Origin of the sequence: Bacillus bingmayongensis, assembly GCF_000299035.1 — a bacterium.
GTDB lineage: Bacteria > Bacillota > Bacilli > Bacillales > Bacillaceae_G > Bacillus_A > Bacillus_A bingmayongensis.
In genome coordinates this window covers 1032519-1090189 of sequence record NZ_JH921518.1, presented here as the reverse complement: position 1 = coordinate 1090189, position 57671 = coordinate 1032519, and the positions used below count along the sequence as shown (strand labels likewise).

The window sequence follows — 57671 nt, the reverse complement described above, 5'->3', positions numbered from 1 at the left end:
AGGAATCACAGCTTATAAGGAAGTATCGTATGATACATTGGAAAATCGGTTTGTTAAGTGGATGGTTCAGAGAGTGGTACATAAAACGGATGATTTACTTAAAGCTTTGGAGAAAGATTCTGGATTTAAGGGCTTGTCAATTGATGACGATCTTATTCAAAACGTAAGAAAAATGAAATCCCGAATGAAAAATGAGTTGAATGATCCATTTTGGAATAGGATCGGAAAATTGGATCGTTCTGTCTTTTCTCTTGTCATTCAAATGGCGTCCGGTTATAGAGATGCGTATCAAATCTTTCTTATGTTATCGAGAGGCTTAACACTAAGAGGACAAATCTTTAAAATGTCTGTTAAAGATGTTGCGAGGTTATATGAGTATTGGACGTATTTAAAGCTTGGACAAATTCTATCTAAAAAATATGAAACAGTGGATCAAGATATTATTAAAGTTCGGCAAGATGGACTTTATGTGACGCTCGATGAAAGTAAAACTGCAAAAAGAACATTTAGGCATCCTGAAACAGATGAAGTGATTGAGCTGTATTTTCAAAAGAGAAATAAAGCATTACCAACGGTTACGCAAAAGCCAGATACAATGCTTGCGATTGAGAAGAAAGGAAAGGACTATCAATATCAATACATTTTTGACGCCAAATATCGAATCGATTTTGCTAAAAATGGTTCCCATTATGAAAGACAGTATGGAACACCAGGTCCAATGGAAGAAGACATTAACACGATGCACAGGTATCGAGATGCGTTAGTAGTAGACCAAGGTGGGCCGTTTGAGCGAACAGCCTACGGAGCTTATGTATTATTCCCATGGAATCAAGAGGAAGAATATGAGCACCATCCTTTTTATAAAAGCATTGAAAAAGTAAACATTGGTGGATTCCCATTCTTACCAAACGCAACAACACTAGTAGAACAATTTCTTGATCATCTCATCGAAAAAAGCCCAGAAGAGATTATAAGAGAAGGAATCCTTCCAAGAGGAATAAAAGAAGAATGGAAATCCTCTTTAGATGAAAAGGTACTAGTCGGTAGCGTGAAAACTGAAAAAGATTATGAAGTATATATGAAAGAAGGTTTCTATCAAATTCCTGTTTCACAATTAAAGCCAGGCTGGCAAGAAGTGAAATACATAGCTTTATATGCACCGAAAAAGTGGCATGGAGAAAACGGTGGGATTCAACATGTTGCGAGGATTAAAGATATTCACATAAACAGAAAGAATCCATTATCTAGTGACGAAATAAATGATTGTGTTTATTTCGAACTAGAGCCATGGAAAAAGCTCGATCATCTTATTCGTCCAGTGGGATATGGGATTCAAACATATATGCTAACAAATATGTCACTATTAAAAGAAGTGCAAGAGCTTCCGGAATTATTTATGAAATCAAAAGAAGAACGTGCCCTTTGGAAAACGCTGCGCCGATTTACGAAACAGGTGAAAGTTGAGTTGGATCATTCTTATTTGGACGAGGCGTCTTTTATTAAAAGTTATTCTGTTCAGGATGTTCAAATTAGGATTGATTACGGGCAGGGGAATGTGATAGTTGGAAAAGAGGCTGTGTTTAAAGAGTTGCCGTTGGATTTTGTTGTGAGGAATTCTTCGGTGTTGTTTAAGGTAGTTTTGGAACAATTAAAATAGATATATATGTGTTGAAAGTAATCAATATAGCAGGGGTAACATTACAGATTTTTTGGAGAGAGTTGTGTGGTGGATAAGAGATCTAATCTATTTTCATATGCGACTAGTGAGTTGTCTCAAGATGTTTTAATTTGATCCGATTCCTGTAAGTGTGTTTCTACTGGCCGGAAATATGTGACCTCCACCCTGTCAAGGTGGGAGGTATTATTTATATTCTCTTTCCCCACACCAAGCTCTTCAAAACATGCTCTCAATTACTCTTCAACTTCTGGCTTGTATAATAACAAACCCAAAATTTTTTAAGCTCCACTACATATCATCTCTTTGTTCCAGAATACATGGAGATCACTTCCTTTTTTGCTTTTAAACGGTATATATGTTCCAAAACCCACACCTTCTATTTATCCAAAAAGAAATTTAATAATCCCCCTTGAACCTCCCCCAACGTCACCCCCTAAGATAAAAATGAAGAAAAAATGAAAGGGGGATTCCATGAAAAGCACCACAAAAGAAAAAAGAAATATCGTCATCATGTTACTATTCTCAGCTGCTGTAGGCATTTTTTTACCACTTTTTATGTATATCACACTAGCTCGCAAAAACGAAGCATACAAATACCACTGCCGAAAAGCATTTAATTTTCATTTATTGATATTTCTTTTATTTAATGTTAGTTCACGCATCAGTGAAGTTTTATTCTGGATTGTGTTTGCTTTTGAAGTAATCCAAGTAGTAATCATCGCATGGAAAGTAATTCGTAATGAGCCATACCGTTATCTCATTCGAATTCCATTATTCAAAGAAGACAAATACGTTATGGAAGGAGAATAAATGATGAATACAGAATTGGAAACAAAGAAAAAGAAAGTTGTTATTGCGATATTCGCTTTTCTTGCTGCTGTCTATTTAACGATGCAAAAAAGAAAACAAAATGATTTGTATTATGGCGATGAGGAATATGATAGCTACAGAAATCCCACTCGGAAAAATGTAGTATGTTTGTTTCAGCTAGGGATGCAAATGAAAAATGATAAAGGTGTATTAGCAAATGTTTCCGACATGATTCAACATGCAATTAAGAAACGGAATATTGAATTATAAATATAAATTGAAAAGTAGGTGAAAACATGTCCTGGACAATTAGCGAATTCGCCAGTATAGGTGATGTAACGGTACGAACGCTTCGTTATTATGACAAAATCAATCTATTAAAACCAAGCGATTATACAGAAGGTGGGCACCGTTTATATGTGAAAGATGATTTATATGTTTTGCAACAAATCCAAGTATTGAAGCATTTTGGTTTTTCACTGGGGGAGATTCAAAATATCATTTTACAGAATGATATCCCTAAGGAAAATTTTATGGAGCGGATTCATTTTCAAAGAGAGTTACTTTTGGCAGAACAAGAACGAATTGCGAAGGTGCTCAAACATATGGATGAAATGGTGGAGATAGTGCAGAGAGAAGAAAGAATTGATGTACCTTTATTTTATTCTTTCTTACAAACATTCATAATGGAAAAGGAAAATAGAGAGTGGCTAGAAGAACGAGGGATACAAGATATTGATGATAAAGAATTAAAATTGAAATTCAATCAGCAGTTTATGACTTTAATCAAACCGGTAAAGAGATATAAGGAAGAGAAGAAAGATCCATTGCATGCTGATGTTCAAGCGGTTGTGAAAGAGCTTTATCATTTAATAGAAGAAATCATTCAGAGCATTGGTATACCACAAGGTGACTTTGCAAATATTGCAAAGCAGGGTGATATTCCGTTAGCTGAATTTCCCGCTCTTTTGACGTGGGAAGAAGAGCAGTATTTAAAGGAAGCGTTGAAGAATAGGTAGTGATGAAAAGGTACTTTAGCAAGCCGTATGGAATTTTAAAATAGAGTCAAGATGTTTATAAAAAGATGAACCGAAAACTAGTGGTGATTTTCGGTTTTTTCTATAGGTGAGTTAGGATATAATATTGAAAAATCAAAAGGGAGGGGAATACAATCGAACACACTAAATGTATTCTATCAAACGAAAGACTGCTATTAAGGGAATTCACAAATAATGATTGGATTGATGTTCATAAATATGCTTCGCAAGATAAAGTTTGTGAATATCAACCTTGGGGACCTAATACAGTAGAAGATTCAAAGGGCTTTGTTAAGCAAGTGATTAAAGATGCTTCTCAAGAACCAAGAACAAGGTATGTATTTGCAATTGTTAAGAAGGATATTGAGAGAGTGGTTGGAGCTGGGGAGTTAAATATTAGAGATTTTACAAATAAAAATGGAGAAATTGGCTATATTGTTAATCCGGATTATTGGGAAAAGGGATTAGCTACAGATGTTGCTAATCTATTGATTGATTTTGGCTTCTCCGAACTCAAGCTTCATAGAATATATGCTACTTGTGATCCTAGGAATATAGGTTCATCAAAAGTATTAGAAAAGGTCGGAATGATTAAGGAAGAATGCGTGAGAACTTGTTAATAAAAGGTGGTTGGAGAGATTCCTTACTATACAGCGTTTTGGAAAACGAATGGAAAGAATAAATTTACAAATCTTATTCAACTAAATGGTGCTTGAATAAGTAATTACAAAACCATCAAGTTTTTATTAATGAGTCATTCAATTAAAAACAAGAAGAGCATGTTTTGATCAATCTTTTTCGAAACACGCTTTTTTCTTTTGTTTTCATTTATCATTGAAGGAAACCAAAATACTGGAGGAATCACAATGCCAACCCACAACAAACTAATACGTGACCGCATCCCAGAAATAATCGAACATAACGGAAAAACACCAATAACAAGAATACTAGATGGAAAAGAATACATAGAAGAAATAGGAAAGAAAATAGGAGAAGAGCTAACCGAGTATTTAGAAGCACAAAGTAAAGACCATAAGGTAGAAGAATTAGCAGATTTATTAGAACTCATAAACGCGCTAGCACGGTATGAAGGTATAACGCTTGAAGATGTGGAAAAAATACGAAAACAAAAAGCGGAAAAACGTGGTGGTTTTCAGAAGCGAATCTTTTTAGTTATGACAATGCAATCATAAAAATAAGACTGCCTCTTAACAGTCTTGTTCCTAAACAGTCGAGTTTCATTCTTTATTTTTGTTGCTTATTATTTTGATACTTAATGCAACAAAGACAATTCCTATTATTTTCATTAGGGTGTTACCTATGTTTCCAAAACTATTAACTGTTAAACCAATTAAAAAAGCTCCCAATAGACAGAGAAATATACCAAATAACGTTTTCAATATATGCAGCACCTAAATTCTTTATAATATTTTTGTGGATTTTATCGATCACTTTATTAATTGGATATTTTTACCTATAACCCTTCTTGTATTTTAGTTGAGGTAAATGAGGACTAATGTTCAGCTTAACTTCGAAATCATATATTGACTGTTTAGTATGAACTGTTTTAGAAGTTTCAAGTATTTCACAAGGTGTTATAAAATGGATATATATGACATGCGGAGAAAGAGTACGATTTGATAGGGGGACTTCGAAATGTATGTGGATGAAGTGGGAAATTTACAGTTAAAGAGTCAAGCTCTTCAGGTAATGAATAACGGAATCGCTGTTACAAGCCACGATGGAACAATCACGTTCAGCAATCCAGCATTTTGCAGCATGCTAAACAAAACAGAAAACGAAATAACGGGTAAGCACATATCGATGATTCTTCCTACTCGTAAACAGCTAGTAGCAAATCAAAATGATAGTTTGCATCAGTATGAGTGCAAAATTGGCAACCAAGTGTTCATCGTGAATGAATCCTATGTGTACCAGGATGGGAAAGAAGACGGAACGATTGTCATTTTGGAAAACAAGGAGAAAAGCATACAGTCTTTAGAAAGCACCATTAGCCGATATGAAAATGCTTTGAATTTACTGTCGGAGTGTATTATAGGGGTGAATGAGCAAGGAATTATCAATTTTTTTAGTGGTGCCTATGCACAATTTTTAGGGATTGATGATCCGAAGGAAGCGATTGGGAAGCATTGTACGGAGGTTGTTGAGAATACGAGGATGCATATTATTGTGAAGACGGGGCAGATGGAAATTGGGCATATTCAGTGTATAAATAGTCAGAATGTTATTGCAAATCGTATTCCTATTATGAAGGAAGGGAAGGTTATTGGTGCGATTGGTAAAATCATGTTTCATGATATACAGCAGTTTAAAGCTTTGGCGGATCAGATTAGCGCAATGGAATCGAAGTTATCATACTATCAAACTGAGTTAAAGCGACTGCAAGCAGGGAGATTTTCGTTTCAAAGTATTGTAGGAGAGAGTGCGAAAATGGAAGAAGTGAAAATGATGGCTTTGAAGGTTTCGAAAAGCCGTTCTACGGTTTTGATAAGAGGAGAAAGTGGAACGGGGAAGGAGCTTTTTGCTAATGCGGTTCACCATGCGAGTCCGCGTGCTGATGGTGCGTTTATTCGGTTGAATTGTGCTGCGATTCCGAGGGATCTTTTAGAAGCTGAATTGTTTGGGTATGAAGAGGGTGCTTTTACCGGAGCGAAGAAGGGTGGCAAGCCTGGAAAGATTGAGCTGGCTCATAAGGGAACGTTGTTTTTAGATGAGATCGGTGATATGTCTTTGGACATGCAGGTGAAGTTGCTTCGGGTGCTGCAAGAGAAAGAGATTGAAAGAATCGGTGGCACAAAAACGCATAAGATTGATGTCCGTTTTATTGCGGCAACGCATCGAAACCTTCGTGAAATGGTGCAAAGAGGAGAATTTAGAGAGGATTTATATTATAGGCTACATGTGTTTGGAATTGATATTCCTCCGCTAAGAGAACGAAAGGAAGATATCGTACATTTAACGGAATTTTTAATTCGGAAGTTGAATGAGGAGCTTGGTAGTAGTGTTCTTTCACTGGACGACAGGGTAAGGGGCATTTTTATGGCACACGATTGGCCAGGGAATATTCGGGAGCTGGAGAATGTGCTAGAGAGAGCGATGAATGTTGTGGAAGGAACGGTTGTTCAAGTGCAACACCTTCCTGTTTATTTACGGCAAAAAAATTTGGAAGAGGCGCTAAGTTGTGAGGGATATCAAGAGGAGAACGAGATAAGTTATTCACTGCAGACGGAAGTGGAATCTGCTGAAAAAAGGGTGATTGCGAGGGCTCTGGAAAAGACAGCTGGAAATAGAAAAGAGGCAGCTGAGCTTTTGGGGATTCATCGGGCCAGCTTATATAGAAAAATAGAAAGGTACGGAATAGGGTAAAGGGCGAATCGGCCCTTTTTTTGTTTGTCGCGTTTTTGCGACGTTTTCTTATATATGCGACATGGTCGCTGTAATTTGTAGCATAAATGCGACATGTGTGCGACATGTGAAGGTGGATATGTAAGGGGAATTGGAGGCGTGTCCTTGAAGGAATATGGAAATGGGGAATGAGTCGATTTTTGGCATACTTCTTGCTATATAAATAAAAAGGGTTTTAGCAGGAAGGGGATGGAAGCTAGTGTTGGAGAGTCATAGTTTGCCACATTTTCTTATGCAAAGTATCGAAAAGTCGCCTGATAAGGTGTATTTACAATTTGAAGAACAAAGGGTTACATATGAGGAGCTTTATCACCGGATTACAAGAGCTGCAGCGGGATTGTATGAACTCGGTATTCAAAAAGGTGACAAGGTTTGTATTATGCTTCATAACAACCCTGAATATCTGGATGTATGGTTTGCTTTATCTTTTATGGGAGCAATTGCGGTGCCTCTTAATGTGCATTTAAAGGGAGAGGGTCTGCAGTATATTTTATCCCACTCTGATTGTAAATTAATAATCGTTGATAAGGACTTTGTTCCTCAAATCGCTTCTTGTTTACCGCTTATAAAAAGGGAAATCCAGGTTGTTGTTTACGGTAATAATGAAAGCGCAATCACTATGGGTGATGGTAAAGAACGACCGGTAATCGGATTGAAAGATGTATTGCATACGAATCATCACTATCTTCCAAATGAATCTGTTTCCTCCTCTTCTATCAACAGTATCCTTTACACCTCTGGAACGACTGGATTACCGAAAGGGGTCATGTTAAGTCATTCTGCTTATGTCAATTCTGCAAAGTCATTCGCTACCTATATGGTCGGCGCGAATTCGCAAGATATTTTATTTACAGCGCTGCCGCTATTTCATATTAATGCCCAAGCCCATACAGTAATCGGTGCTATTTCTTCCAATGCGACGATTGCTCTTGGAAAGAGGTTTAGTGCTTCACGTTTTTGGGATGAAATTCGGGGTCATGGCGCAACCATTTTCAATTCCTTAGGATCTATGATTCCGATTCTCTGTAAGCAGCCGGAAAAGGAAACAGATTATGAAAATTCTGCAAGGGTGACGGCATGTGCTGCTACACCTAAGGAATTTTGGAAGCCGTTTGAGGAGAGGTTTGGTGTTCGGATTGTAGAAGGCTACGGATTAACGGAAACGACAGGGTTTTGCGTAACGAATCCATTGAACGCTAATAAGCCGCCTTCTATCGGAAAACCGTATTCCTACGTAGAGACGAAGATCGTGAATGGGGAAGGAAACGAAGTGCGGACTGGTGAAATCGGAGAGATTTTCATCCGTGCTTTGCAGGGACAAACATTCATGGAAGGTTACTATAAAATGCCGGATAAAACAGAGGAAGCGATGGAAGGAGGATGGTTCCATACAGGAGACCGTGGTTACCAGGACGAGGAAGGTTACTTATATTTTTGCGATCGAATCAAGCAGTGTATTAGAAGGCGTGGAGAAAATATCTCTTCTTGGGAAATTGAAAAGGTTGTGAATAATCATCCGAAGGTACTTGAATCGGCTGCGATTGGTGTTCCGTCAGAAGTAGGGGAAGAGGATGTTAAATTATATGTAATTGTAAAGCAAGGAGAAACGATGTCCCATGAAGAGATTATAGATTGGTGTCAAGAACGTATGGCTTACTTTATGGTGCCGCGATACGTTCAGTTCAGTGAATTTTTCCCAAAAACTGCAACGGAACGGATTCAGAAGTTCAAGCTGCAGGAAGAAGGAATCGGTACTGCTTGGGATCGTGAGCAGGCAGGGGATGTCATTAAAAGAACGAGTTGAGATGCCTTATTACATATTAGAAAGAAGGGATTGTATTGGAAAATAAGCGCGTTGTTTCATGGTCCAAAGAAAAAGGAATCGCCACTATTATCATTGATAATCCTCCTGTGAATGTACTGAGCTACGCGGTGATTGAGCAAATGACGGCGGTGGTCGATGACATTGAACGGGATGATGAAGTCATTGTTGTAATTTTAACTGGTGCGGGAGAAAAAGCTTTCGTTGCTGGAGGGGACATTAAGTCATTTCCGGAATGGATTGGGAAAGGGAGTGAATATGCAGAGGAAAAATCATTGTGGCTCCAGAACCCATTAAATAAAATAGAAAGCCTGTCGAAGCCTGTCATCGCTGCGATTAACGGATTAGCGCTTGGGGGCGGGTGTGAATTAGCCCTATCATGTGATTTACGGATTATAGAAGAGCAGGCCCAAATCGGACTTCCAGAAGTGAAGCTAGGCTTGTTTCCGGGTGCGGGAGGAACGCAGCGTTTGCCTCGCTTAATAGGAGCTGCACGGGCAAAAGAAATGATGTTTACTGGTGAACCGCTTAGTGCTGAAGAAGCTCTGCGAGTTGGTTTGGTGAATCATGTTGTTCCGCGCGGTAAAGCATTGAATAAGGCGAAGGAACTGGCTGCGAAGATGGCTCGATTTTCTCTTCCTGCTTTATCGTTGATGAAGCAGTCTATTAATAAGGGACTATCTTGTTCTCTTGAGGAAGGGCTAAAAATAGAGGCTAAAAATTTTGGACATGTCTTTCAAACGAGTGATGTGAGAGAGGGAGTGGGTGCTTTTATAGAAAAGAGAGTACCGCTTTTTCAGCATAAATAAAAAGAATACGATGTCTGCCTTTGGTAGGCATCGTAACAACATATCAAGCGTAAAACAAATTTGGGAGAATTGAGGGGGGACTAGGGGTTATGGATTTATTGATTGTACTGTTATCGCTTGGCTTGCTTATATTTGTTGCTTACCGGGGATTCTCGGTCATTTTATTCGCTCCGTTATGTGCTTTGCTGGCTGTGTTTTTGACTGATCCAGCGCACGTTTTACCGTTCTTTTCTAATGTTTTCATGGCGAAGATGGTCGGATTTATAAAATTATATTTTCCTGTGTTTTTACTTGGAGCGATATTCGGTAAAGTGGTTGAAATTACTGGAATCGCAGAAAAAATCGCGAAAATCATCATCCGTTTCATAGGTGTGAAAAGAGCGATTCTTTCCATCGTGTTGATGGGAGCGATTCTTACATACAGCGGCGTCAGTTTATTTGTTGCGGTATTTGCGATTTATCCATTTGCGGCGCAATTATTTCGCGAAGCGGATATTCCGAAACGTCTCATTCCCGCGACAATTGCATTCAGTGCATTTACGTTTTCTATGGATTCACTTCCTGGATCTCCTCAAATCCAAAATGTCATTCCAACTACATTTTTTAAGACAGATATTTATGCAGCACCTACATTAGGAATCATTGGTGCATTGTTTATTTTTATATGTGGCATGCTGTATTTGGAAAGGTGTAGGAAGAAGGCAGCGGCTAAAGGGGAAGGTTATTTTGGAAAAGGTGATGCGGCTTCTGAAATGGCTGCCGCAACTAACGCACAAGTGGCGCCAACGCCGATTGTTTCAAGTGATAGTATTACAGCGAGTCACTGGATAGCTTTTCTTCCACTTGTACTAGTTGGAGTGATGAATAAAGTCTTTACAGAATTCATTCCCGTTTTGTATACAAAGGGATTTGATTTTGCATCCATCGGTTTGAAGGAGTACGGAACGATTGATATGGGACAAGTTGTGGGTATTTGGTCAGTAGAATTGGCACTTCTTATCGGTATACTGTCCGCTATATTATTAAACTTCCAAGCGGTAAAAGAACATTTTCAATCGATTACAAGCGTAGGTGTAAGTGGTTCCATCTTAGCTGCGATGAACACTGCAGCCGAGTATGGATTCGGTGCCGTTATTGCGGCTTTACCCGGTTTTGTTATGATCCAAAATTATTTGACTGGGACATTTTCCAATCCTTTAATTAATGGAGCGGTCATGACGAATATATTATGTGGGTTAACAGGATCAGGATCGGGCGGAATGAGTATTACATTAGGTTTAATGGCAGACAAATATATTGAAGCAGCAGCGAATTTTGGGATTCCATTAGATGTACTGCATCGTGTTATCGCAATGGCAGCTGGAGGTATGGATACACTTCCTCATAACGGAGCAGTTATCACTTTGCTTGCGGTGACAGGATTAACGCACCGGGAAGCTTATAAAGAGATTTTTGGTATTACTTTAATTAAGACGGCTGCTGTTTTCTTCGTTGTTGGCGTGTATTTAATGTTTTCTATTGTATAAGCGTATATAAGCCATCATTTATGAAATGATGGCTTGTTTGTATGTTTTTAATGACATCCTTTAGAAACATACGCAGGAAAAGACCCCCTCCCAAGCCCCTTACACCCCCCTACCAATAAATAAATCACTAAAAAGAAACAAAATAAAAAACAAAAAACTACTACAAGCATTACTTCGAAGAAAAGTAGTCGTAGTCATTTTTTTAAAATATAAAATAACCCCGCCAAAACCCCTCTCTCATTCCTATATACATCATGGAACCATTAATTACATATGTTTCATTAAGGAATGTGAGGAATAAATATGGCAGTGTATCGTAATGTGCAGGTGAATTTTTGGCAGGATGATTTTGTTTTGGATTTAACGCCGGAGGAGCGCTACTTTTATCTTTATTTGCTGACGTGTTCGAAGACGACGCAGTGCGGGATTTATCCGCTTCCGAAGCGTTTGGCTGAGATGGAGACTGGGTATAATCGGGAGACTGTTGAGAAGTTATTGCAGCGCTTTGTTGATTATGGAAAGATATTGTACGATGCAGAAACGAAGGAGTTGTATATTTTAAATTGGCTACGCTATAACCCAATTACGAGTACGAATGTGGAGAAGTGTGTATTGCGTGAGCTGAAGGCTGTGAAAAGTGAAGAGTTTGTCCGGATGTTTCTCCGAAAGTGCTTGGAGGAAGAGATGAGTATTCCGCTACTTTTAGAGCATTTCGGTTCACCGTATGATGTGTCTGATATTGTTACAGAGGAACTGATTGATCAGTATAAAACAGAGGAACAAGTAGAAGAAGAGGAAGAATCGGGAAGCAGTGTATTTCCATTTTATGAACAACATTTCGGTAGTTTGTCGCCTTATGTAGCGGAGGAATTAAATGAGTGGATGGTAGATTTATCGGAGGAGCTTGTGTTAAAAGCGCTCCAGATTGCTGTTGAAAATAATAAGCGGACGATTGCTTATGTGAAGGGGATTCTGCGGGAGTGGCACAGAAAAGGCTATATGAAGCTTAGTGAAGTGGAAGAAGCAGAAGTGAAGTTTCGGAAGAAGGAGCCGTCTGGTATGCAAGAGACGGAGAAGTTTTTGGCGGAGTGTGAAGAGTGGGAGAAGAATGCCCCGTCTGAAGAAGAGTTGCAGAAATTCTTGCAGGAGCATGGGTGGCGGCCATGAGCATTCAAAATATCGAGGCGGAACAGACGGTATTAGGTTCTTTATTAATTGAGGGGGAACTGATTCAGGAATGTCGTCTCACTGAGCACCATTTTTCTACGGTGGTGCATCAAACAGTATTTCGGTTGATGCGAGAAATAGAGGAAAGTGGACAGAAGATTGATCTTGTTATGCTCGTTTCTAAGATGAATCCCGACTTTTTGAAGCAAATTGGTGGGATGGAGTATTTTGTAAATATAATTGAAAGTGTTCCTACTACAGCCAACTTCTCATATTATGAGGGGCTTGTTCGGAGCGCGTGGAAAATGAATCAGGCGAGCAGTGCAGCACACAACATGTGTGAACGGCTTCTTGCGGAGAAAGATGAGAAAGTAATTGGCGAGACGATTACAGCGCTTTGTAAACTAGAAGAAGGGGATTGTACATTAGATTTTGATTTGAAGGATATGTTAGTCGACCTTTATGAAGAGCTCCATCAAGATACAGAGGAGCTAACGGGCATTGAGACAGGTTTTTCAGCTTTAAATAAGATGACGTGTGGCTTGCAGGAAGGTGACTTCGTTGTGGTTGGGGCACGGCCTTCGATTGGAAAAACGGCGTTTGCTTTAAATATTGCGCTTCATGCGGCGAAATCGAATGCGGGAGTTGGATTGTTTTCTTTAGAGATGAGCAATAAGCAATTGCTGAAACGGATGCTTTCTTGTTTGGGCGGTGTATCAGGAGAACGGCTGAAAAATCCGAAGCATCGTTTTACGATAGATGACTGGGGGGAAATGAGCCGGGCATTTGCGGAAATTGGAGATCTGCCCATAGAAATTTATGATAAGGCCGGCGTTACAACGCAAGAGGTTTGGATGCAGGTGCGTAAATTGAAGCGAAAGTATGAGGATAAAAAGCTGCTTGTCATTATTGATTACTTGCAGCTTATTACAGGTGATTCAAACTATAGAGGAAACAGGTTTCAAGAGATGAGTGAAATTTCCCGTAAACTGAAGCTGATGGCACGGGATTTAAATGTGTGCGTCGTAGCACTGTCACAACTCTCGCGCGGGGTAGAATCGCGTCAAGATAAGCGACCATTTTTATCTGACCTAAGGGAGACTGGACAAATTGAGCAAGATGCGGATTTGATTATGCTGATGTATCGTGAAGATTATTATGACAAGGAAACGGAGCATAAAGATATAACAGAAATTCAAATAGCGAAGCATCGGAATGGTCCTGTTGGGACGATGAAACTGCGGTTTTTGAAGGAGTTTGGGAGGTTTGTGGAGGAGAGTTCAAAATAATCTGGTGAGTTCTACAGCTAAAATAATCTTCAGCTTTCGCAATTGGCTTCTCTTCCAATTCACTCATATGTTTCAACTTATTTTATGGTATATTTTAACTATATTCAAATATAAGGGGATTTCCTAAAAGTTCATACCTATAGTAGTTATAATTTCGCGTCTAATGAAGAAAAATTACATAGCAAAGAGGAATTTATTGTGCAAATAATTAAACACGTAATGTTGTTAGCTGTAAGTTTAGTTTTTTTGAGTGGTTGCAATTATGAGAATGAAGAGGAAGTAAAAAAATATATAAAAGACAAGCATGGGATTGATATTGTTGTGAAAAATTGGGGGGGAATACATGAAGGGAATATGGGACATACATATCATATTGTTGAAGTAAAGGACAACAAACATATTCAATTTCGAGTGGAAGTGAATGGATTCTTTCATTCTACAATAAAAGGTGATGAATACGAATATGGTAAAAATGCATATGAAGAGTATAAAAAATTCAAACCTACTTTGAAAGAAATCGAAAAGTTAGGTTACTCGGAGTTAGATGAGGAAAATGCTATTCAATATGTTGTTGATAGTGGAGGTACGATTGAAACACCAACGAATGAGTTGTTATTAACTTTAAAATCTAGTAATAAGATTGATTATAGTCAATTTGAATCAAAAGAATTAGATCGGTTATTTGCTTTATCACAACTTATTCAAGAGAATAATAAAAAAATAACACAACTTGAAATAAGGGACAATAAAGGTGATTATACAGGTCTTTCTTTTAAAGATGTACAAGAAAGTACAACGAAAGAAGAACTGCTACTAACAATGAAAAATGCATCAAAAGATTACTGGACATATTTGATTCAAACACAAGTGGAAGATAAAGTAAAAGGAATTCAAAATGAAAGCTTTAAATTCAAAGAAATTGTTTGTTCATATACAGAAAACGGGGACTGTCCTGCTTATAATGTAACCTTAGATTTTAATAAAGGTATGTTGCGATACAAAAACAATCCTAATTTGATTGAGGATTTAACTAAGGTAGTCACTTTAGTTAAGGAAGAATTACATAATAAAAAATTTACTATATATTTTACCTCCAAAGGAAGTAAGAGTATGTATGAAGGGTGGATAGAATCTAAAGATATGAAAGAAAGTGAGACTACCGAAGAATTTCTAAAGAAATATTTTCATGTGGAATGATTTAAAATATCCATATTGGAATATAATTGGATTTTATCAAAAAAAGAAACTGTTTTTGATTTGAATGTACCCAAAACAGTTTCTTTTAATTTACAATAAAGTCGTTTAAAAAATAATAAAGTTGTTTAAAAAAATGCGAGTCATTCTATTCAACAATCGGGCCATTTAATGGAAGAAAACCTTCAAATAATACTGGATATTTATATTATTGTTGTATGAGATTGTGAAGAAATGTACTTAAAATATAGGTGCAGAATAGTTGAAGAATAAGATTATGCAATAAGGCATAGGAAAAATATATGAGTTTTTTTGTTATAATCTTATTTTTGGCATAGGCCAAAACGAATAAAGATAAGCAAAAATAGTGATTAATTTTCTCCTGATGTAGAAAATAATGCTACCCCAAAAATTAGATTTTCACTCTAACTTTTGGGGTACATTGATAGTTAGGACATGTATTTACTTTCGGTTTTTGATAACTTTATTGGATTATTTTTTATTAAATGAACTAATAAGGCGATTAAAGGCAATGCTGTTTCAATGAGCAAAGTTATTTTACTATTAAATTTATAGTAAGTATAACTTCCAATCCATGAACCAAAGGCTCCTCCCATAAAGAAAATAGTCATATATAATCCATTAAGTCTGTTTCTTATCTCGGGATTCAAACCAAAGATAACTTTTTGACCTAATAATAAATTTCCTGATACACCAATATCAATGCTAATGCCTGAGATAAGGATTAAAATTACACTAAATAGTGAATGATCTTGAACAAAAAATAATAGTACAATAGATAATAGTACGAGCGCTATTGATACATTAGTCATTGTGAAAATATAACCTTTATCGGCTATTTTACCAATAGTAGGAGTTAATAAAGCTCCAGCTATCGCAACAAAGCCAAATAATGCAATTTCATTATTTGAAAAATGTAATGGCTCAGACCTTAATAAAATTGGGATAACTGTCCAATAGAGACTAAATGTTGCAAATAAACATGCGTGATAAAAAGATCTTTGTTGTAAAGGAGATGTATTTATTAGTAGCTTCACCATAGAGGCTATTAAATTTGGATATGACATGTTACTAGTCGATACTACTTCATAGTTGGGCAAAAATTTTATAATTAACAGTAATACGACAACTAGCATTATTAATGAAAAAAGAAATACCATTTTCCAGCCAAACCAGTCAGCTATTCCGATAGATAATGGGCGAGCAATCATAATCCCAATCAATAAACCACTCATCACCTTACCCACATATTTACCTGCCTCTTCAATAGGCACAATCCTCATTGTTAGTGGAACTAACATTTGAGCCGCACAGGCTCCAATGCCAATTATGGTTGTTAATATTATAAAAACAATTCCATTTGTCGAAATTAGCGTACCAATTAATGAAATAATAGTAAGCCCGATGAGAATTCCTATTATTTTTTTACTTTTAAATAAGTCAGCCAATGGTACGATAAAAAATAATCCCAATCCATACCCAATTTGTGTCAAGGTAGTGAGCAATCCAGATAAATCAGAAGAGATGTTCAAATCTTTTGCAATGAATTGTACAATTGGTTGTGCATAATAAATATTAGCAGCAAGTGAACCACAACTAATTGCCAAAATAAATATTAGAAAATTTGTCTTTTTAGTCAACTTTATCATTCCTTTTATTTATTTTTATTATTTTTGGTACGTTCGTTCCAAAATGATTAAAAAAGAAAGACTATAGGTCTGCAATAGTCTTATCCACTAGATTATAGGCTAGATTTTTCTCTTTTTTATATCTGGACATTAAATTAATGCTATGATTTAAACTTAATAAAGAATATGCAACTAATTCAGAGTTAGCCTCTTGTGAAATTTCTCCTTTCTTTTTTCCTTCTTCAATGACTTGCTTAAATATTTTTTCAAGTTCATTAAAATCATTTAGAAGTATTTCTTCTATGGAAGGATCAATATGTCCAATAAGCAGTGAAGAATTAGTTATAATACAACTTTTGGGAATATCATCTGAATAGCATTTTTCAATATGTTGATAAAAAAAGGATTTAAGTGATGCTTTAGTGTTTATACCACTAAAAAGTAAACTTCTCTTTCGATAGCCATAGTTTTTATAATGTTCTAAAACCTGTTTAAATAGTTCATCCTTATCTCCAAAACTATCGTAGAGAGTAGATCGACTTATTCCCATCGTATCAATAAGATCTGAGATATATGTAGCGTCATAACCTTTTTCCCAGAATAAATACATAGCTTTATTCAAAGCATGTTCTTTGTTAAAATTAATACGTCTACCCAATTTACAACACCCCCTTCATATAATTTATTATAAAGATTACGGAACGATGAGTCCGGAAAAATCATCTTATATCTACATTTTGAAAAAAATAATAAAGATTTGGAAGGTTACAAATCTGCGGCTCCATATTCTCAGATCAGTTTTAATAATATGAAACCCGGCACATACCTTGTGGATGTTATTGATTTGTATTTATATTTTTATGTATACGGACTGTTATCTACGTGGTTTCCTGGAGATGGTTAATTGAGATAATACCAGCGTAGCTGATATAGATCACAAAGTAAGACAGTTAACTACTCTCTATTTAGAGATATTGCTGTTGAGTTATACACCAACAATAATTACATTTTTTAAAGTGATTTTTTGAGTTGCTTTATCTACTCCATCTACTGAAAAGTTCCTTAGCATACGAAATTCATGTTTTGTTGGCAAGCCCCATCGCCATCAAGCTAACAAAACAAAATCCACCCTGAAATGAAAAAATACGCTATTCTTTCTGTAGAATCATAGGAAAGGATAGTGTTCTTAATATGAATTTATCGATTTTTGATGAACTAGAATTGTTTTCTCAAGAATTAAAACAACATATGTCACCTCATGATTTAGAACAGTTAGCTAGGGATGTCGGATTTGTTCAACGAAGAAGTAAATATCAAGCACAAGATTTAGTAGCTCTGTGTGTTTGGTTAAGCCAAAATGTAGCTCGTTCTTCATTGACACAATTATGTAGTCGATTAGAAGCTAACACCGGTATTTCTATGAGTCCAGAAGAACTTAATCAACGTTTTAACCCTCAGGCTGTTCAGTTTTTACAACAACTCTTAGCACATTTACTTCAGCAGCAATTTTGTTCTTCTAGTAAGATTCCAACTTTGTATACAAACTACTTTCGGCATATTCGTATTTTGGATTCTACACATTTTCAGATTCCGGATAAATTTACTTCTATATATCAAGGTTCAGATGGTAGTGGGCAAAATGCTGGCGTGAAAATTCAACTAGAGTATGATTTGCTAAGTGGTCAGTTTTTACATGTTCATGTAGGATCAGGAAGGCACAATGATAAGACGTATGGTTCTACTTGTTTAACATCCCTCTTTGTTCCTCCACCATGTTTCAAATGCGCCGATTACTCCTCATCAAGAAGAAACGAGAATTAAGCGAATATAAAGCGATTTATATAATAAAAGATTATTTTCCACTTGAATAGATTTTGCTTTTCCATACTGATCACGTCCTTTTTTAGAGTACTAGTATCAGTATGTCCAAGTTTAGGGGATTACTTGCAAAGATTGCACCAGAACCTTAATTATTCAGTTAATTAGTTCAATTATATATCAATAGAGTGCACTCTATTGATACAAGTGTAGTAGACTGATAAAATCATAGTTAAGAGCGTCTCATAAGACTTGTCTCAAAAATGAGGTGATATTTTGCGGAAAATCGGTTATATTCGTGTCAGTTCGACTAGCCAGAATCCTTCAAGACAATTTCAGCAGCTGAATGAGATCGGAATGGATATTATATATGAAGAGAAAGTTTCAGGAGCAACAAAGGATCGCGAGCAACTTCAAAAAATGTTAGAGGATTTACAGGAAGATGACATCATTTATGTTACAGACTTAACTCGAATCACTCGTAGTACACAAGATCTATTTGAATTAATCGATAACATACGAGATAAAAAGGCAGGCTTAAAATCAATAAAAGATACATGGCTTGATTTATCAGAAGATAATCCATACAGCCAATTCTTAATTACTGTAATGGCTGGTGTTAACCAATTAGAGCGAGATCTTATTCGGATGCGACAACGTGAAGGGATTGAATTGGCTAAGAAAGAAGGAAAGTTTAAAGGTCGATTAAAGAAGTATCATAAAAATCACGCAGGAATGAATTATGCGGTAAAGCTATATAAAGAAGGAAATATGACTGTAAATCAAATTTGTGAAATTACTAATGTATCTAGGGCTTCATTATACAGGAAATTATCAGAAGTGAATAATTAGCCATTCTGTATTCCGCTAATGGGCAATATTCTTAAAGAAGAAAAGGAAACAATAGAATATAAATAAAAATTCTAAATTATTCAACTAACTGTCACACTGTTAAACTAACTTTGCGGAACTAACTATCAAAAACTGATGTTTTTTTATGATACAACTTTGTATGACTTATTGACGATTAATGATAACTTTGTCTAGGAGTGGAATAAATGAAAAATATAACAATATTAATAGCTGATGATGATGTTGAAATTGCTGATTTGGTTGCTATACATTTAGAGAAAGAAGGGTATCGTGTCATTAAGGTATCGGATGGGCAAGAAACCATTGATTTTATCCAGACTCAACCAATTCATTTACTGATTTTGGATATTATGATGCCGAAAATGGATGGATATGAAGTTACACGTCGCATTCGCGAAAAACATAATATGCCCATTATTTTTTTGAGCGCTAAAACGTCTGATTTTGATAAAGTGCAGGGACTCGTGATTGGAGCAGACGATTATATGACGAAACCATTTATACCCATTGAATTGGTAGCTCGGGTAAATGCACAGCTGCGACGTTTTATGAAGTTGAATCAACCTAAAACCAAACAGAACTCAAACTTGGAATTTGGAGGATTAACGATTTCTCCTGAACAACGTACAGTTACTCTATATGGTAAGAATATTGAGTTAACACCGAAAGAGTTTGAAATTTTATATTTATTAGCCAGTAATCCAAATAAAGTTTATAGTGCAGAAGATATTTTTCAGAAGGTATGGGGGGATGCATACTATGAAGGGGGGAATACCGTTATGGTTCATATTCGTACTTTGCGGAAAAAACTTGAAGAGGATAAACGAAAAAACAAATTGATAAAAACTGTATGGGGGGTAGGTTATAAATTCAATGAGTAACATACTACGAGGCTTTCGTTCAAAAATGATAATATTGTTAGGTTTAAGCATGTTGTTGTCTAGCGCCATAACTTACCTACTCTTTAAAGTACTCCAATTGTATTATTATACAAATGTTAGTCGTGGAGATACACTAGCTTATTTTCGCAAAATCATAGAAAACATTGGAGACCTTAATGTCTTTTTACTGTTATTTATCACGCTTTCGATATTATTTTTCTTTTTACTTACAAAACCCTATTCTGCCTATTTCAATGAGATTTCAAAAGGAATTCATTATCTCGCTCAGGGTGACTTTAAGCATCGAGTTCAAATATTGTCAAATGATGAATTTAGTGATATTGCACAAGGCATTAATCTGGCAAGTGAAAAATTGGAACAAGCCATAGAAAGGGGTGACTTTTCGGAAAGTAGTAAAGAACAGTTAGTAGTAAATTTGGCTCACGATTTGCGCACACCTCTTACCTCTGTTTTAGGTTATTTAGATTTACTCCTTAAGGATGATAGCTTGACTGAAAATCAAATCAGGCATTATTTAACGATTGCCTTTACCAAATCTCAACGCTTAGAAAGGTTAATTGATGAATTATTCGAAATAACTAGGATGAATTATGGCATGTTACCAATTGAAAAGAAACAAATCGATTTAAGTGAGCTACTTATTCAATTGAAAGAAGAGTTGTATCCTGTCTTCGAGAAAAACGATTTGATAGCAAGAATGAATATTACTCCCCCTTTATCTATTATGGGTGATGGAGAGTTGTTGGCACGTGTGTTTGAAAATCTTCTTATTAATGCAAATCGCTATGGGTATGAGGGGCAGTATGTAGATATCAACGGTTTTATTGATTCAGGGGAAGTAGTTATTCAAGTTATCAATTATGGGGATGCTATTCCTCCAGATGAACTGCCTCATATTTTTGATATGCTTTATACTGGTGACAAAGCACGAACTCATCAAGAAAATAGTACAGGCCTCGGTTTATTCATTGCGAAGAATATTGTAGAGCAACACAATGGGACAATAACTGCCGAAAGTGATTTAATACGCACGATATTTGAAGTCCGATTACCAATGGCGGATTCCTAAGAAGATTAATAATAAAATCCAAGTGAAAATTTAAGAAAAATTTAATATTTGCCCCACTTTTTATTTTAAAAGTTTTTCCTATCCTATAAACAAGTTACATCAAGGAGGAGACTAAAAATGAAAAAGTGGGGATTTTTATTGGTTTTTGTATTATTTCTAGTTTTTATTTTTAATATATTACCGATATCCCAAGATAAAGTAGAGGTTCAAATATATGAAAAAAATGATAATACAGCTACTGAAAATACCCAAAAGATTAAGCTTACAGAAGAGCAGATCTATCAAGGGAATCTACTCTTGGTCAACAATGAACATCCTGTTCATCAAAAGAGTATAAAATCGGATGTCATAAATTTATTTACGCACAAAGAATTGACGAAGGGGTATGAGGTACTTGATAACGAAATTAAATTGTCAGAAGAAATAGCTGAAACATTTTCTGAGATGATAGCTGATGCTGAAAAAGATGGGGTTTGGCATTTTTTAATTAACAGTGGTTTTCGAGACTTAGATGAGCAAAACAGACTTTACGAAGAAATGGGTTCTGATTATGCTTTGCCAGCAGGTCATAGCGAACACAATTTGGGGTTATCGCTTGATGTGGGATCTACTCAAATGAAGATGGATAAAGCACCTGAAGGAAAGTGGATAGAAAAAAATTCTTGGGAATACGGCTTTATATTACGCTATCCCTTGGATAAAACGGATGTTACAGGAATTCAATATGAACCTTGGCATATTCGCTATGTCGGCTTGCCTCACAGTGCGATTATGCAGGAAATGAATTTAGCTTTGGAAGAATATTTGGATTATTTAAAAGAAGAAAAGAGCATTTCTGTTAGTGTTGATGGGAAAAAATATACAATTTCATATTATCCCATTTCTCAAAACGAGACAATTGAAGTTGAAGTACCAGCGAATGAACAGTATGAAATATCTGGTAATAATATTGACGGAGTGATTGTGACCACATTTTCTTGAATTAGGTTCTAAAATGATAAAGTCATAGATTTAAATGTAAAGTTAGGAGATTCTATATGCATACAGGAGTTTTGATTAGTTATTTGTATACTTATTTTTTTACTATTATTTTTTGTATTGTGTTTCAAATTGGATTTTATTTTAAAGCGCAAAAAAATATATCTATTCGGCATTTTCTATGGGTGTATGTTTTTCTGTTCTACCTTTCGCTAGTGTATAAGGTGACGCAGATAGCGACTATATGGGATATAAGAAGATATGAAACATGGATTCGTGCAAGTGAAATCAACTTGATTCCATTTGCTTCTGAAGGTATTACTACGTATGCTTTGAACATTTTACTGTTTATGCCGTTAGGTTTTTTATTACCAACTATTTGGCCGCAGTTTAGAACAATGAAAAATACCGCATATGCTGGATTCTTTTTTTCATTGGCTATTGAATTAAGCCAATTGCTAAATCATAGGATTACAGATATTGATGATTTACTTATGAACACCCTAGGGGCGATTATTGGATATTTATTATATAGAGCTTTATTTAAAATGATATATAAAAGAGATGAAAAAAAGCTTGATAATAACTCTTCTCTAGTAATAAAATACGAGGCTATTTTTTATTTAGTTTGCTCGCTTATAGGTATGATGTTAATTTATTATCCAGCTTTTTTCTTTCGAAAAATTATCTAAATGAACATTATGATTGTCTGTATATATAATGAAGAACATTGTTTAAATCATTTCAACCAATATTTAAGAGGGGAATACAATGAACAAAATAAAAAGGTTACTGAAACGTAAAACGACTTGGATAATTCTTATCCTATTCGTGTTTGTTTATGTAAATAACAGTTCTTTTTTTGCTAAGAGGGCCGAGGGGACTCCTCTTCTTCTTGCTCACCGAGGACTTTCGCAAACATTTAGCATGGAAGGGATTGAGGGTGATACATGTACAGCAGAACGTATAAATAAACCTGAACATTCTTATTTAGAAAATACAATTCCATCTATGGAAGCGGCATTTAAAGCTGGAGCTGATCTAGTAGAGTTTGATGTTCAACCAACTAAAGATAATAATTTTGTTATTTTTCATGACTGGACTCTTGATTGCCATACTAATGGTAAAGGTGTTACAAGAGATTTTACAACAAAAGAATTACAAGCACTTGATATTGGTTACGGTTATACAGCTGATGGGGGAAACATTCCCGTTTCGTGGTAAAGGGATTAATCTTATGCCAACACTTGATGAAGTACTTAACCATTTTCCAGATCGTTCTTTTCTTATTCATATTAAAAGTGATGATGAAAATGAAGGAATCCAATTGGCTACTCACCTCAAGAAATTACCAGCGAAACGCCTTGATCAACTAACTGTATATGGTGGCGATAAACCAATTGCTGCGATAAAAGAGCGCATCCCTAGTTTACGAACAATGTCAAAAGCAACCATGAAAAAGGATCTTTTTACTTATATTGCGTTAGGGTGGACTGGCTCCATGCCTTCAAGCCTGAAGCATGGAGAGTTACATATACCAGACAAAGTAGCTCCTTGGCTTTGGGGATGGCCAAATCGTTTTCTTAATCGAATGGATAAAGCAGATACTCGAGTTATCGTTGTAGGAGGAAATGGGTTTGGATTTTCAAGTGGATTTGACTCATCTGAAGATATAAAACGCCTTCCTGACGATTATACAGGTGGAATTTGGACAAATCGCATTGATAAAATAGCACCTTTATTTAAGAAATAAGGGATGATATAACAATCGAAGTTTTTTCATCTGTTTAACCATTTATATTTTAAAAGAAGACTTATTAATAATGTTGAAGTTTTATATACCGATAAACACCCCTGATTTCCATTATGTATAGGAAATCAGGGGTGTTTTTGGATGAATGGAACTTACTTTATTTATATTCAAACAGAAGTACGACAACGATCAAAGAATAACCCGCTAGATGTAAAAAATGAGCTGAATCCGCATAAATAACTAACTGTAGAGAAGTAAATTTTTCGTTTGGGGGTACTTTCAAAATCTTAGGTTGATGGGCATGTGACGCTACCCCATCGCTATCAAGCTAAGCTCATACAACGTCACTTATAGTAGAGGTTATTTCTTTTTTTCTAGAGGATACATGTAGGGAATTTAAAGATTTGCATACGAAATAAACCCTAACGGGTTTCATTTTTTTGAATTAAGCCGCTTGATTATTAGACATGGTACAATTGTAAACGACACCTAATATATCAAAGACTGTTTTCTTCTCATATCGATGAGATTTTCTCCCGTTTTGCTGTAGGAGGTTGAACAGGCGAATTAGAATCTTTGATAGCTCTTGGGTGTCTTTCTGTATTGCTTGGAAAAGAAGAAGAAAGTAATCTTTAATCATATATATGGCCTTATATTCACTCAGTTCTCGTTTCTTTTTCATAAGAAGCAATTGCCGCATTTGAAACATGGTAGAAGAACAGAGTAGGATGGCAATTAGTTGCCCATACAAATGACATTCCAATCGTTCTCGTTTTATCTTTTTACAATGATGAATATGAAAGAATGATTTCCACGTTTTAAATAAAATCTCGATTTGCCAACGTAAAGAATACCAATCATGCACTTGTCCCATCGGGACAATATCTGTAGGAGTATTTGTCATATATACATTGATACCGCTAAGTCGTTTACTACGAGCAGAATACTTCATTCCTTTCTTTTTTTCTCTTACAGTTTGATCGTGTAATCGTTTTTGTTGTTGTTCTTTTGTTAGTCGATGAACAATCACACGAGTTGGGACTTTATCAGTCATTCCTACATAAGCGTTGGATATTTCGCATGTTTGTCCTGGCTGAAGAGAGTTCATTAAAACCTCCATATCTATCTGGATATACTCTGTACCTTTCTTGATTCTGCCATCTTGAAAATAATCAGGTTTAGGATTTTTTTGATAAATACGTGTATTCGATTTGATACGTGAGATATAGTAAGCCTTTTTATCTTGTATATGTTGAAGATCTTTCAAATGAAAATAGCCTAAATCTCGGATACATAAATCATTCGTTGTTACAGTTGGGACACACAGGGAACCGTAGGTTCGATCATGTTGTTTACCTGGACCTGTATGAATATGAAGGAATTGTCCACTTAATAAATCATACTCAAGCTGAATCTTCACTCCCGCTGTATGGCTGCATCCTCCTGCACCCGGATAAACGAATGAAAAGGGATCTGGGAGTTGAAATGCAGTTGAATCTAAAATACGGATACGCTTGAAAACAGAAGTATATGGAGAAGAAATCGGCATAGATGAGGCCAATTTTTGGTTTAGTAGTTCAGCTAGTATGTGTTGTAAAAATTGGACGGCTGCTTGATTAAATCGTTGATTCAGTCCTTCAGGACTGATGAGTACTTCTGTTGATGCTTCTAAACAGCTAGATAACTGAGTTAAAGACGTCGTAGCGACATTTTGGTTCATCCATACACATAAAGCGACTAAATCTTTTGCTTGGTATTTACTGGTTCGTTGTACGAAACCGACATCCCTAGCAAAATCTCGTAAGATATTTGGAGATAAAAATCTTTGAATCTCTTGAGCAAATAATTGTAATTCATCAGATACAGAAATAGACATATAAAAACGCCATCCTTTCCTATGATTCTACAGAAAGAATAGCGTATTTTTTTATTTTAGGGGGTATTTTGTTTTGTTAGCTTGATAGCGATGTGACGCTACCCCTACTATCAAAAAAATGACTAGAGAACTCGAGGATAAAAGGTAAATCTTTCCGTATAATATTTGCTCCTTGTAACAATTGTACGAATTTCCCTTAATGCTAATCATGTTTTTATAATTTTACAGACTGAAAAATATTATTATTATATAACTATATTGTTCGTTTTATAGTAAAATCACCACTAACAGTAATGATATATTAATAAAAATGAAATATATAAGAAACACATTTCATCATTTTGAAATAAATTAATGGCTAATTATAATAATTAAAGTCAATAAACCTCCTGAATACAAGCGGTTGAAAGCATCTTTCTGTTGTTTCTATCATTGTTACAAAGTGTTAATGCTATATTACGAATCGTTTGTAATTCTGTGATTTATCCAAATCTCAAAAAAATGATTGCTATAATGAGACTCGAAAACAAATGCAATGGAGGCTATTATGAAAAAGATAATTGGTGTAGCAACAGCAGCAGTTTTTGGTCTTGGGATTTTCACAACATCTGCTAATGCAGAAACTGTCGTAACAGCTGATGTACTAAATGTAAGAGAAAACCCAACTACGAAATCAAACGTTGTCGGTAAATTACTAGATGGATATAAATTAAATGTTATACATACAGAAAACGGATGGTCAAAAATCAAATTAAATGGTAAAGAAGCGTTCGTAAGCGCGGACTTTACAAAGGATATCTATTACGTAACAGCAAACGTATTAAATGTACGTGCTGAAGCAAACACAAACTCAGAAATTCTTGGTAAATTGAAAAAAGACGATGTAATCGAAACAACACATCAAGTACAAAATGATTGGTTGCAATTTGAATATAACGGAAAAACAGCTTATGTACATGTTCCTTTCTTAACAAGTACAGCGCCTGTTAAAACTCAAGAGGTGGCGAAGGTTCAAAAAGTAGCGAAAACTCAAGGAGTAGCGAAAACTCAAGAAGTAGCGAAAGCGCAAGAAGTAGCGAAAGCGCAAGAAGCAGCAAAAGCGCAAGAAGTAGCGAAAGCGCAAGAAGTAGCGAAAGCGCAAGAAGTAGCGAAAGCGCAAGAAGTAGCGAAAGCGCAAGAAGTAGCGAAAGCGCAAGAAGTAGCGAAAGCGCAAGAAGTAGCGAAAGCGCAAGAAGTAGCGAAAGCGCAAGAAGTAGCGAAAGCGCAAGAAGTAGCGAAAGCGCAAGAAGTAGCGAAAGCGCAAGAAGTAGCGAAAGCGCAAGAAGTAGCGAAAGCGCAAGAAGTAGCGAAAGCGCAAGAAGTAGCGAAAGCGCAAGAAGTAGCGAAAGCGCAAGAAGTAGCGAAAGCGCAAGAAGTAGCGAAAGCGCAAGAAGTAGCGAAAGCGCAAGAAGTAGCGAAAGCGCAAGAAGTAGCGAAAGCGCAAGAAGTAGCGAAAGCGCAAGAAGTAGCGAAAGCGCAAGAAGTAGCGAAAGCGCAAGAAGTAGCGAAAGCGCAAGAAGTAGCGAAAGCGCAAGAAGTAGCGAAAGCGCAAGAAGTAGCGAAAGCGCAAGAAGTAGCGAAAGCGCAAGAAGTAGCGAAAGCGCAAGAAGTAGCGAAAGCGCAAGAAGTAGCGAAAGCGCAAGAAGTAGCGAAAGCGCAAGAAGTAGCGAAAGCGCAAGAAGCAGCAAAAGCGCAAGAAGCAGCAAAAGCGCAAGAAGCTGCGAAAGCGCAAGAAGCAGCAAAAGCGCAAGAAGTAGCGAAAGCGCAAGAAGCTGCAAAAACTCAAAAAACAGAAGCACAACAACCTAATGGGAAATCAACTGAAACAAACGCATCATCTGGTGCTCGTGAGTTAACAGTTGTAGCAACAGCATATACTGCGGACCCAAGTGAAAACGGCGCATACGGTGGTCGTGTATTAAGTGCAATGGGTCATGACTTAACAGCAAATCCAAACATGAAACTGATTGCAGTTGATCCGAAAGTAATTCCATTAGGATCAAAAGTATGGGTAGAAGGTTACGGAGAAGCAATCGCTGGTGATACTGGTGGTGCAATTAAAGGTAATCGCATTGACGTTCTAGTTGGTTCAAAAGGCGAATCTAGTAATTGGGGACGTCAAACTGTTAAGGTGAAAATTTTAAACTAATCAATCATTTATTGTAAAGAAGCCAGTTCTCTTTAACGAGACTGGCTTCTTTTTCTATAAAAAATATATTGAGTTTATAATTTATAGAGAAAGCACAATTATCCCTTATTTACAAAACAAGAATGTATATATTTTTGCATAAAGCTTTTAAAAGATAAAAAGGTCTAATCCTTGATGAATATAGAATTAGTCTTTGTGTTTACTGCGTATAATTTTAGGGGATGTTAACTTCAAATGTATAAGTTATACATCAAGGATGTTGTTAGACAAGTATGCAAACAAAACAATATTTGTTTAATAAAATATACTATACTCTATTAATGGATATAATTTCTCTTTAGCATGATGCACATGGGATAGTGCCCGCAAAAGGCTAATTTCGTTTGAAATTCACGTTTGTTGATGAGGATAGTGAATTATGAGTTAAGGTTAACCATTATTAATTAAGAGATTTTTCCGACGTGAATCTGTAAGGAAAAGAATTACACCTTTTGCTTGCAAAAAATATCCATCTGCACGAAAATAAAAGAGGTAAGGGTTGTAAAAAATGTTATAAAATCCAATCAGTCTCCTTTAGTGAAATCTCTTCTATCGATAAAGCTTAAAACAGCCTGATTCAAAGGAGTTTTTTTATACTTTTCTTGCTTAGGGGAGATCATATCAGTTCTTAAGGAATGTATGGTAGTCTTTTTACCTTTTAATCTTGTTTTATGAAAGTATTAATATTTGAAGACAACAATAGAATATTCATATATAACGAACCGAAGAGAGGAAACTAAATATGAGGATGAGTATGATGAAAAAAATGATTGGTTTAATCTTCTTAGGTATAGTGCTAATTGTTTTTGTTCTTTACTACCAGAATCATTCTAATTCAGATCGAAAAGAGAAGATATACGTGGAGGATTTTAAAGGGAAAAATGATTCTGATAAAATTCAATCAGCTATTAATAAAGCAAAGGATAATAAAATAAAGACTGTTTTGCTTGATGACAGAAAGTACAAGATCACTTCACCTATCATTGTTAGGGAGGGCGTTAAGTTATTATTTGGGTATGGAACGCAGTTCATTGTTGATGGTAACTTCAGGGTGCTTGAAATAGAGAAGAATGCTTCAATTGAAGGAGCCTATATTGCCATTGATGATGCGAATTTTAACTCGGAAGTGATCTATTTAGATGGTAAACATAAATATTATAACACCTGGAACAAAACATATATAAAGGATATAAATATCATCAATTGGTCTGAAACGAACAAGGGTACAGGGATATCGTTATACGCTGGCGGAAGAGAACATGAGATTTCTTTTGTTAACTTTGAAAACATTAAGGTAGTAGGAATGAAGAATGGAGTAAAGTTAAAAGTAGATAAACCGAATTCTGGATATGCTTGGATAAATGCTAATCGGTTTCTGAACTTTTCTTTAGAGGATTGTGTAAACATGATTTACATGGATAGTCATTCTACGATACCGAATGAGGCTAGTGGAAATCAATTTACAAATTTACAGATACAACCTTCAAGTAAAACAAAAAGTGTTTTGAAGGTGAGTGGGCAACACAATGAGTTTCATGGGATGTTGTGGGATTTGAACCAGATCAAGCATGAGAATGCTATTATTGAGCTTACAGATAAGAGTATGGATACGAGTATTGATATTTCTTCGGTGCCTACGAGCAGAATCTCTGATAGGGGACAAGCAAATGAAGTGAAACAGTAATTGTAATGTTCTCTCAATCGGACATTGCTTTTTTAGGGGGAGTCCCCTAGGAGGCAATTATAACGTATAAGTTGAATGGGGGCATGATGATGTAAAGTAGATCGTTTTCGAATCATCTAAGTGGCAGGAAATGAGTCTTAGTTTGTTGTATTTTCATAGTTTGGACGTGCTAATTTTCCCTTGATCATCTATACTCAATCTCCATTTTGTTCCATTCGGAGAGGTCAACGTTACAGTATTCCCTTTTTGAAATTCTAAATCTCCATATAATGTGCCACCAGTAGTTGGTAACCATGAGGAGCCATGCTGTAAAGATGATTTTGCGAATATTCGATTTATACGAAATCTCTTGTGATCTTGTGTATATCCGCTTAGTGTTAGTTTAACTTTATACAACGTAGTTGCTCTTACGTCTGAAATCACGGTGTTTCCGACATTAAACCGGAGATCTTTAGCAACCTCCCATGGTCCGTTTAGGCTCCGCTGATATTCGATTAAAATACGACTTGGACTTTCATTCCATCCAAAATAGATGCCAATACAATTCAGCATTTTAATAGGCTGCTTAGAAAAATCTAACTCGATTACAATTGGCTGAGTGCTAGGAACATCTAGGTAATTCACACTTTGTTCATCGAGTAGGTTAAAACAATTATTAATATGTCCTCCGTAAGGGGCTTTTCCAGAAAGTTGACGCACCGCGTAGCGGACATTTGCATTTACTAAGATATCATCTTGATTCCCAATTAGATGCGCTTTTCCTAATGCAAGAGGAGAATATATAGGAAGGGATTCTTCATGTGGTGAGGTACAATGATTGTATAGGCCACGATCGAGAATAGATGTAGCAACTTGATTTGAGAATAGGTAGTTATGATGAGAAGTGGAAGAAAATTCGATAACGAGAGGAGCAGCCTCCATACGAAAGACGTCCCATATTACTCCATCAAACATATTATAGGCACCGGAACATCGGATTACTTTCTTTGTTTGTTTCCGGCATTGCACTTGGATTCCGGTAAAGGTGTTCCCGGAAATTTCGTAAGGTAATTCACTATTTCCTACAATCTCGATACCGTACTGACAACCATCTATGAAAATAGAATGGAAGGAGTTTGCATTAATCCAGCAAGGATTGTTTATATCCTCGAGCTTTTCTGTTTTTAAATAGATGGCCGTATGAAAGTTTGTGATTTGGATTGAGTGTGCCTTAACGAAGCTTATGAAATCCCATGCTTTTGTGCAAGAGAAATGAATTGCGATACCTTGGTAAGTGGTTGTACGGTTTATTATATTAATATTTGATATACAAGTATGATTATGAATTTCTATTTGCTGGGTACCAGAAAGAAAAAGAACGGATGAGTTAAAGCTATTGTCCATGATTTCAATCGAACCACCAGAGATTGAAGTATTTTTTTGAAGCTCAAATACTTGGAAATTCCCTTTGACGATTAATGTTACAGTAGGATCCATTTCAAGGTGTACATTTGATTTAATAACAATAGGTGAGGATATAGTATATTGTTTCTTCCCAGTGATGACAACTTTGGAATAATTGTTGGCTACGCAATAATTAATGGCTTCTTGAATAGCTTGAGAATTATTTGGTAAATCTGGACTGGCACCAAAACAATCAATATTAATAACACTTTGATTTTGGCAGTCTTCGGCAAAATTAAGAGGTTCTGTCAATTTAAACACTCCTTATATAGTGGGATATTATATAATATGCATGTTTAAAAAAATGCATATATATATAAGAAAAAACAAACGATGACTTCGTTTGTTTTTTTAAGATTGATAGGTTTCAAGCGTAGAATGAATCATATTTGAGAGGGAAAAGGATGTTTCTACTTTTTCTCTTGCCGCTTTTCCTAAATATTTTCTTAAGTCTTGATTGTTATGAAGTAACTGGATTTTTTTTGCAAAGTCTTTTTCAGAGTGATGGGAAATGAGAATTCCCGTTTCCTCATCTATAATGGCTTCGTTGATACCACCAACATCTACAGAAATAATAGGGGTTCCAGAAGCCATTGCTTCAAGGACTACCATTGGAAACACTTCTCTTAGGGACGTTAGAAGCAGCAAGTCCATACTGCAAATAAATTCATATGGGTTAGATGTATTACCTAAAAGCTTCACCTTATCATTTAACTTGAAATTACGAATCATGTTTTCAATAAAGTCCCGTTCAGGTCCATCTCCAGCAATATAAAACATTACGTTACGTACATTTTTTAACTCATTTGCAATTTTTAAAAAAAGTTCATGGTTTTTCTCTTTTGATAATCGGGCTAAAATTCCGATATTAAGGGTTTCTTTAGGCTGTATTTGTTGAAAAGAAAAATGTTTTACATCAACACCATTGTAAATCGTTCGCATAAGGTCTTTTCTTATACCAAATTGCAGTAATCTCTCTTTCTCAAAGTTACTAACTGCAATAATTTGATTAGCATGTTGATTTAACACTTTTTTAAATAGCGTGGGAAACTTTTTTTCAAGTATTGTAACATTATGTTTTGTATAAACTAGCTTAATTTTTCTCCCCGTGATTTTTTTTATTACGATGGAATACAGTAACATTCTAAGACTATTTGCATGGATAACATCAATGTCCAATTGAATCACTTGTTTACTTAATGTATAGAGGTTAGCAGGATGATTTTTTAAACTTAAAGGAATGAAATGATGCTTATTATGAATTTGATGATACAACTCACCTGTGGCAGCTGCTGAATAAAACGTCATGTTTTCATCTTTGAGATGGTTTTCTAATTTGCAAAAATACATCTCAGCGCCACCTGTTATGAGTTTATCAGTTAATAGTAGAATATTGTTCATTTTTTATTTCCCCCCACTGGGCATTCAGTCTCCTCTGTTTTTCTTGTATGCATGATAGGCATATTGACTAAAATAAAAGTTGGCTTTTACAAAGTTTAACTTTTCTTGGTTTCGTAAGAGTTTCCAATATCGGTAGGCAGCTTTTAATTTATTCCTTGAAGTAGAGTTACTGACAATACGATATTTAGATAAAATTTTTTGTAAACCATATGCTTGATATCCTAGCCGTAATAATACTAACCATAGGGCAGTATCTTCAGGTTGGATAATAGGCATTTCAATGTGTTTAAATTGATGTCTATCTAACATCACGGTTAAACAGCCAATCGTCGTATTTCCCAGCAAATATTTATAATCTACTACTTTCGGTGCAGTAACTTTAATATTCATTGCATTTCCTTGTTCGTCAATTAAAGAATAAGAGGTAAAAGAAAAAGCAAGGTTACCTTTTTTCATAAAAGTGACTTGTTCTTCTAGTTTGGTAGGTAACCAGAGATCATCGCTGTCTAAAAAGGCAATATAATCTCCTTGAGCTTCTTTTAATGCTATATTTCTAGCCCTAGCAGCACCAGCATTTTGATTTAAAGTAATAAGTTTAATTCGTGGGTCTTTTTCTATATACTGTTTGATGACATGAACGGAGTCATCTTTCGACTGATCATCAACGATAATCATTTCCCAGTTAGCATATGATTGAGCCTGAACGGATTCAATGGTTTCTTTTATAAAAGGAGAGCTGTTATAAGAGGGAGTGATAACAGAAACCAATGATTCATTAATTTTTTTTGTGTATATCATAAAAACCAGCCTCTTTTCTTTCATATACAGAAATGTATTTTAAAGCAATTGCTAAAAAGGAGAAAAGCGCTTCATTAATCATAAGAGAAAGGGATACCATCTGTAATAAAAAAGCAAAAAGTGTAAGAATAATATACGGTTTTTCACGATGCGATTTCGTTTTAAAGATCTTGATTAGGAACAGGAATAAAAAAGAAAGGTAAAAAAGGAAACCAATAATTCCTGCCTCTACTAAGATTTCTAGATATGTATTATGAACATATAGTCTTTCATTATGTTCAAATGCATAATAATCCGAAAAATTAAAGGCGCCGATTCCCAAAAGGGGATGAGACATAAAATAGTGAATCGCCTGTTTCCATAATTCAAATCGACCACTTCCGTTATCAGAAGAAAAGTCATTGATACGGCTGGAAATAATCTGATTCAAATCGATTTGCATAAAAGAACATGCGAGGTAGATGGCAACTAGACATAACAGAGCAACGAGTATCATTTTTACCTTTTTTAGAAAATCCGCTAACAGTATATATATAATGATAACGAGTATTAGAGCGACAATACCGCCTCGGGAAAAAGTAAGAAGGTTGGTAATGATACATAAGATGAATCCCAATGAGTTTTTTAATCCTTTTAAGTGTGTTAAGTAAAAACAAAAAAACAATGTATTATAAAAAATGAAGATGTTTGGGTCATCAAGCAGTCCAATTAATCTTGGATAATCTCTATCTAATAGTAATCCGTAAGAGGTAATCTCAACGCCTATTGGAGATCCTCCGGTTATTTTTAGTCCAATTATGTACAATAGCAAACTCGTAATGTTAAATAGTATTCCGACATTTGCGATGGAAGCTTCAATAGCACGAATTGAAGCTTGCTCCAGCATATATCTCATGATGAAGTAGCAAATAAGGACAAGGATTACTCCTAGAATGACGCGAATACTTGATTCTGGATACTGTGAAAAAGCACCGCTTAGACAATAGGTAAAATAAAATAAAAGCAATAAAATTTCATAATGATAAAGAGGGCGAAAGTAAAAGTCTCGAAAGTAAATACAGAAAAAAACGGCTAGAAAAATCATATAAATTTTTAACGAAAAACCGATGGACAAATTATATTTGCTAAGTGTAATAAAAAGTAACAAAAGAAATACTTCTATAGTAGAAATATTTCTTTTAATTTGTAATCTTTCCATTCCCTCGTTGTCTCCCGTCTTTTAAATGATTGATATTCTGTTGTTTTTTCTTTCTTATAAAATCTTTAATCAAGTTCCGAGTTGCTTGATCAAATAGTAAAACCATCGTAGACATTAAGATAATGGTAGAAAACATGGCTATAAAAGGAAACTTATCTAATAAGTAGTGTAATAGGATAAAACTTACCGAAAAGTAGGATCCGTATAGAATAATGACCTTGGTTACTATTGTTTTTCTGATTGGATTAGCTAATATATAACCAATAAATGATACGATTTCCATCGCTAAAACAGAAAAAGCTGCCCCTGCTATTGCATAAGTAACACTAAGATAATAAAAAGACACTAAGCCAATAGAGAGGGTTATAAATTGAACAAGAGTACGGCGATTTTGCAATCCTCTTGTTGTAAGACCATCAGCGATAGCGATGTTAAATCCTTGTAAGACAATAATAAAGGACAATATTTTTAAAGGTTGAACGGCAGAACCCCATTTATCTCCAAACAAAATCGTGATCAGATAGGGAGATAAATAGAATAAAGATATTGTCATACACATCCCAATCAAGGACATAAATTTCATTTGCAAGATATTTAATTCTGTATGTTTCTTTATCTCCCCGTGACTACTATGCTTAAATAACAGTGGGAAAAAGGCACCTGCAATAACCCCTGGTATTTGATAGAGAGCTGAGGGGATTCGGTAAGCTACTGCAAAGAGCCCAACAAGCCCTAAGGGAAGTGTTTTTTCTAATACTAATGGGCCTAGTTGTGGAGTTAAGATAATAAATAACCCACTCATTAAGAACGGACTAATATGGATCAGTAATTTTTTTTGAAAAGGGACTTTCCATTTAAATTCCATGTTTTTTCTGAGTAAATACAGACAGTAAATCCCCCCGACTAAATAAGAAAAACCATATAAAAAAGCTGTTACATGTATATCCACTTTGAAGCTTATGCACAAGATGGTGAATATGACTAAGACAATGGCCGAGAAGATTTTTATAGATGCGATAAATTGCATTCTTTCAGCTAATTGAAAGTAGGTTATTCCTATGCTTTGCAGCACGAGTCCGATGATTAAAGGAATCATTAAACTATACATCATATAAAGAATTTGTTGTTCATGGTAAAAGATATGGATACCGAAAGAAAAAATAATAAATGTTAACAGTAAACATACTACTCGAACTTTTATATAAGAAAAAAATGTAGCATGAAGGTTTTCCTGTTTTGATCCTTCACGAAGGAACGTATTACTAACTCCTAAATCTGTAAAAAAATGCATGACCATGGAAAGAGCTAGTGCTACACTAAATATTCCATAGTTCTTTGAGTTAAAGTAATTGGCCAATAGTATGAGTGTACTTGCATTTAAAACATTCGCTAAAATTGTGCTGTAAAGTAAGTGGAATATATTTTTCATAATTGAGTTTGTTTTCTTATTCACTTATTTCTCTCCCAATTTACAATTGTAAAGTTACTTAAGTACAGATGTAGGTTCTTTTCCACTAGGTAAAATAGAGTCTTTTTGCTTAAGGTAATAATCATATGTATTGGCAAGACCCTTTTCCAATGAATATATAGGTTGCCAGTCTAATTTTTGAATGCTCTTTTTATTGCAGAGCAAGCTTTCTTTGAGATCACCGTCTTTTGCAGGTTGATAAATGGGGGATATATTTTGTTTTCCGATTGATTGAATCATCGAGAATACTTCATTGATACTTGTACGAATTGATGATGATATATTGAAAGTACCGCTCCCATTATATTTCAATGCCTGAAGATTGGCGCTTGCTACATCGTCTACATAGATAAAATCTCTTGTTTGTAAGCCATCCCCGTAAATAACAGATTGCTCCTTTTGAATTACATGGTTGATAAAGATTGAAATAACTCTGCCCTCACCGTTTACAGTCTGCCTTGGACCATAAACATTGCTATATCGAAGAATGACATAGTCTATATCATATAATTCTTTTGCGAGCTTTAAATATTTTTAAATATTCCTCTGCTGTTTGTTTCGAGACGCCATAAGGTGATAAGGGACGAGTAGGGTGTGAGACTGGAATAGGCATGATTTTAGAATTGCTATATACAGCTGCTGAAGAAGCAAATATAATCTTTTTAACACCATATTTCTGAGAGAGCTTTATGATATTTGTTGAACCTGTTATATTGATTCTTGCATCATTCGTTATATTTGAAATGGAGTTTTGTACACTAACTTGCGCAGCTTGGTGAACTATAAAGTCAGGTTCAAACGTCTCCATCGCTTTTTCTAATGATCGTTCATCTTCTACAGTATTAAAGAAAGCTATACATTTCGAATGGACATTACTTACGTGTCCAGTGGATAAGTTATCATACACAGCTACTTCATAATTATTATGAAGTAATTTGTCTACAATATGGGATCCGATAAATCCGAAGCCCCCGTTACTAGCACTTTTTCCATTTGCTCTTCTTCCTCTCAATATTTATCTAGCTCCATTTCCAGTAAATACAATGGCTGCTGTTCGACACAAAATCTTGATTTCCATAGCGAATGATCTATGCTGGATATAATATAAGTCGAATGCTAATTTTTCTTCGGGAGTTAAATCATATCCTCCATTTACTTGCGCCCATCCTGTTATTCCAGGGGTTACAAGTAAACGATGTTTAAAATTAGGCAATAACTTATCAAACTCGTTATAGAAATATTCTCTTTCAGGTCTAGGGCCAACGAGTGACATATCTCCTCTTAATACGTTAATAAATTGAGGGATTTCATCAATTCTAGTTTTTCTTATAAACGCACCTATTCTTGTAATCCTAGGATCCTCTTTACTTGCCCATTGAGGGCCGTTTTTTTCAGCATCTAAAAACATGGAGCGTAACTTTATTAATTTGAAATCTTTTCCGTTTTTTCCTAGACGTCGTTGATAAAAGAAGGGAGCACCGGTTGATTCGATTGGGATAAGGATGCAAAAAAAAACCAAAATGGGCGATAAAAGTAACAACATGAAAAACGAAACAACAAAATCTATAAGTCGTTTAGCAAGAAGGTATGATGAAGTTGATAGAGGTTTTACTTGTATTTCTACCTGTCTATCAATCTTTATTTTTGAGTCCAAAGGTTATCCCCCTTTATGAAATAATGACTGCACCGATTATTTCATGTTTGCTATGTTCGAGTTGTTTTTTTACACTCGTAATTTTTTCTAACTTATCACGACCTTCCTGTATCATTAAAACAACGCCATCACAATATTTTGTGAGGAATTGTGCGTCTGGTGTGTTTAGGAAATCGGATGTGTGAAATAGAATGATATCAAAATGCTCTTTCCACTCCTCAATTAGGATTGGGAAGGTCTCTAATGTTAACAATGTTACTGGCTCATAAAGGCCTTCACCTGTAGATAAACAAGATAGATAATCCGATATTTTTATTGGAGTATCTTTATTTTGCTCTTTTAAGAGTAAGGTGGTTAGGCCAAATGAATGATCGATATTAAACACATGGTGTAAAGAAGGTTGACGCAGATTCGCATCCACTACCAATACTCGTTTTCGTTGTTCTGAAAAAGCTAGGGCCAAATAAGCAGTAGCATTGGTCATCTTTTGTGTTTGTGCAAGGGAAGTAACCATTAATATTGACTTTTCCTTTTGAAGGCTCGGTTCAATCTGGTTACATATACTATAAAATCGTTCTTTGATGGCGATGTCATATGGATTAAACAAATATTTCCTCTTAAATTTGATGGTCATTATGTTCACCTCGTTTCATAGAAGGTAAGCTTTTATAAGCTGTTTTTTGTTTGTTGTTTCTTTGTTTTGTATTTAATTTCACCCTTCCTAATAACGAGATTCCAAGATGTTCGAGTTCTCGATTGTTGTAAGTGGAATCATCAAAGTGTTCTCGCAGCATTGCCATGCCAATTCCGGCAAAAAAGCTGATTATGATGGAAATAGCTATAATGAATTTGGTTTTTGGAAAAAGTAGTTCAGCTTCTTCTGTTACCTCAGAATTATTAAGAATATTAAGTTGATTTGCATTTGCATAGCTTTTAAATTTAGATATGGATTGATTTATGACAGATTGTGCAATTTTTTTAGCTAATTGTGGATTAGAATCTTTCACTGAAATTGTAATAATCTGTGAATCGTTTCTATTAGTAACGGAAACCTGTTTAAGTAAATCATAGCTTGAACGAGTTAGGTTTAACTCTTCTTTTACGCCTATCATGATATATGGGCTTTTTATAATATCCATATATGACAGAGCTAGCTGTCTGTTATCTTGTACTCTATTTACTGGATTTTCTTCTTTTTCTACGCCTAAAGATCCAGCAAGAACTTGGGTGGAGTACTGATAAATTGGTTTCATAAGGTACATGGATGAAATAATAATGAACCCGCTAGTACAAATTGTCGTAAGTATAATGATTAAGAGTCGCCTTTTTAAAATTTGTATAAACTCTTTTATTTTTACTTTTTCATTCATCTAGTTCACCACTTTTTCAATTTAATAGTAGAGTTTTGGCGTGATTTTCCGAATGGGAATGATCACCTTTGATTTTGAAAAGGTCTTTATAACATTTATACTAGGGTGAAAAAATTATAAACCTAGCATTTGAACAAAGACGAAACAAAATTTTTCCTCCCGAATTTTTACTATACAGGGCATAGCCATATCGTCATCAAGTTAAGAGTGTATATGTAAGTATGTTTTTGAAATTTCTATGACTACACGAAAGGTGTGCATAACAAATAAGCCAATCAAATGGATACTTAAATAAAGAAGTTGCTCATTATGATATTGCTTCTTATGAACCTTAATAATAAGTGTTTTTTCTGAATATTTATGGTAAGATTTTGATATAAATTGTATTTTATTGAAATTAATAGAATTTTTTAGGCGATTTAACTCTTCACAATGTATTTATAAATTCATAAATGTATTACATAAATGTATGAAATAAAATGTTTGGTTTTTTATATGAAGCTTTATTATCTTATTTAGTTAAAAGGAGAATATAATGAATCATTCTATGGATATACAATATTTGTGTGATATTTTATATAAAACATTTCAAGTATCTATTCAATTTGTATCTACAGATGAAAAAGTGTTATATAAATCCACTTCTGATGATATTTGCAGCCCTTTTTATTCTTCTAAGGAAGAACAACTTAGTGAGCTTTTTCAAGAAAATGACCTCTATAATTTTCCGCTTATGAGAGGAAACAGTTATCTAGAAAATTTCGTTTTCATTCGCGTAGTAGATCATGAATATATAAAAGGAACCTTTGTTATTGGACCTTCTACATATCCAAAGGTATCAGAAGATATGGCCATTAGACTTATGAATGAATTTGGGGAGGGTGCTAGAATACAAGACGGAATTGAATACTATCATTCCATACCTGTGATAAAAAAAATAACTTTAATTGATATAGGTATTTTATTGCATTACATGATTTTTAAAGAAAAGTTAGATGTAGGTGCTGTTTGGAGAGAAAATAAATTATTGGAGAAAACTTCCTATAAAATTGCGAATCCTGATTTATATATTTCATCCCGTCGTCAAAATAGTCCTAATCATTACGATATAGCGCTGGAACGGAAATTTTTTACAAGTATTAAAGAAGGGGACAAAGAAAAATTAATAAAATATGCATATGCATTTCCGCAAGAAGATGCTGCAATTTCATCAAAAACAAATCAACTAAGAAATCAAAAAAATAATGGTATTATGGCAATTACTCTAGCTACTCGTTATGCGATAGAGGGGAATCTCCCATCAGAAATTGCTTTTTCGCTTAGTTCTCTCTATATGGAGACCATTGAACAACTAGATAACATGTATTCAGTCAATAGATTAATTGAGGATGCTTTATGTGCTTTTGCTGATCGTGTGAAAGAATATAGTATGCAAAGATATTCGAATACAATTACCACATGTTTAAATCATATTAGCAAAAACATTTACCATGAAATATCTCTCAATAATCTCGCTGCATTGCTTGATATTAATCCTACTTATTTATCTAAATTGTTTAAACAAGAAGTGGGAATTCCTTTAAGTGAATATATTCAAAGGGAGCGAGTAGAAGAAGCAAAAAAACTATTAACATTAACTACATATCCATTATCAGATATTTGTGCTTGGCTTAACTTTTATGATCAAAGTTATTTCACAAGAGTGTTCAAAAAAATATGTAACATGACTCCTAGACAATATCGTGAAAAGCATACCGTGATATAGGATTGATATTTTAACGGTTAGGTGAGATATATGTTGTAATACTGGGGCACATATATAGGGAATGCACCAACTTAATTCACCTCGCCATTTATGAGCAATTGTACTCTTACCTCAATATTTAAAAATATGTAGAATCCACTTCCTTATCATTCTACTCACTACATGAACATAATAAGGGAAGTGGGAGTTCCTCTTGTAATATTAAAAAATCCATTTGAATTAAGAATAGAATGCGATAGCTAAGAAACTTTTGGTTTTTCATGTTTTTCTTCTTAGCGTGAATGAAATGAATGTTTGAAATAAAAAAAGAATTCCTTGAGGGATTCTTTTTTGTTTTTATAGAATTCGTTGACTTCAGTAGAGAGTCTAGTTACAGGTGCAGTTTTAATTATTTTACCTAACAAAGATAGGTGATGTGATTTGTATTTACTCATGTTGAATCTAACTGATTCTATATTCCATTTGAATGATTAGGTGAAGCTCCCAATATTTTTTTTGGTTTATCTGTTTATTAAAAAATAATCATTTTATATTTTCATTTATTAACAATTCATGTTATATTTGGAAGCATAAAATATTTTGTGTAAATAAACTTGTCTGGCGAATAGGAGAAATATAGGAGGATTTACGACTCAATAAATTAAGAGAAAAGCACCCTTCTTTAATAAATGAGCGTGCACTACAAATAAATTTACATAAGCAACTAGAAAAAAGTATCGCAATTCTTACAAGAAAGAGTAGCGTTTAATACGAAAGAAGAGATTTTCCCATTTTTTCGTATGAGTAGGAAGACATAGTGAATAATTGATATAAAATATTGGAGAAATATAGTGTTTATCTGTTCCTCGTGATCAAAATAGAGACTTTCAAACGCAATCATTCGCTCTATATCACCTTAGAAATGGTTAATATTCGTATGTATCAAAGTGAAATGAGGATATATAGAATGCATTTTAGAACTTCATTATTCTCCTGCAATTGTAAGTAATAGTATAAATTTGTAAACAACAAGATTGAAGTTAACTTGTGTTTTAATAAAAATCTTTTTAGTAGGTGTAATATGACGAAAAGATATGAGGAGTTTGACTCTCTAAGAGGATTAGCAGCACTTCTTGTAATAATCGGGCATCATATGATGTTATTGCCTGCGTACGAAAATTATCAATATGAGTTAAACAGCCCCTTCATCATTTATTTATTCAAGGAAACTCCTTTACGTCTTTTTTTTAGTAGCGGCAATGAATCTGTCATTCTCTTTTTTGTATTGAGTGGTTTTGTTTTGTATTTATCTATTAATAATGAGAAATTTCATTATGGTACATACATAATAAAACGGATTTGCCGAATTTATATACCATATTTAGTAGCAATCAGCATTTCTATTATTGCTAAAATGCTTTTTAGTCGTAATGATATGCCATTTATTAGTGAGTGGTTTAGTAAATCATGGACCACCGCAGACACATCAACTTTATTATTACAGCATCTTGTTTTTATCGGTCAGTATAACACAGACGCGTATAACAATGTTATATGGTCACTTGTTCATGAAATGAGAATTTCGATTATATTTCCATTTCTGACTTTTTTCTTTATACGCAAAAGTCTCAGATATTCCTTATTGTGGTTTATTGTTTTAAGCTTTTCTTCGATTATGAGTTTGTATTTGTTTGATTCTAGTAGAAGCATAACTAGTAGTTTTTTAAGTTTTCATTACATCACTCTTTTTTTTATGGGAGCTCTATTAGCGAAGTATCGTTATTTTATTTTTCATTACGCTTTAAAGATGAAAAAAATGGTGAAAATCGCACTGTTACTGATCGCAATTATTTGTTTTATGTACGAAGGAATGATTGGGGAAGTGGATTTTTTGAACAATTATGTATTGAGAGACTACGTTGTCTCATTTGGGATTTGTATGGTAATGATTATGAGTATCTCTTCAGAGACATTTAGTGCGTTATTAAGAAGAAAAGTATTTGTTTTTCTTGGAAAGATTTCTTATAGTCTTTATTTATATCATCTTGTTTCTTTATTCTCAGTTATGTATTTATTTTATGATAAACTACCTATTATATTAATAGTATTTCTTTCCTTTTTTCTTTCTTTTTTACTGTCTTCATTGGGATATCTATTTATTGAAAAAACCTGCATAAATCTTGGACGGTATTTAACTAGGAAAGGATAGAGATGATTTTTGAGTCCTTCAATAAATCGATAGAGTTCAAAGGGATATGGAATTCTATCTTCTGTTTATCATTTTAATCGAGAAGCCCCCGCCTCTAAACGAAGGGAAGGTGGGGGAGTTCAATGGTTTATAAGAATGCAATTTGAGGAGATCCTAAAACGTATCTTGAGGTTTTGGGATGTATGAGCATTTTTGTTCTTGTAACCTAAAAATAAAAAATAGTGTTCTTATTCCAAAGAAGAATATTAATATATTATTTTATTTTCCCTGCTCGGTGAAGATGTTCTTCAAGAATTCCGTATAAGCTTGGGTTTTCACGTTTTGATGTTGGATCATTGTTTACACTTGTTAATTTGCCACCAACATTCATGTGAATGTGGCCGTTTGACTCATTTAACCATATGTTTAATAGAAGAAACCCATCTGTTTTGAATAAAGCTTAATCAAAATAGATGAGTTTAATTTTATAGAGTTAGAGTTTTTATGAAAAATTTGATTAAACATTTAATAATACAATTTTTTATCTTCATTTAAGTATTCTTGCTTAAATAAAAAGAAGCATATTTCCATATCATTTTAACCGTTTATCATACATTAATTGAATCTGTACACCAAAAGGATCTTCAATAATACCATATGCTTCACTAAAAACATTTTTTTCTAATGGAGCGATTATTTTCACTCTTTCATCAGAAATCAAATTATTATAAAATCTTTGTATTTCTTCTAAATTAGCACTTTGTATACAAAGAGACATATTATTTCCAATTTTATAAATTTCACTTGGATTCATTGTGTCTTCTGCTATCATTAATTTTGTTTTCCCAATTTGCAAGACAGAGTGAGAAATATGGTTTTTGTTTTCGCTAGTAATTTCAAAAGAATCATCTCTTTTAGCCATATCTTCATACGTAACAATCATTAACTCTTTTGCCTCTAAATTGCTTGTGTAAAAATCTATTACCTCCTTAAAAAATATATTGATTTCTATTGTTTAATAAGAAAATTATAAATTTTTAAAAAAAACGAGCGATTACATTTTTATATCATGATAGCATTTGAAATGTATTAAATATTAATAGAGAAAGGAAAGAGAAACTATGAATATGAAAGTCGAAACTCTTCCAAAATATCGCATTGCATATGTGCGACAAGTTGGTCCATATGGTCCTGCCAGCATTCAAGCGATGGAAAAATTAAAGAAATGGGCTGTGGAGAAAAATCTTGCTAAATCGGCAATAATACTCGGAATTCCACAAGATAACCCTGAAACAACACTTCCTGAAAACTGTAGATATGATGCTTGTATTGTCATTTCAAAGGATTATCAAATTGATGATTCAATTTGCGAAAGTGAACTTTCTGGTGGAAAATATGTTATTTACAAAGTCAAACATACAGCGGAAGATATTCATAAAGCATGGGCTGAAATTTTTCCAGCTTTACAAAACAGTGGATATCAAATTGACAACAAACCGATTTTAGAAAGATACACTGCTGATATGATTAACAACCATTATTGTGAAATATGTGTACCTGTAAAACCGTTATAGTTTGATTAGTACGTATTTACAATGTCCATCACCAGAGAAAATTAAACATAGAAAAAGAAGAACAAGTGGCTTATCAGTAACGATAACTTCTTGTTCTTCTTTTATTATTTTGCTTCGTTTGTTGAACAAGAAGGGATGGACAGCACTGTTTTCTCCATAAATCATTACTGTCCTTTATAATTATCGCTTGAGTACTAATTGTATATTTGAGAAGGCGAATTACTTGAAAAGATTTATTATTTTAACCGAGAAGCCCCCCTCCTCTAAACGAAGTGAAGGTGGGGGATGAATCGGTTTTTTCTTTTTAAAGGGAAACTATTTTTGTAGAACGTATGTTCTTTTTATTGTATAATTGTCTTATCAAACAAAATGAGGTGAGAACAGGTGAAGAAAGCGTATTTTTCGAAACGAATCTATAAAAGAGATATGCCGTATGAAATGGTAGATATATTGACAAAGACAATCGAAACATTTAATCAGGCGAAACGCTTTGCGTTTCAAACAATCGTCCGAGAAAAATGTTGGAACCGTAAGATGTATACAGATAGTCTTCATCTTGTTCTCAAACGGAACTATCAATTGAATGATTACTATGCAAACAGTGCGATGCAAGAAGCAAAGGCGCTGTTTACAGGTTTAATGGAGTTACAAAAAATATATGAGAAGCAAACACAAGAGAAGATTAAGAAACTCAAGAAAAAGTTGAAGCAAGAACGGACAAAACTGACAAATCTTCGTAAAATCAAACAAAGTTGTGTGAAAGGAAAACTGACGTTTCCGAAAAATACCCGCTTCGCGAAGCACAACAATCTCATCTCCTTATCCCGTAAAAAAGACACGTTGATTTGGCTGAATGAATATCTGTTTGAGCACCAATACTTAGATATTCAAATCAAAAGGATTCAGGCGGAAATCGGCCTTTTAACCCACAGACAATACCGTTTAACTCAGAAACTTACATCATATAAAACACATATTCCAAGCGCAGTATTTGGAAGTAAAAGACTGTTCTGCTCTCAATTTACCATCGATGAGTTTGTACGTAATCATGATAAATGGAAAACATTATTTTCCCGTGCTCGAAATAAACAACTCATTCTATCTGGCCGTAAAGATGCCAAATATGGGAATTTTGTGTTTCGGTATGTGCCGGAGACAAAAGAATTATGGATGACGACAAGTTCCGGGAAAACACTTCAGTTTCCATTAGTTACGTTCCCGTATGGACAAGAAATGATTGAAGAAATAATCACAACCCAATTACAGTGTAAGAATAAGAAAAAACATGGTAAACCGATTGCCTGGTCTGTGGAAGATCATGGGGAGTATTACATTGTGAAATGTTTAGTCGATGTGCCGGAAAACCCTCACACGAATTACAGTACATCAGATGGTGTTGTTGGTGTAGATTGTAATCTCGAACATGTTGCTTGGGCAAATGTAACGAAGGATGGGAATTACAAAGGAAGTGGTTCCCTCCGTTTTTCTCTTCTGGGTAAATCCACTGGACAAATCACAAAGATCATCGAAGCGGAGGCCATTCGCTTAGTTGACTTAGCAGAGCGGTATAACAAGCCGATTGTCATCGAGAAGTTAGATACAACCCAATCGAAAACAGGGGATCGTTATGGAAATAAACGAGTGAATCGAATGAAGAGTATGTTTGCTTATGAGAAGATGACAAGTGCAATTCTCAGTCGTGCAGATAAAAGGGGTGTGGCTGTCTTTCAAGTCAATCCCGCTTACACTTCAATCTCAGGGAAGATGAAATATATGCGGAAATTGGGCATTTCTATTCATCAATCTGCAGCTTTTACGATTGGGCGCCGGGGGTTAGGGTATAAAGAAAAAGTGCCTGGGGTGCTTCAGCCTTATATTCCAAAGAAAGACGCGCACCACTGGAGCCATTGGCATCAATTAAACAATCGATTGGATATTCGTACGCATCATTTCTATCAGTTATATCATGTAAATCAGCCGGAAGAGGCATTACAAATCGAGCGATTAGACTTATTTGAAAGTGAAAAGAAAAAACTAGCAAAACTGTTGGCATAATGAAAAAAGAATCCCTGATCCCAGTCTCTTACACTTGTCACCAGAGCAGATAACAGGTCTAGGAACTGGATGCATGACAAGGTGTTCTTCACCTCGATAGAGGAAGAAAGTAGATATACCTTTTCTGTTTTCCACGGAAGAGAGAAAGAGGTCGTCTTGCCTAAAGACACTACCGAATTTCTATATCGTTGTATCCTCTTTGTTGAGCGAGAGGAAGTGTTTGTGTTTCGGCATAAACAATAGAATCCACCACCTCAAGCTCATGTAGAGGTAGGTGGGGGTAGTTCAATCCGATTGGTAATATCGTTCTTTTTGTATTCTATATCCTGGAAAGTCAAGAAGAGGATAACAAATATGGGCCAAAGCCTAAGTTTGATGTAGAGCACTAATATTCTTATTACTTTTTAAACAGATTGATAACCTATGGATATTTTCCTTATAGGTTATTAATCTATTTCTTTAATTTAAGGTATGTTTAGCTTTAAGAGGTACGGAAATGATTCATAAATTGACCTTACAGCATCATTATCAAATTTAATAAGGGAAAATTACGCCAGTAGTGAGCCGCGTTTTAAACTTTCGTCGGGATAATATAAGAAAAGCACATCTTTTGAGTGAAAGCGGTCATACGAGAGGGAAAATCGTTATTTGTATGAAACAGTAGTTTAGTGTACTTAAGTCTATAAATAAAAAACATAATGAAAAAATCCCTCTCACAACGTACTTTTTGAAGGAGAGGGATTTTTATGGACAGCATTAGCCAGGGGAGGAAACAACCTCACCCCAGCTTTTTTGTTGCTCTATTTCGGTAATGTGAATGTCACTTTTTTTCCTTGTGAAATGTCTTTTGCATCTTTATTTCTCATAGGTCCTAATTCGATCTCAAAGTTTTTGTCTTTCCAAATCTTTTCATATTGTTCTTGATCTAAAATGTAAACCTGTAATAACTCGCCAGATGTTCCGGCTTTAATCACATCACTATATCTGTAATTCAGCAACATGCCTTCACCAAGCATATACTGCGAGCCATCGTTAAGTGTTAGTTTAGAACTTATTGGAGACAACGCAATATCTTCAGCCTCTTTGTTATCGAGTTTAAATTTGACTGTCAGTAAAACAACGCCATTTTTGAAATTTTCAAACCGGGGAGCTTCAACGGAATTTGGCGTGAATTTGGTGAATTGATATCCGTCTAATGTAACATTGGTAGCACCTAATTCTTGGCTGTTATTAATGTTTGATTTCTCTTTTAGCATTGTCTTTTCGCCCAGGTTATCAACGGTTGCTTTATCTTGATAAAAAGTTTTATCTGTTGCAACCTTTTCAGCACCTTGTTTATTTAAACTTAACGCAAAATTCCCCGGACTTCCGATTGGAGCGTCATATTTTCCTTTATTAGCTTGCGCTTCAGGGACTTTGACTGATACCGTTGATAGCTCCAGAATTTTTGTTAAATCATCTTTACCGAATGGATAAGCAACATAACCAGAAACGGTTTTCCCTGCTTTTACTAAATAATCATTGTCTGGAGACAATTTTACAGATAATTGATCATCTTTTGGAATTAAATCTTTATAGTTACTATAAGCTTTCTGAGCGCCTGTAAATGTCATGTCTAAGGTTGGCATATAATAAACATCTTTATTTGAATTATTCTTTACACTATAGTGTGCAAGAATAACCCCACCATCTGTTTGATTGTTAAAAGGAATATTAAAATCGGTATGAAAACCATTCAATTCAACTAATGTATAGCTATCAAGCGATACTGAAACATCGTTTAATTTATGTACTTGCGGTTCTTTGTTTTCATAAAGGACTTTCGTTTTACCTTTTGTTTCTTTCTCCATATACGAGATAAGCTTTGAATAATTGTTTGAGTTAACTGCCGTATCTTCAGTGTTTTTATCTTCAGATTCTTTTTCTTTTGCTGTATCCGTTTTGTCTGCCTTATCTTCTTTTGCTGTATCGGTTTTTTCTGTCTTATTTTCTTTTGTCACATTCTCTTTTTGATCTTTATTTGCTTGATCACTTTGACCGCAGCCAGTTATCATAAGGGCTGCAATCATCACGACAGAAAATAAAGAAATTATTTTTTTTGACATTCTTCTTCCCCCTGTTTTTTCTCTATTAAACTTTTAATCTATACAATCAAATAATTGATTATATCCCCCTTGTCGGCTCCACGTTTCATTATAGAAAAAAGTTGTAACATTTACCAGCTTTTTCTAGTGCTTTATACCATTTAAGAGGGTAAATCTGTCTTTCAAAAAGAAAAGTATTTGAATGAATACAAGTGGAATGATTATTTTAACGCTTTTTATATCGGCAGCCACTTTAACGAAAAAGATGTAGAATTAGAATTCACACAAAAAGGTAAGTATAATCTTTATTTCACAGGGCAATCGCTTATGCAACTAAAATCCCCACTACGTTCCATGACATGGAAAAACGAACTACTTACAGATATAAGCTAAATCATACTATGTTTCTTAACCAAATTGATAAAAAATCCTGGGAACTATAGTTTCCTAGGATTTTTTATCAATAATTTTCATAGGGACCATATCAAGGTATTTGATAAACAAGGAAACTTCCATGCTTCGTTAGATTTAGATATTAATATTTAAAAATGAAATTAACTAAATGGAATCTAAACAAAAAATTAAAACCCGGAGTATAAATCAAGAATAAGATTTGTACTCCGGGTTTCAGTATTTTTAATTATGCGAAGTCGATAACAAATTCAAATGTGTTTTATTATGGTTGAATAAGAATGTATCCAAAAATTATCTTAATGTATCTTCGATTAATATTTTTTGTTTATAAATCATTCTGCCTTAAATTCAATCACTTGATCTTGATTTATTTTTTTTCCATCTAAAAGACCTTTTGCTGTTATGTAAATAATTGTTTTTTTGGAGTCTTCAAGTTGACCAATTGCATACGTTGCGGTGAAGCTGCCGGTGCTTAGTTTCCACTGTTCACCATTCCATCTGCCGGTTATTTTTTGAGCATCGGAAGCTTCGACTTTATCATCGTAATTTAGTGTACCAAACTCTGTTTTTAATGTATTGCTGGCAAAATCAATTTGAACTTTGTTTAATAATTGGATTTGAGAGCTAGTTTGAATCTCGTATACATTGTCTTTGACCTTTTTGAAGTGAATTTTCCCTTCTTGTCCTTTAACAAGTTTCATATATTGATCAGATGATAGGAACAGTTCATATTCTTCCTGTGTAATTCCCATATTTTCATGATATGCTAATCTTTCTCCAGGCTGTGCTGCTTTTATATACTCCATGTACCACGTATAATTTTTTTGAAGACTCGCTTGCATTTTTTTATTAATTTCCTCAAGTTTTTGTTTCATATCTTCCTGTATTTGTATTGTCATAATATCAGCAGGTGTTTCCGATTTTACTAATAATGGTGTAATGAAATCTTTTGTACTCTGATTAGTAGGAGATAAAACTTCTTCAGTTTTTTTCGAATTAGTATCTTTTTTATCCTCATTTTTTGTAGAGTTAGTTGTTTCTTCTGCCGTATTCTTTTTTGTATCGACTGGTTTACTTTCAGTAGAATTATTACATCCAGCTAATAAAAAGAAACTTGTAAGTGCCCCTAGTATGATTTTTTTCATTAAAAATTCCCCCATATTTTTTTCATAAAAACAAACAATACCATAATTATACATTCGAAATCTTACCATAACAATTTACTATTTCGAAAAATTCATTGGTAATTGGTGTTATCCCGTCGCTATCAAGTTAATACTTTGGCGTATCCCCAAAATGAAATTTTTAGAGGACAATTCATTTCTTAAGTTGATAGACGTGGGGGATTGTCAGCATGTTTCTACTCAAAGCTGCACTCAAAATAGTATCCGCTTTTGTTTGTGAACAGACCGCTGGTTGTGTGTATAAACAGGTCTATGGACGCATATCAAAGTAGTTTTTCTGTACTATTATAAATGGTGTAATGGTTATGTTTTTCCACATATCCTTTAATAAGGAGGTTATTAACATGACACGAAACACATCCGGTGAATGGTGGCTGTCTAAGAAGTGGGGATATGCAGCATCGGTCGCTCTCATTCCTTATGCCATTTTAAAGACGCTTTGGGCGTTTGGAGTTCCCTTATTGGTTTCTGAGAATGGTGTTGAGGCATTGCATGCATCTATAAGAACCAACGCTGATCAGGTTAGCCGTTTTTTGTATTCCTACGGGGTTGATCTAACTGTTATTTTAGCTATCATCGCTTCATTGCTTGCACTCGCGCTGGTTCGGCCATGGGGAGTGATTATCCCGAAAAGATTACCGGGCATTGGTGGACGGAAGGTTCCTGGCTGGCTGCTGCTCATTCCTGCTTGGCTCGGAGGGTTAACCTTTACCAGTGTCTGCATCGTGACATTTTATAAATTAAGTGTGGGTTCCATAAGACTCTCTGACATCCAGGATTTCGAGCCAGGAGTGATAATCCCGGTTTATGGAGGATTTTTTATATGGGGAGTGACGATTAGTCTGGCAGCTTTGTCCTACCAAATTAGAACGCGCGGTCATGGGCATTCTCGATAAATTAAGTGTCAAATGTGGTTTTAGGAGTTTTTGTAGGGACAGAACAGAAACGGAAATATATAATATTAATTTGTATCATAAGTATCTTATGTTTTCAAAAGAAATAGCTACTTCATTTTTAGATCCTTAGTACATTTTTAAAATTACAATGATACTATGAATCTGCAAATTTACAATGTGAAGTAAGTTTCACTCCAATCAAAAGGGGCAATCTCCTGTAGAAATTGCCCTTTTGATTTAATCTTGCTTAAGTAAAGTACCTGTTGGTTCACTAAACTAATTTGTACTTAAGAATATCATCCTCATATTCATTATCATTCATTTTAAATTCTTCAATTTTTCAATAAGAAAAAACAAATACATTACGGTTCATCTTTTGTAGTAACACTTAAACTGTTTTCTATTAATAGAGATAGAATTATTTTAGCTTGATAACGATGCTTGGGTACTAGAGTTGAAATGAAAAATTTTATTTTTACTATGATCAATAAAAAAGAAAGCAGTGTAAATATGAATCCGCTCCAGATAAGCTGGTGAATTCCTAATTGAGAAATGAACCAGCCGCCAATAGAGGTTCCTAAAGTAATTCCAAGGTTTGAAAACGAGACGAATAAGCTATTTAACCATACTAAGGGATTTTTAATTGTTTTGCATTCAAACTAAGAAAAAACAAAGATAAATTAATTCCAAAAATAGGTTAATAAATATGTACATTTAATTTATTATATAATAAAAAACGAACATTAGTTCTATTTTTATTGGGAAGGATGTGAAGTAATGAATTAAGTTATATAAGTATCTGCACGAGTATTTCTTTTCAAGTTATTAATTTTATACAGGGCTAACGAGTACTACTAAATTCTTTATTTAAGAATTAACAATGTTTTTAGAGGAATTCTTATGTTAGAAGGTTGAAATTTTGTATATGAATCAACAAATCTGTTTATCTTTAAAGATATGAAAGCGGAATTAAATTTCTGAATATTTTATACATAATAATTCAAAAGAAGTAAGGAATTTAATAAATGGTTATTCGTTTTTATGATGAACTAGGATTCATAAAAGGTTGAATAGATTGAAAATAATAACTTTAACAAAAAAAAATTATGTAAAATACACAAATAATGTTATATAATGATTTAACGATTATGAATACTTAAAGGGAGAAATGAAACTATGAAAAAACAGATTGCCGCACTTACGTTAGCGACTACTCTTGGTTTAAGCATTCAGCCAATTGTAAGTTCAGCAGAAACAGCTCAAAATACGCAAGCAACTCAGCAAAGTGATTGGGTAAAAGAAGAAACTGGAACATGGTTCTTCTATGAAAACGGTGCGAAAAAGACAGGTTGGCTTGCATTAGAAGGCAAATGGTATTACCTTGATCCAAATGCCGGTGGAGCGATGAAACTAGGCTGGGCACAAGTCGAAGGTAAATGGTACTACCTAAATGGTAATGATGGTGGAGCAATGAAAATAGGTTGGGAAAAAGTAGACGGAAAATGGTACTACTTAGATGGAAATAACGGCGGAGCGATGAAAACAGGCTGGCTCCAAGAGAATGGAAAATGGTACTACTTAGATGGAAATGATGGCGGAGCAATGAAAACAGGCTGGTTCCAAGAGAATGGAAAATGGTACTACTTAGATGGAAATGATGGCGGAGCGATGAGAACAGGCTGGTTCCAAGAGAATGATCAATGGTATTACTTAGATGCCAATAATGGTGGGGCCATGGTGAATGGTTGGAATAGAATTGATGGGAAAATGAATTATTTTAAAGATAATGGTCAATGGATAAATACTCGTGAATTAACAGTGACGTCAACAGCATATACAAATGATCCAGCAGAAAATGGTTATAGACCTGGGGAACATGTCAAAACAGCAATGGGCGATGATTTAACAGCTAATCCTAATTTGAAAGTGATTGCAGTAGATCCTTCAGTTATTCGTCTTGGATCAAAAGTTTATGTTGAAGGTTATGGACCAGCTGAGGCTAGAGATACTGGTAGTGCTATTAAAGGTAATAAAATAGATGTATTTACTCCTTCAAAACAGGAAGCAAGTAATTGGGAAAGAAAAACAGTTAAAATATACGTATTACCTTAAAAACAATATATCAATATATCTATTTATAAATTTAGTAGGTTATTAGGATTATGAAAAAACAAATTGCAGCACTTACATTAGCAACTACTCTTGGATTGAGCATTCAGCCAATTGTAAGTTCAGCCGAAACAGCTCAAAATATACAAGAAACTCAACAAAGTGGTTGGGTAAAAGAAGAAAATGGAACATGGTTCTTCTATGAAAACGGTGCGAAAAAGACAGGTTGGCTTGCATTAGAAGGCAAATGGTATTACCTTGACCCAAATGCCGGTGGAGCAATGAAAACAGGCTGGGCCCAAGTAAATGGGACATGGTACTACCTAAATGCCAATGATGGTGGAGCAATGAAAATAGGTTGGGAAAAAGTAGACGGAAAATGGTACTACTTAGATGGAAATAATGGCGGAGCAATGAAAACAGGCTGGTTACAAGAGAACGGCAAATGGTACTACCTAAATGCCAATGATGGTGGAGCGATGAAAACAGGTTGGGAAAAAGTAGACGGGAAATGGTACTACTTAGATGGAAATGATGGCGGAGCAATGAAAACAGGCTGGTTCCAAGAGAATGGCAAATGGTACTACCTAAATGCCAATGATGGTGGAGCAATGAAAACGGGTTGGGAAAAAGTAGACGGGAAATGGTACTACTTAGATGGAAATGATGGCGGAGCGATGAAAACAGGCTGGTTCCAAGAAGGAAGTGCATGGTACTACTTAGATGCGAATAAAGGCGGAGCTATGGTAACTGGACAAGCTACTATAGACGGAAAGACTTATGTATTTGCTGATAATGGTCAGTGGCTTGAAAATGCTGGAGAAGTTAGTGCATATGGTTACCAAATGCCTATAAAAAAACCAAATGTGAGTTCAGGGTACGGACCTCGTTGGGATGAATCTCATAAGGGTATTGACTTTGCAGCAAAAACAGGTACACCGATTATGGCTGCTAAATCTGGTACTGTAGAATTTTCTGGCTTTGGCTCACCTGGTTCATTTAACGACTATGGAAATGTTGTAGTTATCAAGCATGCAGATGGATATTACACGTTATATGCCCACATGAGTGAAAGAATAGCTCAAAAAGGGGATTATGTTCAACAAGGTCAAGTAATAGGTAAGGTAGGAGCAACAGGAAGAGTTACTGGTCCTCATCTACACTTTGAATTGAAAACGGAATATAAATTTGGTCAAATTAATCCAACTCCATATTTACCATTTAAATAGAATTTAAGATTCAACATTTAAAAGAGTGATATATATTAAATACAATACAGTTCTAAGAATGGAGAGAGAAATATGAAAAAACAAATTGCAGCACTTACATTAGCAACTACTCTTGGATTGAGCATTCAACCAATTGTAAGTTCAGCAGAAACAGCTCAAAATACACAAGCGACTCAACAAAGCGGCTGGGTGAAAGAAGAAAGTGGAACATGGTTCTTTTATGAAAACGGTGCGAAAAAAACAGGTTGGCTGGCATTAGAAGGCAAATGGTACTACCTTGATCCAAATGCCGGTGGAGCGATGAAACTAGGCTGGGCACAAGTAGAAGGTAAATGGTACTACCTAAATGCCAATGATGGTGGGGCAATGAAAATAGGTTGGGAAAAAGTAGATGGAAAATGGTACTACTTAGATGGAAATAATGGCGGAGCAATGAAAACAGGGTGGTTACAAGATAATGGAAAATGGTACTACCTAAATGCCAATGATGGTGGAGCGATGAAAACAGGTTGGGAAAAAGTAGACGGGAAATGGTACTACTTAGATGGAAATGATGGCGGAGCAATGAAAACGGGCTGGTTACAAGATAATGGAAAATGGTACTATCTAAATGCCGATGATGGTGGAGCAATGAAAACAGGTTGGTTCCAAGAAGGTAGTACATGGTATTATTTAGATGCCAACCAAGGCGGCGCAATGGTAACTGGACAATTACAAATCGACAATAAATGGCAATATTTCACTTCTAGTGGTCACTGGGTAAAGGTTCTTGATGTTGCTCAAAATTATTTGGGTGTTCCTTATGTATGGGGAGGTAAAGATGCAAGAGGTCTTGATTGTTCGGGATTTGTTTATTATTCATGGAATCAAGCAGGATATTCAAGAGCATATCAGACTTCTCAAGGATTATATAATAACTCCCAAAGAATTAGCAGAGCTAATGCTGAGCCAGGAGATTTAGTATTTTTTAGCGAATCACATAGTGCAAGCAACATTACTCATGTAGCTATTTATCTTGGCGGAGATGATATTATTGAAGCTGCTAGTGGAAAAAGTATGAAAGTTAAATATTCTAAGTTATCTACTTCTTGGTATAGTAATAACTTGGTTGGATTTGGAAGAATAACGAATTTTTAATAGATAATATTTAAGGTTGTATATATTAAACTGTTCTGGCTTTGTTAGTCATGTTTTTAATCACGTAGGATATCTGGTATTCTGACCAATATCACAAGGGCTTTATAATTTCTAAAAAATATAAACCCTCAACTTGGTGATTTAGTTTTCTTCCACAGTACATATGATGCTGGTGGGGGTCATGTAGATATCCGAGTTTTAAATTGACCTTATAATCGTAAGCACTTTGTTGGATACGGAAGAATCCAATAATGCCGTTAAGAAGAACGTTTTAATAAGAAAAGGGAACTCTATATATGAGTTCCCTTTTCTCATTCTCTCTATAATGATTCACCCTACGAGTCCCTACTATTCTAGTTTCGTTTATAAACATTTGGTATAATGTTATACTGGTATTATAAATATTTATATCTTCAGATTTACACATAATAGTTCATTACTCATGAAAGAAAAGAGGTACAAAATGATGAGTACGAAAAAAACAGTAGCAATCTCTACACTAGCTTTAGCGATGATAGCGGGAGCTGACACAATTAACGCTGAAGTGCCTGATACCGTCAAAATACATGATTCTATCAAACAACAAGCAGACGAAAAGTTATCCGAACTAAATCAGGCGAAACAAAATGCAGAAGAGCGAGTATCAGAATTAAAACAGGCGAAGCAAAATGCGGAAGAGCGAGTATCAGAATTAAAACAGGCGAAGCAAAATGCGGAAGAGCGAGTATCAGAATTAAAACAGGCGAAGCAAAATGCGGAAGAGCGAGTATCAGAATTAAAACAGGCGAAGCAAAATGTGGAAGAAAAAGTATCTGAAGCGAAGCAACATGCAGAAGAGCGAGTATCAGAATTAAAACAGGCGAAACAAAATGCAGAAGAGAAAGTATCTGAAGCAAAGCAACATGCAGAAGAGCGAGTATCAGAATTACAACAGACGAAACAAAATGTAGAAGAGAAAGTATCTGAAGTGAAGCAACATGCAGAAGAGCGAGCAGCAGAATTACAACAGACGAAACAAAATGTAGAAGAAAAAGTAACTGAAGCGAAACAACATAGAGAAGAGCGAGTATCAGAATTACAACAAATTAAACAAAATGCAGAAGCGAAATTAGCGGAATTAAAACAGACAAAACAAAATGTAGAAGAGAAAATAGCAGAATTAAAGCAGATTAGGAAAGATGCAGGAGCGAAAATATCTGAAACGAAGCAACGTAGAGAAGAGATAGCATCAGATTTAAAACAGATACAGCAAACGATAGAAAGTAAATTAAACGAATTAACACGTACGAAGCAAACGATAGAAGAAAAAGTATTAGAGTTAAAACAAATGAAGCAAACGATGGAAGATAAATTAGCGGAATTAATGCGTACAAAACACGCTGTAGCAGAAGAGAAAATAGCAGATGTGAAGCAAACAAAGCAAGCGATAGATGAGAAATTAAATGAATTAACACGTGCAAAGCAAGATGTGGAAGCAGAGATAGCGGAATTAAAACAGGCGAAGCAAAATGTAGAAAATAAAGTAACGGAATTAGAACAGAAGAAACAAACGAACACGCCTCTTAAAGTGGAAAATGATAAGAGAGAACTTCCTAACGCCGGGGGAACGGAATCTAATACAACTACTCTAGGAATGTTATCCATTCTAGGTGGAATTGTATTAATCATGCGCAATAGAATTAAAAAAATGTTTCAATAAAATTAGTAAATCAAAACTGTTTTTTGCAATAATTTATATGGTTCTGTTGCAAAGTTTTTAAAACTAAGCTAAACTTTTGCAAAACAGAGTGAGGAGAATCATACATGAGATATTTTAAAGGAAAGCAATTTAAACAAGATATTATTTTGGTAGCCGTTGGCTACTATTGTCGCTTTTCTTTAAGCTATCGTGATGTCTCTGAAATTTTGAATGAACGTGGTGTTTCAGTTCATCCTACAACCATCATGCGCTGGGTTCATGAATATGGAAACCTTATCTATCAAATTTGGAAGAAGAAAAATAAAAGCATAGAACTATCTTGGAAATTGGATGAGACCTATATAAAAGTCAAAGGAGAATGGCGTTACCTGTACCGTGCAATTGATAAAGAAGGATACACATTGGATATTCAACTTCGTAAAAAACGGGATCATCAGGC

The 57671-nt window shown here is 34.9% G+C and carries 46 protein-coding genes and 4 pseudogenes (2 of these 50 cut by a window edge); 33 read left to right on the top strand and 17 right to left on the bottom strand.

Going from position 1 to position 57671, the window contains the following annotated elements; translation table 11 throughout:
• The 13 genes and pseudogenes from Y7E_RS0120150 to Y7E_RS0120080 form a co-directional block, all read left to right on the top strand.
• A protein-coding gene (locus Y7E_RS0120150) for a restriction endonuclease-like protein (protein WP_026049280.1) crosses the window boundary here: on the top strand, positions 1–1657 show its 3' portion. It extends 812 nt beyond the left edge of the window; only the last 1657 of its 2469 coding nucleotides appear in the window; its start codon lies beyond the left edge, outside the window; the stop codon is at positions 1655–1657.
• A gap of 492 nt (positions 1658–2149) precedes the next feature.
• Positions 2150–2488, top strand: a complete 339-nt coding sequence (locus Y7E_RS0120145) for a magnetosome magnetite crystal formation protein family (protein ID WP_017153073.1) — start codon at positions 2150–2152, stop codon at positions 2486–2488.
• A 3-nt stretch (positions 2489–2491) separates the two neighbouring features.
• The gene (locus Y7E_RS0120140; protein ID WP_161603956.1) at positions 2492–2758 is read left to right on the top strand and encodes a hypothetical protein; all 267 of its coding nucleotides are present in this window, start codon (positions 2492–2494) and stop codon (positions 2756–2758) included.
• 26 nt (positions 2759–2784) lie between these two features.
• Positions 2785–3507: a MerR family transcriptional regulator gene (locus tag Y7E_RS0120135; RefSeq protein WP_017153071.1), complete on the top strand. Its 723-nt coding sequence runs from the start codon at positions 2785–2787 to the stop codon at positions 3505–3507.
• Positions 3508–3677: 170 nt separating this feature from the next.
• A pseudogene (locus tag Y7E_RS30135) lies at positions 3678–4207 on the top strand (GNAT family N-acetyltransferase).
• A 184-nt stretch (positions 4208–4391) separates the two neighbouring features.
• Complete coding sequence (locus tag Y7E_RS0120125; RefSeq protein WP_017153068.1) at positions 4392–4718, top strand: nucleoside triphosphate pyrophosphohydrolase; 327 nt, start codon at positions 4392–4394, stop codon at positions 4716–4718.
• Between the two features lie 463 nt (positions 4719–5181).
• Positions 5182–6912, top strand: coding sequence for a sigma-54-dependent Fis family transcriptional regulator (locus tag Y7E_RS0120115; RefSeq protein WP_017153066.1), 1731 nt, complete (start codon positions 5182–5184; stop codon positions 6910–6912).
• Between the two features lie 238 nt (positions 6913–7150).
• Complete coding sequence (locus Y7E_RS0120110; protein ID WP_026049279.1) at positions 7151–8755, top strand: ATP-dependent acyl-CoA ligase; 1605 nt, start codon at positions 7151–7153, stop codon at positions 8753–8755.
• Positions 8756–8790: 35 nt separating this feature from the next.
• A complete protein-coding gene (locus tag Y7E_RS0120105; protein WP_017153064.1) occupies positions 8791–9582 on the top strand; it encodes an enoyl-CoA hydratase in 792 nt (263 codons plus the stop codon).
• An 89-nt stretch (positions 9583–9671) separates the two neighbouring features.
• Positions 9672–11108 carry a GntP family permease gene (locus Y7E_RS0120100; RefSeq protein ID WP_017153063.1) on the top strand — a complete coding sequence of 479 codons (1437 nt, stop codon included), beginning with the start codon at positions 9672–9674 and terminating at the stop codon, positions 11106–11108.
• A 303-nt stretch (positions 11109–11411) separates the two neighbouring features.
• The gene (locus tag Y7E_RS0120090) at positions 11412–12275 is read left to right on the top strand and encodes a DnaD domain-containing protein (protein WP_017153061.1); all 864 of its coding nucleotides are present in this window, start codon (positions 11412–11414) and stop codon (positions 12273–12275) included.
• Positions 12272–13564 (top strand): replicative DNA helicase, encoded by a 1293-nt coding sequence (gene dnaB, locus Y7E_RS0120085; protein WP_017153060.1) that lies wholly within the window; start codon positions 12272–12274, stop codon positions 13562–13564. The genes Y7E_RS0120090 and dnaB overlap by 4 nt, the downstream gene beginning before the upstream one ends.
• A gap of 198 nt (positions 13565–13762) precedes the next feature.
• The gene (locus Y7E_RS0120080; RefSeq protein ID WP_017153059.1) at positions 13763–14761 is read left to right on the top strand and encodes a hypothetical protein; all 999 of its coding nucleotides are present in this window, start codon (positions 13763–13765) and stop codon (positions 14759–14761) included.
• A gap of 446 nt (positions 14762–15207) precedes the next feature.
• Here Y7E_RS0120080 and Y7E_RS0120075 read toward each other — a convergent pair whose 3' ends face one another.
• Together Y7E_RS0120075 and Y7E_RS0120070 are read right to left on the bottom strand one after the other, a co-directional pair.
• The gene (locus Y7E_RS0120075; RefSeq protein ID WP_087957943.1) at positions 15208–16428 is read right to left on the bottom strand and encodes an MFS transporter; all 1221 of its coding nucleotides are present in this window, start codon (positions 16426–16428) and stop codon (positions 15208–15210) included.
• 61 nt (positions 16429–16489) lie between these two features.
• The gene (locus tag Y7E_RS0120070; protein ID WP_017153057.1) at positions 16490–17065 is read right to left on the bottom strand and encodes a TetR/AcrR family transcriptional regulator; all 576 of its coding nucleotides are present in this window, start codon (positions 17063–17065) and stop codon (positions 16490–16492) included.
• Between the two features lie 533 nt (positions 17066–17598).
• On the opposite strand from Y7E_RS0120070, the pseudogene Y7E_RS30130 reads away from it, so the two are divergent.
• The 7 genes and pseudogenes from Y7E_RS30130 to Y7E_RS30125 form a co-directional block, all read left to right on the top strand.
• Positions 17599–18213, top strand: a pseudogene (locus Y7E_RS30130) (IS4 family transposase); the annotation flags it as partial.
• 288 nt (positions 18214–18501) lie between these two features.
• Entirely contained in the window at positions 18502–19077 is a 576-nt protein-coding gene (locus tag Y7E_RS0120055) for a recombinase family protein (RefSeq protein WP_017153054.1), read from the top strand.
• A 206-nt stretch (positions 19078–19283) separates the two neighbouring features.
• Complete coding sequence (vanR, locus tag Y7E_RS0120050; protein WP_017153053.1) at positions 19284–19979, top strand: vancomycin resistance response regulator transcription factor, VanR-F/VanR-M family; 696 nt, start codon at positions 19284–19286, stop codon at positions 19977–19979.
• Positions 19972–21069, top strand: a complete 1098-nt coding sequence (vanS, locus tag Y7E_RS0120045) for a vancomycin resistance histidine kinase VanS (protein ID WP_017153052.1) — start codon at positions 19972–19974, stop codon at positions 21067–21069. Before vanR ends, vanS begins: the two co-directional genes overlap by 8 nt.
• A 117-nt stretch (positions 21070–21186) precedes the next feature.
• Positions 21187–22050, top strand: coding sequence for a VanY-A/VanY-F/VanY-M family D-Ala-D-Ala carboxypeptidase (gene vanY, locus Y7E_RS0120040; protein ID WP_017153051.1), 864 nt, complete (start codon positions 21187–21189; stop codon positions 22048–22050).
• Between the two features lie 56 nt (positions 22051–22106).
• Positions 22107–22739: a VanZ family protein gene (locus tag Y7E_RS0120035; protein WP_017153050.1), complete on the top strand. Its 633-nt coding sequence runs from the start codon at positions 22107–22109 to the stop codon at positions 22737–22739.
• Positions 22740–22818: 79 nt separating this feature from the next.
• Positions 22819–23800 (top strand): annotated as a pseudogene (locus Y7E_RS30125) (glycerophosphodiester phosphodiesterase family protein).
• A 445-nt stretch (positions 23801–24245) separates the two neighbouring features.
• Here Y7E_RS30125 and Y7E_RS0120020 read toward each other — a convergent pair.
• Positions 24246–25676, bottom strand: coding sequence for an IS4 family transposase (locus Y7E_RS0120020; RefSeq protein ID WP_017150491.1), 1431 nt, complete (start codon positions 25674–25676; stop codon positions 24246–24248).
• A gap of 547 nt (positions 25677–26223) precedes the next feature.
• On the opposite strand from Y7E_RS0120020, the gene entC reads away from it, so the two are divergent.
• The gene (gene entC / locus Y7E_RS0120015) at positions 26224–27864 is read left to right on the top strand and encodes a cell wall-binding protein EntC (RefSeq protein WP_017153048.1); all 1641 of its coding nucleotides are present in this window, start codon (positions 26224–26226) and stop codon (positions 27862–27864) included.
• A gap of 781 nt (positions 27865–28645) precedes the next feature.
• Positions 28646–29587 carry a hypothetical protein gene (locus Y7E_RS0120010; protein WP_017153047.1) on the top strand — a complete coding sequence of 314 codons (942 nt, stop codon included), beginning with the start codon at positions 28646–28648 and terminating at the stop codon, positions 29585–29587.
• 153 nt (positions 29588–29740) lie between these two features.
• On the opposite strand, the gene Y7E_RS0120005 is transcribed toward Y7E_RS0120010, so the two are convergent.
• The 10 genes from Y7E_RS0120005 to Y7E_RS0119960 form a co-directional block, all read right to left on the bottom strand.
• Entirely contained in the window at positions 29741–31282 is a 1542-nt protein-coding gene (locus Y7E_RS0120005; protein WP_017153046.1) for a pectate lyase family protein, read from the bottom strand.
• A gap of 99 nt (positions 31283–31381) precedes the next feature.
• Positions 31382–32431 carry a glycosyltransferase family 4 protein gene (locus Y7E_RS0120000; RefSeq protein ID WP_017153045.1) on the bottom strand — a complete coding sequence of 350 codons (1050 nt, stop codon included), beginning with the start codon at positions 32429–32431 and terminating at the stop codon, positions 31382–31384.
• Between the two features lie 24 nt (positions 32432–32455).
• Positions 32456–33229: a glycosyltransferase family 2 protein gene (locus Y7E_RS0119995; protein WP_017153044.1), complete on the bottom strand. Its 774-nt coding sequence runs from the start codon at positions 33227–33229 to the stop codon at positions 32456–32458.
• Positions 33207–34427, bottom strand: coding sequence for an O-antigen ligase family protein (locus Y7E_RS0119990; RefSeq protein ID WP_017153043.1), 1221 nt, complete (start codon positions 34425–34427; stop codon positions 33207–33209). Before Y7E_RS0119990 ends, Y7E_RS0119995 begins: the two co-directional genes overlap by 23 nt.
• Entirely contained in the window at positions 34408–35880 is a 1473-nt protein-coding gene (locus Y7E_RS0119985; protein WP_017153042.1) for an oligosaccharide flippase family protein, read from the bottom strand. Before Y7E_RS0119985 ends, Y7E_RS0119990 begins: the two co-directional genes overlap by 20 nt.
• Positions 35881–35910: 30 nt before the next feature.
• Positions 35911–36384, bottom strand: a complete 474-nt coding sequence (locus tag Y7E_RS34810; RefSeq protein ID WP_167321112.1) for an NAD-dependent epimerase/dehydratase family protein — start codon at positions 36382–36384, stop codon at positions 35911–35913.
• Between the two features lie 13 nt (positions 36385–36397).
• The gene (locus Y7E_RS34805) at positions 36398–36907 is read right to left on the bottom strand and encodes an NAD-dependent epimerase/dehydratase family protein (protein ID WP_017153040.1); all 510 of its coding nucleotides are present in this window, start codon (positions 36905–36907) and stop codon (positions 36398–36400) included.
• A 3-nt stretch (positions 36908–36910) separates the two neighbouring features.
• Complete coding sequence (locus tag Y7E_RS0119970) at positions 36911–37549, bottom strand: sugar transferase (protein WP_017153039.1); 639 nt, start codon at positions 37547–37549, stop codon at positions 36911–36913.
• 13 nt (positions 37550–37562) lie between these two features.
• The gene (locus Y7E_RS0119965) at positions 37563–38183 is read right to left on the bottom strand and encodes a CpsD/CapB family tyrosine-protein kinase (RefSeq protein ID WP_017153038.1); all 621 of its coding nucleotides are present in this window, start codon (positions 38181–38183) and stop codon (positions 37563–37565) included.
• Positions 38167–38919, bottom strand: coding sequence for a YveK family protein (locus Y7E_RS0119960; protein ID WP_017153037.1), 753 nt, complete (start codon positions 38917–38919; stop codon positions 38167–38169). Before Y7E_RS0119960 ends, Y7E_RS0119965 begins: the two co-directional genes overlap by 17 nt.
• A 535-nt stretch (positions 38920–39454) precedes the next feature.
• Here Y7E_RS0119960 and Y7E_RS0119955 point away from each other — a divergent pair.
• Together Y7E_RS0119955 and Y7E_RS0119950 are read left to right on the top strand one after the other, a co-directional pair.
• The gene (locus Y7E_RS0119955; protein ID WP_017153036.1) at positions 39455–40684 is read left to right on the top strand and encodes a helix-turn-helix domain-containing protein; all 1230 of its coding nucleotides are present in this window, start codon (positions 39455–39457) and stop codon (positions 40682–40684) included.
• 1060 nt (positions 40685–41744) lie between these two features.
• Entirely contained in the window at positions 41745–42872 is a 1128-nt protein-coding gene (locus Y7E_RS0119950) for an acyltransferase family protein (RefSeq protein ID WP_017153035.1), read from the top strand.
• Positions 42873–43443: 571 nt separating this feature from the next.
• Here the strand turns inward: Y7E_RS0119950 and Y7E_RS0119940 are convergent.
• On the bottom strand, positions 43444–43863 hold the full coding sequence (locus Y7E_RS0119940) for a VOC family protein (RefSeq protein ID WP_026049277.1): 420 nt from the start codon (positions 43861–43863) through the stop codon (positions 43444–43446).
• Between the two features lie 109 nt (positions 43864–43972).
• Between Y7E_RS0119940 and Y7E_RS0119935 the strand changes: the two genes are divergently transcribed.
• The 3 genes from Y7E_RS0119935 to Y7E_RS35080 all read left to right on the top strand — a co-directional run bounded on the left by Y7E_RS0119935 (position 43973) and on the right by Y7E_RS35080 (position 47144).
• Complete coding sequence (locus Y7E_RS0119935; protein ID WP_017153032.1) at positions 43973–44425, top strand: AraC family transcriptional regulator; 453 nt, start codon at positions 43973–43975, stop codon at positions 44423–44425.
• A gap of 384 nt (positions 44426–44809) precedes the next feature.
• On the top strand, positions 44810–46480 hold the full coding sequence (locus Y7E_RS0119930; protein WP_017153030.1) for an IS200/IS605 family accessory protein TnpB-related protein: 1671 nt from the start codon (positions 44810–44812) through the stop codon (positions 46478–46480).
• A gap of 547 nt (positions 46481–47027) precedes the next feature.
• The gene (locus Y7E_RS35080) at positions 47028–47144 is read left to right on the top strand and encodes a zinc-binding dehydrogenase (protein WP_081584678.1); all 117 of its coding nucleotides are present in this window, start codon (positions 47028–47030) and stop codon (positions 47142–47144) included.
• Positions 47145–47280: 136 nt separating this feature from the next.
• On the opposite strand, the gene Y7E_RS0119925 is transcribed toward Y7E_RS35080, so the two are convergent.
• Both Y7E_RS0119925 and Y7E_RS0119920 read right to left on the bottom strand, forming a co-directional pair.
• Positions 47281–48585: a DUF5068 domain-containing protein gene (locus tag Y7E_RS0119925; RefSeq protein WP_017153029.1), complete on the bottom strand. Its 1305-nt coding sequence runs from the start codon at positions 48583–48585 to the stop codon at positions 47281–47283.
• 725 nt (positions 48586–49310) lie between these two features.
• Complete coding sequence (locus Y7E_RS0119920) at positions 49311–50123, bottom strand: hypothetical protein (protein WP_017153027.1); 813 nt, start codon at positions 50121–50123, stop codon at positions 49311–49313.
• Positions 50124–50506: 383 nt separating this feature from the next.
• Here Y7E_RS0119920 and Y7E_RS0119910 point away from each other — a divergent pair, with 383 nt between their 5' ends.
• Positions 50507–51058: a hypothetical protein gene (locus Y7E_RS0119910; protein ID WP_017153025.1), complete on the top strand. Its 552-nt coding sequence runs from the start codon at positions 50507–50509 to the stop codon at positions 51056–51058.
• Between the two features lie 423 nt (positions 51059–51481).
• Here Y7E_RS0119910 and Y7E_RS31990 read toward each other — a convergent pair.
• Positions 51482–51678: pseudogene (locus Y7E_RS31990) on the bottom strand (MFS transporter); the annotation flags it as partial.
• Positions 51679–52234: 556 nt separating this feature from the next.
• Between Y7E_RS31990 and Y7E_RS31045 the strand changes: the two are divergent.
• The 5 genes from Y7E_RS31045 to Y7E_RS0119885 all read left to right on the top strand — a co-directional run.
• Positions 52235–53170 (top strand): 3D domain-containing protein, encoded by a 936-nt coding sequence (locus Y7E_RS31045; protein ID WP_017153024.1) that lies wholly within the window; start codon positions 52235–52237, stop codon positions 53168–53170.
• Positions 53171–53220: 50 nt separating this feature from the next.
• A complete protein-coding gene (locus Y7E_RS34800; protein ID WP_017153023.1) occupies positions 53221–54396 on the top strand; it encodes a peptidoglycan DD-metalloendopeptidase family protein in 1176 nt (391 codons plus the stop codon).
• A 72-nt stretch (positions 54397–54468) separates the two neighbouring features.
• Positions 54469–55533 (top strand): NlpC/P60 family protein, encoded by a 1065-nt coding sequence (locus Y7E_RS0119895; protein WP_017153022.1) that lies wholly within the window; start codon positions 54469–54471, stop codon positions 55531–55533.
• Positions 55534–55996: 463 nt separating this feature from the next.
• Complete coding sequence (locus Y7E_RS0119890; RefSeq protein WP_017153021.1) at positions 55997–57232, top strand: LPXTG cell wall anchor domain-containing protein; 1236 nt, start codon at positions 55997–55999, stop codon at positions 57230–57232.
• A gap of 104 nt (positions 57233–57336) precedes the next feature.
• A protein-coding gene (locus Y7E_RS0119885) for an IS6 family transposase (RefSeq protein WP_017150282.1) crosses the window boundary here: on the top strand, positions 57337–57671 show its 5' end (the start). 355 nt of this gene lie beyond the right edge of the window; the window shows 335 of its 690 coding nt (coding positions 1–335); its start codon is at positions 57337–57339; the stop codon falls past the right edge of the window.

Coding starts and splice junctions, on each gene's coding strand:
- Y7E_RS0119935 (WP_017153032.1), top strand. CDS start 43,973: ATGAATATGAAAGTCGAAACTCTTCCAAAATATCGCATTGCATATGTG.
- Y7E_RS0120145 (WP_017153073.1), top strand. CDS start 2,150: ATGAAAAGCACCACAAAAGAAAAAAGAAATATCGTCATCATGTTACTA.
- Y7E_RS0119950 (WP_017153035.1), top strand. CDS start 41,745: ATGACGAAAAGATATGAGGAGTTTGACTCTCTAAGAGGATTAGCAGCA.
- Y7E_RS0119990 (WP_017153043.1), bottom strand. CDS start 34,427: ATGGAAAGATTACAAATTAAAAGAAATATTTCTACTATAGAAGTATTT.
- Y7E_RS0119920 (WP_017153027.1), bottom strand. CDS start 50,123: ATGAAAAAAATCATACTAGGGGCACTTACAAGTTTCTTTTTATTAGCT.
- Y7E_RS0120100 (WP_017153063.1), top strand. CDS start 9,672: ATGGATTTATTGATTGTACTGTTATCGCTTGGCTTGCTTATATTTGTT.
- Y7E_RS0119965 (WP_017153038.1), bottom strand. CDS start 38,183: ATGACCATCAAATTTAAGAGGAAATATTTGTTTAATCCATATGACATC.
- Y7E_RS0119955 (WP_017153036.1), top strand. CDS start 39,455: ATGAATCATTCTATGGATATACAATATTTGTGTGATATTTTATATAAA.
- Y7E_RS0120115 (WP_017153066.1), top strand. CDS start 5,182: ATGTATGTGGATGAAGTGGGAAATTTACAGTTAAAGAGTCAAGCTCTT.
- vanY (WP_017153051.1), top strand. CDS start 21,187: ATGAAAAAGTGGGGATTTTTATTGGTTTTTGTATTATTTCTAGTTTTT.
- Y7E_RS0120020 (WP_017150491.1), bottom strand. CDS start 25,676: ATGTCTATTTCTGTATCTGATGAATTACAATTATTTGCTCAAGAGATT.
- Y7E_RS0120000 (WP_017153045.1), bottom strand. CDS start 32,431: ATGAACAATATTCTACTATTAACTGATAAACTCATAACAGGTGGCGCT.
- Y7E_RS0120125 (WP_017153068.1), top strand. CDS start 4,392: ATGCCAACCCACAACAAACTAATACGTGACCGCATCCCAGAAATAATC.
- Y7E_RS34800 (WP_017153023.1), top strand. CDS start 53,221: ATGAAAAAACAAATTGCAGCACTTACATTAGCAACTACTCTTGGATTG.
- Y7E_RS31045 (WP_017153024.1), top strand. CDS start 52,235: ATGAAAAAACAGATTGCCGCACTTACGTTAGCGACTACTCTTGGTTTA.
- Y7E_RS0119890 (WP_017153021.1), top strand. CDS start 55,997: ATGATGAGTACGAAAAAAACAGTAGCAATCTCTACACTAGCTTTAGCG.
- Y7E_RS0120140 (WP_161603956.1), top strand. CDS start 2,492: ATGAATACAGAATTGGAAACAAAGAAAAAGAAAGTTGTTATTGCGATA.
- Y7E_RS0119895 (WP_017153022.1), top strand. CDS start 54,469: ATGAAAAAACAAATTGCAGCACTTACATTAGCAACTACTCTTGGATTG.
- Y7E_RS0119995 (WP_017153044.1), bottom strand. CDS start 33,229: ATGATATACACAAAAAAAATTAATGAATCATTGGTTTCTGTTATCACT.
- Y7E_RS0120035 (WP_017153050.1), top strand. CDS start 22,107: ATGCATACAGGAGTTTTGATTAGTTATTTGTATACTTATTTTTTTACT.
- Y7E_RS0119925 (WP_017153029.1), bottom strand. CDS start 48,585: ATGTCAAAAAAAATAATTTCTTTATTTTCTGTCGTGATGATTGCAGCC.
- vanS (WP_017153052.1), top strand. CDS start 19,972: ATGAGTAACATACTACGAGGCTTTCGTTCAAAAATGATAATATTGTTA.
- Y7E_RS0120090 (WP_017153061.1), top strand. CDS start 11,412: ATGGCAGTGTATCGTAATGTGCAGGTGAATTTTTGGCAGGATGATTTT.
- entC (WP_017153048.1), top strand. CDS start 26,224: ATGAAAAAGATAATTGGTGTAGCAACAGCAGCAGTTTTTGGTCTTGGG.
- Y7E_RS0120135 (WP_017153071.1), top strand. CDS start 2,785: ATGTCCTGGACAATTAGCGAATTCGCCAGTATAGGTGATGTAACGGTA.
- Y7E_RS0119960 (WP_017153037.1), bottom strand. CDS start 38,919: ATGAATGAAAAAGTAAAAATAAAAGAGTTTATACAAATTTTAAAAAGG.
- vanR (WP_017153053.1), top strand. CDS start 19,284: ATGAAAAATATAACAATATTAATAGCTGATGATGATGTTGAAATTGCT.
- Y7E_RS0119910 (WP_017153025.1), top strand. CDS start 50,507: ATGACACGAAACACATCCGGTGAATGGTGGCTGTCTAAGAAGTGGGGA.
- Y7E_RS0120075 (WP_087957943.1), bottom strand. CDS start 16,428: ATGATAAAGTTGACTAAAAAGACAAATTTTCTAATATTTATTTTGGCA.
- Y7E_RS0120010 (WP_017153047.1), top strand. CDS start 28,646: ATGAGGATGAGTATGATGAAAAAAATGATTGGTTTAATCTTCTTAGGT.
- dnaB (WP_017153060.1), top strand. CDS start 12,272: ATGAGCATTCAAAATATCGAGGCGGAACAGACGGTATTAGGTTCTTTA.